Source organism: Erythrobacter sp. SN021, assembly GCF_021864455.1.
The window spans coordinates 737,707-793,963 of sequence record NZ_JAKKUW010000001.1 but is presented as its reverse complement, the minus strand read 5'-3'; the positions used below and the strand labels follow the sequence as shown (position 1 = coordinate 793,963).

At 63.0% G+C, this 56,257-nt stretch carries 59 protein-coding genes (2 of these 59 running past the window's edge); 34 read left to right on the top strand and 25 right to left on the bottom strand.

The window, feature by feature from the left end:
* A protein-coding gene (locus L5849_RS03885; RefSeq protein WP_236924489.1) for a hypothetical protein crosses the window boundary here: on the bottom strand, window positions 1-358 show its 5' portion. It extends 20 nt beyond the left edge of the window; the window shows 358 of its 378 coding nt (coding positions 1-358); it begins with the start codon at window positions 356-358; its stop codon lies off the left edge, out of view.
* 120 nt (window positions 359-478) lie between these two features.
* Between L5849_RS03885 and L5849_RS03880 the strand changes: the two genes are divergently transcribed.
* The gene (locus L5849_RS03880) at window positions 479-1,120 is read left to right on the top strand and encodes an MBL fold metallo-hydrolase (RefSeq protein ID WP_236924488.1); all 642 of its coding nucleotides are present in this window, start codon (window positions 479-481) and stop codon (window positions 1,118-1,120) included.
* 523 nt (window positions 1,121-1,643) lie between these two features.
* Here the strand turns inward: L5849_RS03880 and L5849_RS03875 are convergent.
* Window positions 1,644-2,042, bottom strand: a complete 399-nt coding sequence (locus L5849_RS03875) for an MAPEG family protein (protein ID WP_236924487.1) — start codon at window positions 2,040-2,042, stop codon at window positions 1,644-1,646.
* Window positions 2,043-2,283: 241 nt separating this feature from the next.
* On the opposite strand from L5849_RS03875, the gene rpmF reads away from it, so the two are divergent.
* The 5 genes from rpmF (at window position 2,284) to L5849_RS03850 (ending at window position 5,288) form a co-directional block, all read left to right on the top strand.
* Window positions 2,284-2,463 (top strand): 50S ribosomal protein L32, encoded by a 180-nt coding sequence (rpmF, locus tag L5849_RS03870; protein WP_067464131.1) that lies wholly within the window; start codon window positions 2,284-2,286, stop codon window positions 2,461-2,463.
* A gap of 27 nt (window positions 2,464-2,490) precedes the next feature.
* Entirely contained in the window at window positions 2,491-3,528 is a 1,038-nt protein-coding gene (plsX, locus tag L5849_RS03865; RefSeq protein ID WP_115417187.1) for a phosphate acyltransferase PlsX, read from the top strand.
* Window positions 3,525-4,490: a beta-ketoacyl-ACP synthase III gene (locus L5849_RS03860; protein ID WP_115417186.1), complete on the top strand. Its 966-nt coding sequence runs from the start codon at window positions 3,525-3,527 to the stop codon at window positions 4,488-4,490. The genes plsX and L5849_RS03860 overlap by 4 nt, the downstream gene beginning before the upstream one ends.
* Before the next feature lie 125 nt (window positions 4,491-4,615).
* Window positions 4,616-4,915, top strand: coding sequence for an integration host factor subunit alpha (locus L5849_RS03855; protein ID WP_115417952.1), 300 nt, complete (start codon window positions 4,616-4,618; stop codon window positions 4,913-4,915).
* A 7-nt stretch (window positions 4,916-4,922) separates the two neighbouring features.
* The gene (locus L5849_RS03850) at window positions 4,923-5,288 is read left to right on the top strand and encodes a MerR family transcriptional regulator (RefSeq protein ID WP_236924486.1); all 366 of its coding nucleotides are present in this window, start codon (window positions 4,923-4,925) and stop codon (window positions 5,286-5,288) included.
* A 24-nt stretch (window positions 5,289-5,312) separates the two neighbouring features.
* Here the strand turns inward: L5849_RS03850 and L5849_RS03845 are convergent, their stop codons facing one another.
* The 5 genes from L5849_RS03845 to L5849_RS03825 form a co-directional block, all read right to left on the bottom strand.
* Window positions 5,313-6,521: a diguanylate cyclase gene (locus tag L5849_RS03845; protein ID WP_236924485.1), complete on the bottom strand. Its 1,209-nt coding sequence runs from the start codon at window positions 6,519-6,521 to the stop codon at window positions 5,313-5,315.
* A 134-nt stretch (window positions 6,522-6,655) separates the two neighbouring features.
* Window positions 6,656-10,078 (bottom strand): chromosome segregation protein SMC, encoded by a 3,423-nt coding sequence (gene smc, locus L5849_RS03840; RefSeq protein WP_236924484.1) that lies wholly within the window; start codon window positions 10,076-10,078, stop codon window positions 6,656-6,658.
* Window positions 10,079-10,105: 27 nt separating this feature from the next.
* On the bottom strand, window positions 10,106-10,846 hold the full coding sequence (locus tag L5849_RS03835; protein ID WP_115417182.1) for a thioredoxin domain-containing protein: 741 nt from the start codon (window positions 10,844-10,846) through the stop codon (window positions 10,106-10,108).
* 110 nt (window positions 10,847-10,956) lie between these two features.
* Window positions 10,957-11,664, bottom strand: a complete 708-nt coding sequence (locus L5849_RS03830) for a thioredoxin domain-containing protein (RefSeq protein WP_236924483.1) — start codon at window positions 11,662-11,664, stop codon at window positions 10,957-10,959.
* A complete protein-coding gene (locus L5849_RS03825; RefSeq protein WP_236924482.1) occupies window positions 11,661-12,206 on the bottom strand; it encodes a DUF721 domain-containing protein in 546 nt (181 codons plus the stop codon). The genes L5849_RS03830 and L5849_RS03825 overlap by 4 nt, the downstream gene beginning before the upstream one ends.
* Window positions 12,207-12,220: 14 nt before the next feature.
* Between L5849_RS03825 and L5849_RS03820 the strand changes: the two genes are divergently transcribed.
* Window positions 12,221-13,240 (top strand): A/G-specific adenine glycosylase, encoded by a 1,020-nt coding sequence (locus tag L5849_RS03820; RefSeq protein ID WP_236924481.1) that lies wholly within the window; start codon window positions 12,221-12,223, stop codon window positions 13,238-13,240.
* 76 nt (window positions 13,241-13,316) lie between these two features.
* On the opposite strand, the gene L5849_RS03815 is transcribed toward L5849_RS03820, so the two are convergent.
* Window positions 13,317-13,538 carry a hypothetical protein gene (locus tag L5849_RS03815; protein WP_115417178.1) on the bottom strand — a complete coding sequence of 74 codons (222 nt, stop codon included), beginning with the start codon at window positions 13,536-13,538 and terminating at the stop codon, window positions 13,317-13,319.
* Between the two features lie 110 nt (window positions 13,539-13,648).
* Here L5849_RS03815 and L5849_RS03810 point away from each other — a divergent pair, with 110 nt between their 5' ends.
* Genes L5849_RS03810 through L5849_RS03800 form a run of 3 tightly spaced genes read left to right on the top strand, consistent with a single transcriptional unit; the run spans window position 13,649 to window position 16,500 of the window.
* On the top strand, window positions 13,649-14,959 hold the full coding sequence (locus L5849_RS03810) for a serine hydrolase (protein WP_236924480.1): 1,311 nt from the start codon (window positions 13,649-13,651) through the stop codon (window positions 14,957-14,959).
* A 3-nt stretch (window positions 14,960-14,962) separates the two neighbouring features.
* Window positions 14,963-15,820 (top strand): NAD(+) diphosphatase, encoded by an 858-nt coding sequence (gene nudC / locus L5849_RS03805; RefSeq protein ID WP_236924479.1) that lies wholly within the window; start codon window positions 14,963-14,965, stop codon window positions 15,818-15,820.
* Window positions 15,817-16,500, top strand: a complete 684-nt coding sequence (locus tag L5849_RS03800) for a DsbA family oxidoreductase (protein WP_236924478.1) — start codon at window positions 15,817-15,819, stop codon at window positions 16,498-16,500. Before nudC ends, L5849_RS03800 begins: the two co-directional genes overlap by 4 nt.
* A gap of 91 nt (window positions 16,501-16,591) precedes the next feature.
* On the opposite strand, the gene L5849_RS16100 is transcribed toward L5849_RS03800, so the two are convergent.
* From L5849_RS16100 to mgtE, 3 genes are all read right to left on the bottom strand, one after another.
* Window positions 16,592-18,307: a HAMP domain-containing methyl-accepting chemotaxis protein gene (locus L5849_RS16100; RefSeq protein ID WP_236924477.1), complete on the bottom strand. Its 1,716-nt coding sequence runs from the start codon at window positions 18,305-18,307 to the stop codon at window positions 16,592-16,594.
* Window positions 18,308-18,568: 261 nt separating this feature from the next.
* Complete coding sequence (locus L5849_RS03790; RefSeq protein WP_115417950.1) at window positions 18,569-18,958, bottom strand: DUF1489 family protein; 390 nt, start codon at window positions 18,956-18,958, stop codon at window positions 18,569-18,571.
* Window positions 18,959-19,124: 166 nt separating this feature from the next.
* Complete coding sequence (gene mgtE / locus L5849_RS03785) at window positions 19,125-20,576, bottom strand: magnesium transporter (RefSeq protein WP_115417174.1); 1,452 nt, start codon at window positions 20,574-20,576, stop codon at window positions 19,125-19,127.
* Window positions 20,577-20,677: 101 nt separating this feature from the next.
* Between mgtE and L5849_RS03780 the strand changes: the two genes are divergently transcribed.
* The 7 genes from L5849_RS03780 (at window position 20,678) to L5849_RS03750 (ending at window position 26,630) form a co-directional block, all read left to right on the top strand.
* Window positions 20,678-21,139 (top strand): peptidylprolyl isomerase, encoded by a 462-nt coding sequence (locus L5849_RS03780; protein WP_236924476.1) that lies wholly within the window; start codon window positions 20,678-20,680, stop codon window positions 21,137-21,139.
* A 130-nt stretch (window positions 21,140-21,269) separates the two neighbouring features.
* Entirely contained in the window at window positions 21,270-22,613 is a 1,344-nt protein-coding gene (gene miaB, locus L5849_RS03775) for a tRNA (N6-isopentenyl adenosine(37)-C2)-methylthiotransferase MiaB (protein WP_236924475.1), read from the top strand.
* A gap of 212 nt (window positions 22,614-22,825) precedes the next feature.
* The gene (locus L5849_RS03770; RefSeq protein ID WP_236924474.1) at window positions 22,826-23,857 is read left to right on the top strand and encodes a PhoH family protein; all 1,032 of its coding nucleotides are present in this window, start codon (window positions 22,826-22,828) and stop codon (window positions 23,855-23,857) included.
* Between the two features lie 7 nt (window positions 23,858-23,864).
* Entirely contained in the window at window positions 23,865-24,209 is a 345-nt protein-coding gene (locus tag L5849_RS03765) for a GIY-YIG nuclease family protein (RefSeq protein ID WP_255703794.1), read from the top strand.
* A 37-nt stretch (window positions 24,210-24,246) separates the two neighbouring features.
* Entirely contained in the window at window positions 24,247-24,738 is a 492-nt protein-coding gene (gene ybeY, locus L5849_RS03760) for an rRNA maturation RNase YbeY (RefSeq protein ID WP_115417171.1), read from the top strand.
* A gap of 72 nt (window positions 24,739-24,810) precedes the next feature.
* Window positions 24,811-25,677: a hemolysin family protein gene (locus tag L5849_RS03755; protein WP_234041441.1), complete on the top strand. Its 867-nt coding sequence runs from the start codon at window positions 24,811-24,813 to the stop codon at window positions 25,675-25,677.
* 68 nt (window positions 25,678-25,745) lie between these two features.
* The gene (locus L5849_RS03750) at window positions 25,746-26,630 is read left to right on the top strand and encodes a LysR substrate-binding domain-containing protein (RefSeq protein WP_115417169.1); all 885 of its coding nucleotides are present in this window, start codon (window positions 25,746-25,748) and stop codon (window positions 26,628-26,630) included.
* A 5-nt stretch (window positions 26,631-26,635) separates the two neighbouring features.
* On the opposite strand, the gene L5849_RS03745 is transcribed toward L5849_RS03750, so the two are convergent.
* The 7 genes from L5849_RS03745 to L5849_RS03715 all read right to left on the bottom strand — a co-directional run bounded on the left by L5849_RS03745 (window position 26,636) and on the right by L5849_RS03715 (window position 30,893).
* Window positions 26,636-27,532 (bottom strand): 1-acyl-sn-glycerol-3-phosphate acyltransferase, encoded by an 897-nt coding sequence (locus L5849_RS03745; protein WP_236924473.1) that lies wholly within the window; start codon window positions 27,530-27,532, stop codon window positions 26,636-26,638.
* Entirely contained in the window at window positions 27,504-27,926 is a 423-nt protein-coding gene (locus tag L5849_RS03740) for a Fur family transcriptional regulator (protein ID WP_236924618.1), read from the bottom strand. Before L5849_RS03740 ends, L5849_RS03745 begins: the two co-directional genes overlap by 29 nt.
* Before the next feature lie 74 nt (window positions 27,927-28,000).
* Window positions 28,001-28,441, bottom strand: coding sequence for a MucR family transcriptional regulator (locus L5849_RS03735; protein ID WP_115417167.1), 441 nt, complete (start codon window positions 28,439-28,441; stop codon window positions 28,001-28,003).
* A gap of 148 nt (window positions 28,442-28,589) precedes the next feature.
* Complete coding sequence (locus L5849_RS03730; protein WP_236924472.1) at window positions 28,590-29,042, bottom strand: GNAT family N-acetyltransferase; 453 nt, start codon at window positions 29,040-29,042, stop codon at window positions 28,590-28,592.
* Window positions 29,039-29,650 (bottom strand): tRNA (adenosine(37)-N6)-threonylcarbamoyltransferase complex dimerization subunit type 1 TsaB, encoded by a 612-nt coding sequence (gene tsaB, locus L5849_RS03725; RefSeq protein ID WP_236924471.1) that lies wholly within the window; start codon window positions 29,648-29,650, stop codon window positions 29,039-29,041. The genes L5849_RS03730 and tsaB overlap by 4 nt, the downstream gene beginning before the upstream one ends.
* 36 nt (window positions 29,651-29,686) lie before the next feature.
* Complete coding sequence (locus L5849_RS03720) at window positions 29,687-30,271, bottom strand: malonic semialdehyde reductase (protein WP_174223783.1); 585 nt, start codon at window positions 30,269-30,271, stop codon at window positions 29,687-29,689.
* A gap of 40 nt (window positions 30,272-30,311) precedes the next feature.
* On the bottom strand, window positions 30,312-30,893 hold the full coding sequence (locus L5849_RS03715) for a NifU family protein (protein WP_236924470.1): 582 nt from the start codon (window positions 30,891-30,893) through the stop codon (window positions 30,312-30,314).
* Between the two features lie 101 nt (window positions 30,894-30,994).
* Here L5849_RS03715 and L5849_RS03710 point away from each other — a divergent pair, with 101 nt between their 5' ends.
* From L5849_RS03710 to trxB, 10 genes are all read left to right on the top strand, one after another.
* The gene (locus L5849_RS03710; protein WP_236924469.1) at window positions 30,995-33,934 is read left to right on the top strand and encodes a pitrilysin family protein; all 2,940 of its coding nucleotides are present in this window, start codon (window positions 30,995-30,997) and stop codon (window positions 33,932-33,934) included.
* A 122-nt stretch (window positions 33,935-34,056) separates the two neighbouring features.
* A complete protein-coding gene (locus L5849_RS03705; RefSeq protein WP_115417163.1) occupies window positions 34,057-35,430 on the top strand; it encodes a class II 3-deoxy-7-phosphoheptulonate synthase in 1,374 nt (457 codons plus the stop codon).
* A gap of 192 nt (window positions 35,431-35,622) precedes the next feature.
* A complete protein-coding gene (egtB, locus tag L5849_RS03700; RefSeq protein WP_236924468.1) occupies window positions 35,623-36,882 on the top strand; it encodes an ergothioneine biosynthesis protein EgtB in 1,260 nt (419 codons plus the stop codon).
* Complete coding sequence (gene egtD / locus L5849_RS03695) at window positions 36,882-37,880, top strand: L-histidine N(alpha)-methyltransferase (protein WP_236924467.1); 999 nt, start codon at window positions 36,882-36,884, stop codon at window positions 37,878-37,880. The genes egtB and egtD overlap by 1 nt, the downstream gene beginning before the upstream one ends.
* A 51-nt stretch (window positions 37,881-37,931) precedes the next feature.
* Entirely contained in the window at window positions 37,932-38,591 is a 660-nt protein-coding gene (locus tag L5849_RS03690; protein WP_236924466.1) for a TIGR02281 family clan AA aspartic protease, read from the top strand.
* Window positions 38,592-38,637: 46 nt separating this feature from the next.
* Window positions 38,638-39,381 (top strand): trehalose-phosphatase, encoded by a 744-nt coding sequence (gene otsB / locus L5849_RS03685; RefSeq protein ID WP_236924465.1) that lies wholly within the window; start codon window positions 38,638-38,640, stop codon window positions 39,379-39,381.
* A complete protein-coding gene (locus L5849_RS03680) occupies window positions 39,378-41,165 on the top strand; it encodes a glycoside hydrolase family 15 protein (protein WP_236924464.1) in 1,788 nt (595 codons plus the stop codon). The genes otsB and L5849_RS03680 overlap by 4 nt, the downstream gene beginning before the upstream one ends.
* 41 nt (window positions 41,166-41,206) lie before the next feature.
* Window positions 41,207-42,547: a trehalose-6-phosphate synthase gene (locus tag L5849_RS03675; RefSeq protein ID WP_234041438.1), complete on the top strand. Its 1,341-nt coding sequence runs from the start codon at window positions 41,207-41,209 to the stop codon at window positions 42,545-42,547.
* A 34-nt stretch (window positions 42,548-42,581) separates the two neighbouring features.
* On the top strand, window positions 42,582-43,382 hold the full coding sequence (locus L5849_RS03670) for a tyrosine-protein phosphatase (RefSeq protein WP_236924463.1): 801 nt from the start codon (window positions 42,582-42,584) through the stop codon (window positions 43,380-43,382).
* Window positions 43,383-43,443: 61 nt separating this feature from the next.
* Window positions 43,444-44,409 carry a thioredoxin-disulfide reductase gene (gene trxB, locus L5849_RS03665; protein WP_115417157.1) on the top strand — a complete coding sequence of 322 codons (966 nt, stop codon included), beginning with the start codon at window positions 43,444-43,446 and terminating at the stop codon, window positions 44,407-44,409.
* Window positions 44,410-44,531: 122 nt separating this feature from the next.
* Here trxB and L5849_RS03660 read toward each other — a convergent pair whose 3' ends face one another.
* From L5849_RS03660 to L5849_RS03650, 3 genes are all read right to left on the bottom strand, one after another.
* Window positions 44,532-44,966 (bottom strand): MAPEG family protein, encoded by a 435-nt coding sequence (locus L5849_RS03660; RefSeq protein ID WP_236924462.1) that lies wholly within the window; start codon window positions 44,964-44,966, stop codon window positions 44,532-44,534.
* A 15-nt stretch (window positions 44,967-44,981) separates the two neighbouring features.
* A complete protein-coding gene (locus L5849_RS03655) occupies window positions 44,982-45,434 on the bottom strand; it encodes an MAPEG family protein (RefSeq protein WP_236924461.1) in 453 nt (150 codons plus the stop codon).
* 68 nt (window positions 45,435-45,502) lie between these two features.
* Complete coding sequence (locus tag L5849_RS03650; protein ID WP_236924460.1) at window positions 45,503-46,462, bottom strand: threonine/serine dehydratase; 960 nt, start codon at window positions 46,460-46,462, stop codon at window positions 45,503-45,505.
* Between the two features lie 67 nt (window positions 46,463-46,529).
* Between L5849_RS03650 and L5849_RS03645 the strand changes: the two genes are divergently transcribed.
* The 6 genes from L5849_RS03645 (at window position 46,530) to L5849_RS03620 (ending at window position 52,517) form a co-directional block, all read left to right on the top strand.
* Window positions 46,530-47,741, top strand: coding sequence for a saccharopine dehydrogenase family protein (locus L5849_RS03645; RefSeq protein ID WP_236924459.1), 1,212 nt, complete (start codon window positions 46,530-46,532; stop codon window positions 47,739-47,741).
* A 39-nt stretch (window positions 47,742-47,780) separates the two neighbouring features.
* Window positions 47,781-48,008 (top strand): helix-turn-helix transcriptional regulator, encoded by a 228-nt coding sequence (locus L5849_RS03640; RefSeq protein WP_236924458.1) that lies wholly within the window; start codon window positions 47,781-47,783, stop codon window positions 48,006-48,008.
* A 59-nt stretch (window positions 48,009-48,067) separates the two neighbouring features.
* Window positions 48,068-48,454, top strand: a complete 387-nt coding sequence (locus L5849_RS03635) for a GxxExxY protein (protein WP_236924457.1) — start codon at window positions 48,068-48,070, stop codon at window positions 48,452-48,454.
* Between the two features lie 177 nt (window positions 48,455-48,631).
* Window positions 48,632-49,927: a S41 family peptidase gene (locus tag L5849_RS03630; protein WP_236924456.1), complete on the top strand. Its 1,296-nt coding sequence runs from the start codon at window positions 48,632-48,634 to the stop codon at window positions 49,925-49,927.
* 19 nt (window positions 49,928-49,946) lie between these two features.
* Complete coding sequence (locus L5849_RS03625; RefSeq protein WP_236924455.1) at window positions 49,947-51,125, top strand: carboxynorspermidine decarboxylase; 1,179 nt, start codon at window positions 49,947-49,949, stop codon at window positions 51,123-51,125.
* Window positions 51,126-51,314: 189 nt separating this feature from the next.
* A complete protein-coding gene (locus tag L5849_RS03620; protein ID WP_236924454.1) occupies window positions 51,315-52,517 on the top strand; it encodes a type III PLP-dependent enzyme in 1,203 nt (400 codons plus the stop codon).
* Window positions 52,518-52,526: 9 nt separating this feature from the next.
* Here L5849_RS03620 and L5849_RS03615 read toward each other — a convergent pair whose 3' ends face one another.
* From L5849_RS03615 to L5849_RS03605, 3 genes are all read right to left on the bottom strand, one after another.
* Window positions 52,527-53,753 (bottom strand): RNA polymerase sigma factor, encoded by a 1,227-nt coding sequence (locus tag L5849_RS03615; protein ID WP_236924453.1) that lies wholly within the window; start codon window positions 53,751-53,753, stop codon window positions 52,527-52,529.
* A 7-nt stretch (window positions 53,754-53,760) separates the two neighbouring features.
* Window positions 53,761-54,099 carry a YciI family protein gene (locus tag L5849_RS03610; RefSeq protein ID WP_236924452.1) on the bottom strand — a complete coding sequence of 113 codons (339 nt, stop codon included), beginning with the start codon at window positions 54,097-54,099 and terminating at the stop codon, window positions 53,761-53,763.
* Window positions 54,100-54,224: 125 nt separating this feature from the next.
* Window positions 54,225-54,974: a YafY family protein gene (locus tag L5849_RS03605; RefSeq protein ID WP_236924451.1), complete on the bottom strand. Its 750-nt coding sequence runs from the start codon at window positions 54,972-54,974 to the stop codon at window positions 54,225-54,227.
* A gap of 68 nt (window positions 54,975-55,042) precedes the next feature.
* Between L5849_RS03605 and L5849_RS03600 the strand changes: the two genes are divergently transcribed.
* Window positions 55,043-55,615 (top strand): glutathione S-transferase family protein, encoded by a 573-nt coding sequence (locus tag L5849_RS03600; RefSeq protein WP_236924450.1) that lies wholly within the window; start codon window positions 55,043-55,045, stop codon window positions 55,613-55,615.
* Between the two features lie 151 nt (window positions 55,616-55,766).
* On the opposite strand, the gene L5849_RS03595 is transcribed toward L5849_RS03600, so the two are convergent.
* Window positions 55,767-56,257 carry the 3' end of a serine hydrolase gene (locus L5849_RS03595; RefSeq protein WP_236924449.1) on the bottom strand. It continues 1,411 nt past the right edge of the window, so 491 of the gene's 1,902 nt are visible here — the last part of the coding sequence; the start codon falls outside the window, past its right edge; it ends in the stop codon at window positions 55,767-55,769.

The window sequence follows — 56,257 nt, the reverse complement described above, 5'->3', positions numbered from 1 at the left end:
AATCTCCAGACTGCAAGGTCAGCATGTAATCGGCGATCACCTCGATATCCTCTTCGACCAGGTCGACATCCATCTGCATCGGATAATTGTGCGCGTCTGCAAGGAAGGTGACAAGGGTGTCGCGCGTCAGGCCCGGGCTGTTGGCAATGTCGGCGAAGCCGGGCGCCTGCGGGTTGGGCGAAACGGCATTGTCCTGCACCGCATGGCATTCCCCGCATATCGCAATGACATAGGTCGGCGCCGCATCTTCGCTGGGCACAACCGCCACGGCATCCGGCGCGGGGTCGGGCTGGGTATCGTAGGTCTGGCAAGCCGTCAGCGGCAGCGAGGCTGCAAGAATGGCTGCGATATGTCTCATCCGTTCGCTCCTTCGCGCGTATCGCGCCATTATGCCGCAGATGCGGCTTGTTTTCGATGACGAAGCCGACCATTTTCCCCGGCAATGGAAAACAGCAAACAAACTCCCGCCGCACCGCCGATGAAAGCCGGAATCGTGCCTGTGACCCCGTTGCAGCAGAATTGTTCCTTGATCTGGTGTACCGCGACCAACAAGGGGGCACTGGTCGACCCGGGCGGCGATCTCGACAAGCTGAAAGCCGCGGTCGCCAAGACCGGGGTCGAACTTGAAAAGATTCTCATCACCCACGGCCATATCGACCATTGCGGCGAGGCGGGCGTGCTGGCGAAGGAACTGGGCCTGCCGATCGAGGGGCCTCAGGAAGCCGATCGCTTCTGGATCAGCCGACTCGACGAGGACGGCGCGAAATATGGGGTCAACGGCCAGGTGTTCGAACCCAACCGGTGGTTGGAGGATGGCGACACGGTCACCGTGGGCGACCTCACGCTCGAGGTAATCCATTGCCCCGGCCACACGCCCGGCCATGTGGTGTTCTTCCACCGCCCGAGCAAGTTCGCCATCGTCGGCGACGTGTTGTTCCAGGGCAGCATCGGTCGCACCGATTTCCCGATGGGCAACCACCAGGACCTGATCGATGCGATCACGCAGAAGCTCTGGCCGCTGGGCGACGACGTGACCTTCATCCCCGGCCACGGCCCGACCAGCACCTTCGGGCAGGAACGCAAGACCAACGCCTTCGTGAGCGATTACGCGTTGAGTTGATTCCGTTTGACATCACTTCGTACCAAATGGTACGCCTAAAGGGTGGGAAGGGCGTGTTCAAATGAAAAGGTATTCAAGACCGGCGACGAGAGCTGAGCAAGCGCATCAAATGTGGCCAATTCTCGCGAGTTGGGCAGCGCATAGAGTGGAGGGGCGACTGGGAGGCTGCAGGCTGATCACATATGGTGAATTGGCCGAACTGATGGGGTATTCGCCTCAGGCCGGAAGAACTCTGGGGTCTGCTCTCGGGCTGATTTCGGGATACTGCGACCAAAACGGCTTGCCTCACCTAAACGCAATCGTTGTTGATTTCGAAACCGAACAGCCTGGTGCGGGAGTGCCTTTGCCTAGTGGTTCAACTCTGAGGCAAATGCAGAAAAAAGTCTTTAGATTAGATTGGTTTGGGATACGTGCTCCGACCTTGAGAAATTTTCGCGATCTCCAGGGAAAATACCCCGCGTAGGAGCGAAATTGGCTGCGGGCCGACGCATGCTTGGAGGCATAGTGTCGGCCTCGCTTTCCCCTACATCACCCCCATCGCAATCAGCGTGGCCACTACGGCTAGGCCGAGCAGCGTCAGCATGGTGATCAGCACGCCGATCATGCGCGGCTTTGTGCCGGTTTCGGCGTCCATGCCGAAGCCGTGCGCCACGCGGCCGAGCATGTAAATGCCTGCGACCCAGGCCAGCCACGGATCGCCGCGACCCGACAATTCGATTGCCGCTATGAGGACGAGCACGAATGGCGTGTTCTCGACGAAATTGAGCTGCGCGCGCATCCGCCGCGTCAGCGGACCGCCCCCATCGTCGCCATGAATGGTCTTGGTGACCCCGCGCATCTGCCCGACGCGTACAGCCAGCCAAAGATTGATGATTGCCGCCGCTGCGGCTGCTGTCAGTGTTACCGGTAGGAAAACTCCCATGCGATCCCTCCCTCGCGATTTCTTTGTATAGGACCCATCTCGACTGCTAGGGGGATGTAACCCAACGTGCAACGCCGGGTATCCAGGAACACGGGTTGCGTCCCCTGAGAATTTCGCTATAGCGCGCGCCTTCACCGCCATGGTCGGGATATTCGGGTTCACGCGCTCTTGCGGCGTGCCGGACCTTCCCCTAGGGCGGCCACCGAAATTGATTGTAATTGTTTGAGGAACAGGTGCCGCCATGGCCGTCCCCAAGAGGAAAGTATCGCCCCACCGTCGCGGCAACCGCCGTGCGCATGATTCGCTCAAAGTCGAAGCTCATCACGAGTGCTCGAACTGTGGTGAACTCAAGCGTCCGCACAATCTGTGCCCGCATTGCGGATATTATAACGGCCGCGAAATCATCGCCGTCGGTCTTTAAGACCGTCAGATTAGCCGGAGTTTGCGCATGAGCCTGCCGCGTATCGCTGTTGACGCGATGGGCGGGGATGAGGGCGTGCGTGTGATGGTCGACGGTGCCGCCATGGCCCGTCGCCGTCACGACAAGTTCAAGTTTCTGCTGGTCGGCGACGAAACGCGGATCAAGGCCGCGCTCGAAACGCATCCCGGCATGGCCGGGGCTTCCGAGATCCTGCATTGCGACGACGTGGTCGGCGGCGACGAATTGCCGAGCCGTGCGTTGCGCCGCGCCAAAACCACCAGCATGGGCCTCGCGGTCAATGCGGTGAAGCAGGGCGATGCGGGCGCTGCCGTGTCCGCCGGCAATACCGGCGCACTGATGGCGATGAGCAAGCTTGCCCTGCGCACCATGCCTGGGCTCGACCGCCCCGCGCTGGCCGCGCTGCTCCCGACGCTGACCGATGACGACGTGGTCATGCTCGACCTCGGCGCGAACCGCGAATGCGACGCGCGCAATCTCGTCCAGTTCGCGATTATGGGGGCCGCTTATTCGCGCATCGTGACGGGGCGCGAACGTCCGCGTACGCGCCTGCTCAACATCGGCACCGAAGAAACCAAAGGTACCGAGGATATCCAGGCCGCCGCCGAAACATTGCGCGCCGCCACCGGGCTGGCCATGGATTTCGAGGGCTATGTCGAAGCCGACAAGATCAATCGCGGCGAATGCGACGTGGTCGTGTGCGATGGTTTCTCCGGCAATATCGCGTTGAAGGCAATCGAGGGCGCGGCACGTTTCGTCACCGATCTGCTGCGCAATGCTTTCACCAGCTCGCTGCGCTCGAAGATCGGCTTTCTCGTCTCGCGCCCGGCGACCGAGCTGCTCAAGCACCACCTCGATCCCAACAACCACAATGGCGCGGTTTTTCTGGGGCTCAACGGCGTGGTCGTGAAAAGCCACGGCAGCGCGAATGCCAAGGGCGTGGCCAATGCCGTCGAAGTGGCCGCACGCCTGCTGGAGGACGATATCACCAACCGCATCAAGCAGGATCTCGGCGCGATCGAACCCGCGAGCGTGGCGGCGAAATGATCCGCTCGGTCATCACCGGCACGGGCTCGGCGCTGCCCCGCAACTGCGTCACCAATGCCGACCTTGCCGAGCGTGTCGACACAAGCGACGAGTGGATCGTCGAACGTACCGGCATCCGCCAGCGCTATATCGCCCAAGAGGACGAGACGACTTCCAGCCTCGCCACCGATGCCGCACGTTCCGCATTGGAGGCGGCGGGCGTCGATGCGTCCGAGATCGGCCTTATCATCCTCGCCACGGCCACCCCCGACCATACCTTTCCGGCCACCGCCACTCAGGTTCAGGCCGCGCTCGGCTGCGGCGGCGGGGTGGCCTTCGACGTGCAGGCGGTATGTTCGGGCTTTCTTTATGCGCTGGCCACGGCGGATTCGCTGCTGCGGACGGGTATGGCCACAAAGGCGCTGGTGATCGGTTCTGAAACCTTCAGCCGCATTCTCGACTGGGAGGACCGCACGACCTGCGTTCTGTTCGGTGACGGTGCGGGCGCGGTCGTGGTCGAGGCGCAGGACGTGGCCGAGGACGGGCCGGGCATCTTGTCGAGCCGCTTGCACGCCGATGGCCAGCACAAGGACATGCTCTATGTCGATGGCGGCCCGTCCACGACGGGCACGGTCGGCCATTTGCGGATGAGGGGGCGCGAGGTGTTCCGCCATGCGGTGGTCAACCTTGCCGAAGTGCTCAGGGAAGTGCTCGTCGATGCGGGCCGGGACGCTGGAGATATCGACTGGGTCGTGCCGCATCAAGCCAATGCTCGCATTCTCGATGCCACGGCGCGCAAGCTCGGCTTGCCGGCAGAAAAGGTCGTCGTGACAGTCGATCGGCATGCCAACACCTCGGCTGCGTCGGTGCCGCTTGCGCTGGATACAGCCGTGCGCGATGGACGGATCAAGCGCGGCGATTTGGTCATGTTCGAAGCGATGGGTGGAGGCTTCACCTGGGGCGCGTCGCTGGTTCGCATGTAGTTGGCGTTCGGCGATCTCCTCCGGGGTTTGCCAGACGCGCCGCAAATCCCTATATTGCTTGGTGAACTTCGAGATGGCTCGTATTCTCGCTCAGGGTCGCTTCTGACGGGAAGGATAGAATGGATATGATGCGTTCCGTAGGCACGCTAACTCGGGCCGATCTGGCCGAAACAATCAATCGAAAGATGGGGCTCAGCCGGGCGGATTCGCTCGAGCTGGTCGAAGCGATCCTCGCCAAGATGTGCGATGCGTTGGCCGATGGCGAGAATGTGAAGATTTCCGGCTTCGGAAGTTTCGTGCTGCGCGACAAGAGCGAGCGCGTCGGACGCAATCCCAAGACCGGGATCGAGGTGCCGATTACGCCGCGCCGTGTGATGACTTTCCGTGCCAGTCAATTGCTCAAAGAGCGTATTGCGAACGGTTGAAACCCTGATGGCGACATTCGACGACGGCAAGGACGAAGGCGCACTGCGCACCATTGGTGAAGTCGCCAAGGCAACCGGCATCAAAGCGCATGTGCTGCGGTATTGGGAACAGCAATTCCCGATGCTCAAGCCGCTGACCCGCAGCGGCGGTAGGCGGTATTACCGGCCCGACGACATCGAACTGGTCGAACGGATCGATGCGCTCGTCAACAAGCAAGGCTATACGCTGAAAGGGGCCAAGGCCGCATTGCGTGGTACACCCGATCCGCAGGCCATGGCGCAGAAAGCGCCGACCCCGGCCTCGGCGCAGGGAACCACCGTGGAAAAACTCAAATCGATCCGGGACGAACTGAAGGCCGCGCTGGCAACCTGAACGGCCACCTATCTTCCGTGCCGCTCAAGCCCGACTGACTACCGCCGGTTCATCGGTGGGTTCGGCATATTCGGTGCGGTCTCGGCCCAGAGCCTTTGCGCGATATAGTGCCGTATCGGCCTCGTGTAGTGCATCGTCGAGCTTGGCATCGCCATCGGCTATGGACACGCCGAGCGATGCCGTGGTGACCAAGCCCGAGACATCAAGCTTTGCGGCGATCTCCGCGATGTTTTTGTGAAGCGCTTCGGTCGTATGACGATTCTCTGCAATTGAGCGGAAGGGCATCATGATGGCGAATTCCTCGCCGCCCAGCCGTGCGGCGATATGGTCGGGACCGACCTGCGTCTTAAGCACCTCGACTATCGCCTCTCCGACGCTTTCGAGCACCCGGTCGCCCGTGGCGTGACCAAACCGGTCGTTGATGGACTTGAAGTGATCGATGTCGATCATGATCACAAGCCGCCGCGGCCAACCCACCCGTTCCGCATAAGTGAAGAATGCGCGCCGGTTGAACAATCCGGTCAGGCTGTCGTGATCGGCCATGTGCATAGCGCGTTCCAGCGATACGCGCAGACTTTCGCCCAGGCGCCGGTTTTCGACCAGAAGCTTGGCAGAGCGTTCGTGCCCGAAGGTCGAGGCATGCGAATAGGCAATGAAGATCAGGAAGAGGATCGTCATCCCGGCCATAAGGGCCAAACCGTCGGCCGCGCCTGTCAGATACAGGCCGAGGCCGAATGCGCCCAGAAAACCGCTGGAAAAACTGAGCGCGAGCCCGCGCATCGGTGACAGCATCGTCACGATGATGCTCATCCCTATCAGGGTGCCACCGCCGACCAAAAGGCGGGCGGGGTGAAGCGTCGGGAAGGCGAGGATCGGCAGCATTGTCGATCCCCAGGCCATTCCGCCGACGAAGAGCGACGCGGCGAGCCAATTGAATGCCCGCGCAATGCCGCGTTCCTCGCGCAAAGCTGAGCGCATGTTTGCAAAGCCGGCGCGCGTGCCGACCATCGCAAGCAGACGGAAGAGGAGGGGCAGAATGAAATAAGAGGCATTGGGCAGAAAGAAAGCTGCCCCGGCAGTAACGAACCAGCAGGAAAGATTGGCGATGACCGAGCGTTGCTCGGTATCGACCAGCCCCTTTAGAATTGCGCGCCGGACCTCTCGTTCGCGAGGGATCCCGTGTTTTCTCGCCAAATCCTGCTCGGCTCGCTTGGGCAACAATCGTGCAGTCATACCCTCGCCCCCCATTTCCGAAATGGTTGAGGAATGTCTACCCCACCACCATTTGTAGTCGCGCTAATTCGCAACTAAGTGAAAGCGCCTAGGACTTTTCCCAAGGGCTAAAGCCTTGAGAGCAGGGTCTGGGATCATTCCGCTGCCAGCAATTCCTCCGCTCCGCCAAGGTCGACGCTGACCAGGCGGCTGACGCCTTTTTCGATCATTGTCACGCCGAACAGGCGGTGCATACGGCTCATCGTGACGGCATTGTGGGTGACGATCAGATAGCGCGTTTGCGTCTCGCGCGTCATCGCGTCGAGCAAATCGCAGAACCGGTCGATATTGGCATCGTCCAGCGGCGCATCGACCTCGTCGAGCACGCAGATAGGGGCGGGGTTGGTAAGGAACAGCGCGAAGATCAACGCGGTGGCGGTAAGCGCCTGTTCGCCGCCCGAAAGCAGGGTCAGCGATTGCAGCTTCTTGCCCGGCGGCTGGGCGAAGATTTCGAGCCCGGCCTCGAGCGGATCGTCGCTGTCGATCAGCGCCAGATGCGCCTCGCCGCCTTCGAACAGGCGGGTGAAGAGCCGTTTGAAGTGATCGTTGACCTGCTCGAATGCGGCGCGCAAACGCTCGCGGCCCTCGCGGTTGAGATTGCCGATCGATCCGCGCAACCGGCTCACCGCCTCGCGCAGCTCCTCCTGTTCGGCCGCGTTGGAGCCATGCTCGTTCTCGATCCGCTCCAATTCCTCGGCTGCGACCAGATTGACCGGCCCGATCCGCTCGCGGCTGGCGGTCAGGCGGTCCATTTCTTCTCCCTCGTCCTCGGCCGAACCGAGCGTGTCCTCGTCGAATTCGAACCGCGTGGGCAGCAGCGGGGGCGGGCACTGGAAGCGCTCGCCAGAAATCCGCGCCATTTCGATCCGGCGGCCATCCTGATTCTCTGCCCGTTCCGCCAGGCCAGCCCGGCTTTCGCGTGCCTCGGCCAGCCTCTCATTGGCGGCGGCAAAGGCATGGTCGGCCTGCTGCGCGGCGGCATTGGCCTCGCCCACGGCTTTCTCGGCTTCAGCAAGGTCGCGCGTCAGGCGCTCGCGCACCTGGTCGCCTTGTTCGATCTCGCGCATCAGGCCTTCGGGCTTGGCGGAGGTGATCGCACGCTCTTCCTCGATTTCCTCGGCGCGGATTTCCATTTCCGACAGGCGCCGCGCCGCATCGCCGCTGCGCGCCTGCCAGTTGGCCATGTCGCTGCGCTGGGCCAAAGCCCGTTCGCGCGCGACCGCCAGCGCCTGGTCGTGGCTGGCAAGCTCGGCCCCGCGCGCTTGCAGAGTCGAGCGGGCGGCTTCGTTCTTCGCCCGGGCCGCTTCCAGCGTAGCGCGCCCGGCCTCGGGATCGGGCAGGGCGTCGCGCTTCGTTTCGGCAGAGGACAGATCGGATTTGGCGGCAGCCATCACCTCGCCCTGCTCGACCTCGCTACGATCGAGTTCCGCCAGCCGCGCGGCGAACCGCTCGCGCGCTGCCTCGGCCTGATCGAGCGCGCGCAGCGCTTGCCTCTCCGCGTCGGCGGCACCGGCCAGTTCGCGATCGGTCGTTACGAGATCGCGTTGAAGCTGCCCCAGCTCCTCGCTCGCAGCATCGAGCGATTGCCGGGCAGTCTCCGCAGCCTCGTGGAGCGCGGGGAGGCGGCGGTCGAGTTCGGTGAAGCGGTTTTCCGCTTCCAGTCGCGCGGCTTCCGCCGAGCCTTCACCACGCACCACGAGACCATCCCACCGGCGCAAATGGCCGTCCAGACTGACCAGCGCATGGCCAGGGGACAGGACCCGTCCGTCATCGGCCTCGGCGACATGCACCAATGCCAGCAGGGCGCGCAGTTCGTCGGGACAGGTGTCGACATGAGCGGATAGGCTGTCGGTCGCGGCCGCGGGCGCGTCCGCCCCGGTCCAATAGCGCCCTTCCGCCTGATCGTCGGGCGGGCCGAGCAGTGCCTTCCCATCGCGCCCCAGCGCCGCCGCCACCGCACGTTCGTACCCTTTTGCCGCACGTACCCCGTCGATCGCCTGTCGACGTCCCTTGCGCTTCGAGGCGGCCCGCTCGCGCGCCTCGCGGTCGCGCTTGAGCGCCTCCCATTCTCGCTGGACGCCCGAAAGCTCTGCCTTCGCTTCGGCCAGCGCGGAAGAAGCCGTATCGCGTGTCGCCTGGAGCTTGGCCTTGCGCGCCTGCATTTCCTCGACCTTTTTACGCAGGTCTTCCATCGCCGCCGTAGTGTGTTCGGCCGCTGCCTTCGCCGTATCGACACCGGCATCCGGATCTTCGCCCATCAGCGCCGCGCGCTGTTCGGCCATCCGGTGTCCCTCGGATTCCAAGCGATCGAGCCGCGCCTTCGCTTGGGCGATTTCGGCTTCGGCGACACGCCATTCGGCTTCCACCCCGGCATTATCGGCTGTGGCCTTGGCCAGCGCGAGTTCGGCGGCGCGGCTGTCGCGTTCGGCCTGCTCGCGCGCGCGTTCGAGCTCGGGGCGCTTCTCCTCGTCTTCGGCCAATGCCTTCTCGCTTTCCGCCAGCTCGCGTTCGAGCCGCGCCAGCGCTTCGGCGGCGTCCTCGGTCAGGCGGTCGGCATCGCCGCGATCGGCTTCGAGCCGCGCCTTCTGGCGGTTGAGGTCGGCGAGACGCTGCTCGGCAGCTTCGAGCTGGCTGGTGAGCGCCGCCATGCGGTGCCCGTGGGCGCTGGCATCGTCGCGGCGGTCGGCCTGTTCCTCGCGCGCTTCTGCCAGCGTTTCGGCAGCCGAGCGCTGGGCTTTCTGAGCCTCTTCGGCCGCCCGCTGCGCTTCGGCAACGCGGGCCTCGGCTTCGCCCGCCGCCTTTTTGGCCTCCTCGGCAGCCGCTGCGGCATCGCGCCAGCGGGCGAAGACCAGCCGGGCCTCGGCGGTCTTGATCTGGTCGGAAAGCTTCCTGTAGCGCTCGGCCTGCTTGGCCTGCCGCCTCAGCGAGGCGATCTGGCTGTCGAGCCCGGCCATGATGTCTTCAAGCCGTTCGAGATTGGTCTCGGTCTGCCGCAGCTTGCTCTCGGCGTCGCGGCGGCGAACATGCAGACCGGCAATCCCGGCGGCCTCTTCCAGCATCTGGCGGCGCTCGGTGGGTTTGGCGGCGATGACCTGGGCGATTTTGCCCTGGCTGACGAGCGCCGGGCTGTGGGCGCCGGTGGCGGCATCGGCAAAGATCAGCGCCACGTCCTTGGCGCGTACATCGCGTCCATTCAGACGATAGGCGCTGCCGGCCCCGCGTTCGATCCGGCGGACCACTTCCATTTCGTCGCCACCGTCGTCTTCGCCCTGGAGGACGACTTCGGCGAAATCGCGTCGCGGGCGGCTTTGCGTACCGGCGAAGATGACGTCTTCCATCCCGCCTGAACGCATCGATTTGGGCGAGTTTTCGCCCATGACCCAGCGGATCGCTTCGAGCAGATTGGATTTGCCGCAGCCATTGGGGCCGACGACACCTGTCAGACCCGGTTCGATGAACAAGGTGGCGGGTTCTACGAAGCTCTTGAAGCCACTCAATCTGAGCTTCGAGATCTTCATCGGTGTCCGTTCCCCCCGGCCGGCGCCCTACCTGGCGCCGGCGCGCTGGAGGATGGGCTCCAGTGCTGCCCAGGTATTGGCATCGGCATGGTTGCCGTTGATCAGGAAGGTCGGCGTGCCCTGGATGTCGAGTTCATCGGATTGCTTGGTCGAGTTATCGGCGATTTTGGAATAGGCGTCTGTATCCGCAAGGCACTGACGCGCCTGGTCCTCGCTCAGTCCACGGGCGGCGAAGAAATCGTAGAATCCCCCGACCTCCGCCAGCCGGACCAAACGCTCTTCGGGAGGCAGGTTGAGCGATTGTTCGACTGCAGCCTGGTTTTCGAAGATGGGAGTAAGTACCTGTTGCTGGTTGGCAAAGACCTGATCCGATAGCGGAATGAAGGCTTCGTCCGCTGCACAGCGCACCATCGTGGCCAGGGCGAGGTCGTGGGGGCCATGGATCTGGTTGCGCAATTCGAAGCTGACCCGGCCGGAATTCACATATTCGGAAACCAGGGGCTCCATCCCTTCTTCCGCGAAGCGCGCGCAGGTCGGGCACGTCAGCGAAGCATATTCCACCACCTTGATCGGCGCGTCGGGATTGCCGATCATGTACCCGTCCATGTCGGTAACGGTCACCATGTCGCGCCACTCGGTTCCCTCGGGTGCCGGAATGGCGGCGATTGCTTCGCCGGCGATCTCGCCTGTTTCGTCAGCGCCCGAACCGCAGGAGGCAAGCGCGAGGGCGATCGGTGCGGCGAGAGCGAAACGCAGGGTCTTGGTCATCGGAATCCTCTTATCTGGACTGGGGAGGCTAGGTCAGGGGGCACGGCGAAGGGAAGGCGCGCCACTGCCTATCCACAGGCCTTTCCCCCGAAAAACAGGTTCGCCCGGGTTCAGAACACGTCGGCGAGATGTTTTTCGAGGCTGAGCCAGTCATGCGTGCCTTCGAGCAGTTCGCCGTCTAGGACGAAGCTGGGAGTGCCGGTGAGGCCGTATTTTTTGACATCGGCGGCTGACGTATCGGCCATCGCCCGGGCTTTCGCTTCGTCCGACAGACAACGATCGAGCTCGGCACGGCCGTAGCCGCGCGTTTCCATGATATCGTAGAAATCGAGATCGCTGGCGATCGCCTGTAGCCGCGCGGGAAGCGAGCCAAATTGCCAGCGCGAGCGCTGCGCCTGCGTAGCCTTGGCGGCTTTCCCAATCCATTCGTCGAAGCGATACATGATCGCTTCGTGATTGCCGCCGAACTTGCTGGCATCGCCGCAATGGGTCAGCAGGGCTGCGGACAGATCCACCGGATCGCGGATCAGGTGGCGGATTTCGTAGCTGATACGGCCGCTGGGAACGTAGGCCACCTTGATCGCTCCTTCGCCATTGCGCGCGAAAGTGGCGCAGTGCGAACAAGTATAGCTCATGAACTCGATCAGCTTACGGTCAGCATCCGGATTGCCGAACAGGTGCCCGCCATCGGTTTCGGCCAGCATGCTGCCCCAATTGCCGCCGGGAAGGATCGGCCGTTCCTGTGCGCTCGCGCTCAGAGCGAGCGTTCCGACGCCCAGCAGGGCAAGGCCCTTCAGCATCATGCTTTTGATTTTCACGTGTTCTCGTTCCCGTCTTCTTGCGATCCGAGACTGCGGGCCAGCGATTCCAGCACTGTCCTCAATTCGGGATCCCCAATATCGCGCAGGCTGTCGCCCAATTCCATCGGAATCGGTTTTAGCGATGGCGGTGCCTTCGGCCTGTCCCTGTCAGGGGGTGGCTTAACCTGGCCTTGCCGCAACTTGATGCGGGCAATGGCGCGATAGCCGAAAAACCGGTTCACCCGGTCGACGATTTCGGGGATCACCTGCTGCACTAGCGGCGCGTGCGCTGGTTTGACGACCAGATGCATGATGCCTTCGGATTTCTCGCCCGGGGGGAAGCGAATCATCTCGGGTGTGCAGACCTTCGCATGGGTCTCACCCACGATTTCCGGCCAGCGGCTCACCACGGAGCTTTGGACGAAGCCGAAGCGGCGGAACGCGCTGCGCCCGATCTGCGGCATCAGATCGCTGATCGGTTTGGCCCCGCCCCCGCGCGGGCGCTGGTACTTCTTCGATCCGGATCTGGTCTTGTCGCTTCCCATCGTGGGAGCGCTCATGCCATAGGCGGGCCGTGACCGCCACCGTCTCCGATAGATTGCTCGACTGGTACGATGGGCATGCGCGCGATTTGCCGTGGCGCGCGCGGCCCGGAGCGCCGCCACCCGACCCCTATCGCGTATGGTTGTCGGAAATCATGCTGCAACAGACGACTGTTGCGGCGGTGAAACCCTATTTCGAAACCTTCATCTCGCGCTGGCCCACGGTCGAAGAGCTTGCCGCAGCTCCGCAGGAGGACATCATGGCGGCATGGGCGGGGCTGGGATATTACTCGCGCGCACGCAATCTTGTGAGATGCGCGGGAGAGGTGGCGCAGCGTGGCGGATTTCCCATGACCGAGGGGGAATTGCGCGAACTGCCCGGGCTGGGTGCCTATACCGCGGCCGCCGTGGCCGCGATCGCCTTCGACCGCCGCGCGGTGGTCGTCGATGCCAATGTCGAGCGGGTAGTCGCGCGGCTTTTCGCCATCGAAGACCCGCTACCGGCTGCGCGCAAGGCGATCCGTGCTGCAGCCGCTGAGATTACGCCGGAGAAGCGGGCGGGCGATTTCGCGCAGGCGATGATGGATCTGGGTTCGGGAATCTGCACGACGCGCGATCCCAAATGCCTGCTCTGCCCGCTAAGCGCAGACTGTCGGGCTCGTGCGACGGGCGATCCGGCGCGGTTCCCGGTCAAGGCACCGAAAAAGGCCAAGCCTGTGCGGCAGGGGCGCGCCTACTGGATCGAGCGGGAGAATGCCGTGTGGCTCGTCCGACGCGAGGGCAAGGGGATGCTCGGTGGGATGCGCGCGCTGCCCGATGATGGCTGGAGCGCACGCGGCGATGGCTTGGGCGAGCCGCCGCTGGATGGGGACTGGGAAGGTGCGGGAATGGTACGGCACACCTTCACTCATTTCGCGCTCGAACTGTCGGTGCAGGTGCAGCGTGATGCAACACAGCCCAGCGGCGAGGGTGAATGGTGGCCTCTCGACACGCTTAACGAAGCGGGCCTGCCGACGCTCTTCACCAAGGCCGCCCGGCTGGTAACGTCATGATTCCCCGCGCAGGCGGGATCTTCAGACAGCGATGCGCTCGACCGCCTGAGGCTCCCCCTTCGCGGGAGATCGATCGTCAGATAATCCCGCCGCCCAGCGTCAGCCGCACAGCGGCGATCAGCAGCACGATCAGACAGAAATTGCGCCCGGTGTTGCTCGACGAAAGCTGGCCCAGCACCACGCCGACCGCAATCAGCGGCAGCGCGAGCCAGTTGGCCCAGCCGAGAAGGGGGATGGTCGCCGGAATGACGACGACGAGCGAGACGATCCCGAACAGGATGGAGAGCAGGTTGAGCATGTGTCCTATATGGTTAGGACACTGGCCGATTGCAACAGTTTCGATTGGCAATTGACGCTCTGCCGTCGCTCCCGCACAAACCCGCCGATTTGAAATCCGGAGAGACACGAATGGCCTATCGCACCTTCGACACCCCGCAGATGTCCCGCCGCGCGCTGCTGCGCGGGGGTGCCTGGCTCACTGCCGGGGCAGCGCTGGCGGGGTCGCCGATGGGAAGGCTGGCCGCCGCCCGCGAGTATGCGGCGAACTGGCGCAACGTGAGCGCCATGGTCGACAGCTATGTTGGCGAGCGCAAGGTTGCCAACATGATCGCCGCGCTGGGGTGGGGGCGTCAGGACCCGCTCTATATCGCGCGCGGCACGCTGGCTCTGGGCGGGCCGAGCAAGGTGGATGCCGACAGCCTTTATCGTATCTATTCGATGACCAAGCCCATCACCGGCATGGCCGCGATGATGCTGATCGACGAGGGCCGCCTCGGTCTCGACCAGCCGATCGCCGAACTGCTTCCGGCCTATGCGAACATGCAGGTGCAGAGAACCTATGACGGGTCGCTGACCGATCTGGTCCCGGCCGAACGCCCGATCACCGTGCGCCAACTGCTTACGCATACTGCGGGGCTGGGCTACAATATCGTGCAGAAGGGGCCGATCAGTGCCGCCTACACCGAACAGGGTCTGATCCCGGGGCAGGTCAGCCGTCTGCCAATTCCTGGTCTTGGCCGGGGTCAGGCAGTCACCGGGCTCGACACGTTCGCCGATCGCCTCGCCAAACTGCCGCTGGTGCTGCAACCTGGCACCAAGTGGAGTTATTCGGTCGGTCTGGATCTGCTCGGTAGGGTGATCGAGGTGGCCAGTGGCATGGCCTTCGACGAATTCCTGCACACGCAAATCTTCGAACCGGCGGGCATGACCAGTACGTTCTTCACCGTTCCCGAAAGCGATGTTGCGCGCTTCACCACCAATTACGGGATCATGAACAACACGCCGCTGCCGATGGATCCGGCCAGGGCCTCGATCTATCTCGACGAGCCGCCGTTTCCCTTCGGCGGCGCGGGGCTGGTTTCGTCCGCCCGCGATTACGATCGTTTCCTCACCATGCTGCTCGGCTACGGCATGATCGACGGCAAGCGCGTGATGGGCGAACTTGCCGTGCGGGTGGGCACGTCGAACTTGCTGCCCGCCACCGCGACGACCGAGGGCACCTGGGTCGAAGGACAGGGCTTCGGTGCGGGCGGCCGCGTGACCGACGGCGCCTATGGTTGGGGCGGGGCGGCGGGCACCGTCGCCTTCGTCAATTTCAAGGCCGGCCTGCGCGCGACCCTGATGACGCAATATATGCCGTCCGAAGCCTATCCGATCCATACCGGCTTTCCCGCAGCGGTGGGCAAGGATCTGGCGGCGATGCAAGCCGCGAAAGCATAAGGTATGCTCGCATTTACCGGCTCGCGCCTCGACCGCGCCGACCACGTCCGTGCCGATCCCGAACGGCTGGCGGGTTACATGAACTGGAAAGCGCGGGTGCTCGCGCTCGATGGGCTGATGCCTGCGATCGGCGACGATGGCGGGCTGGTCTGGGGCACGCTGGCCGATGTGCCGGAGGATGCCGAACTGTGCTTTCTGGGGCTCGACGAAGGCAAGGCCTGTTTCGCCGCCGTACCGCCCAAAGGCGATGCCAGCCCGCGCATGGCAAACCCGCGGCTCTGGTCGCTCATGGCGACGTTGCGGCCCGACGATCTGGCGATCTACGGCGGCGCGCGCAGCCTGACCGACTGGCATGCGCGGCACCGGTTCTGCGCGGCCTGCGGGGGTGCCACGAAGCTCGCCAAGGGTGGCTGGCAGCGCGACTGTACCGCTTGCGGCGCGAGCCATTTCCCGCGCACCGATCCGGTCACCATCATGCTGGTCGAATATCAGGGCAAGTTGATGCTCGGTCGCGGTCTCGGATGGCCGGAGGGGAGCTTTTCCGCGCTTGCCGGTTTCGTCGAGCCGGGCGAGAGTATCGAAGAAGCGGTCAATCGCGAGGTGCTGGAAGAGGCGGGCATCACGGTGCGCGATGTCTCCTACATCGCCAGCCAGCCCTGGCCCTTCCCGAGCCAATTGATGATCGGCTGCCATAGCCATGCCGACAGTGACGAGTTGACCATCGACGAGACCGAAATGGCCGAGATCAACTTCTATACGCGCGAAGAGGTGGAAGCCGCGCTGGCCGGTAACGGTCCGTTCCGCTGCCCGCCGCGCCATGCTATCGCGCATCACCTGATGCAATGGTGGGTGAAGAGATGAGCGAGCCGAGAACCTTGCGGATCGATATCTGGTCCGATGTCATGTGCCCCTGGTGCCTGGTCGGCTGGGGCTCCCTGCAGAAGGGGCTCGAACAGCTCGATGGCGAGATCGAGGCGGACATTCGCTGGCATGCCTTCGAACTCAATCCGGACATGCCGCCCGAAGGCGAGGAAAGCACGGCGCATATCGCGCGCAAATACGGCTCCACCCCTGAACAGTCCAAGGCGGTGCAGGGCCGCATGCGCGAAGCTGCCCAGAATGCCGGTGTGTCGCTCGACTACGCTGGCCCCGATCCCGAACCGCAGCGCTGGATGTGGAACACGTTCGATGCGCACAAGCTGCTGACCTGGGCGGGCGAGGAACATGGGGCGGCCAAGCAGACCGAGCTCAAGCTTGCGCTGTTCCGGGCGCATTTCAACGAGCGCCGCAAGATTGCGGATCACGACGTGCTGCTCGACGTGGCGGAGGATGTCGGTTTCGACCGCGCGGGTGCCGAAGCCGCGCTCGCCAGCGAGGAACTCGCGCATAAGGTTCGCGCCGAAGAGCGCGCCGCCTGGGATCTCAACATTACCGGCGTGCCCGCAATGGTGGTCGAGAACAAGTTCATGATCCCCGGCGCGCAGCCGCCCGAAGCCTATGCCGACGCGCTAAGGAGGGTGGCTGAGAAGACTGCCGCCTAGAAAAAGCCTTGCCAGGTCGGGCGCGATTGCATCGCCCCTATGCCTTCACTGGCTTGGCAATCCGGGACACTCCCGGACAATCGTCGTATCGTCACGCCGCGCGAACCGAACTCACGAATTCGCGCGCGCGGCCTTCTAGATCGCGGGCCGTGTGGTCGAGTGTCGCTGCGGATGCGAGTACCTTGTCGGCCGCTGCACCGGTGCTGCGGGCCGTTTCACCGATCTGTGCAATTCCGCCGCCGATGTTGTCGACCCCATTGGCTGCGCGATCGAGATTGCGGGCAAGTTCGCGGCTCGAAAGAGACTGTTCGTCGACCGCTTGTGCAATGGCGGTCGCGGTTGTCTCCACTTCGCGGATACGCTCGCCGATCCGGGCGAGGGCTTCGACGCTTTCACGCGTCATCACCTGCATCCCGACGATGCGCGAGGCGACATTGCCGGTAGCTTCGCGAGTCTGACGGGCGAGTTCCTTCACTTCCGAAGCAACCACGGCAAAGCCGCGTCCTGCCTCGCCACCGCGCGCGGCCTCGATCGAGGCGTTGAGTGCCAGCAGATTGGTGCGATCGGCGATCGCGCCGATCAGATCGACGACTTCGCCGATTTCCTCGGCGACCCCGGCCAGTTCGGACATCTTCGTATCGGCGGTCTCCGTCGACTGGCGCGCATCCTGGACCATATTGGCCGAGATGCCTGCCTGGCGGCCGATTTCGGCAATCGACATGGCGAACTGGTCGCTTGCCGAAGCGGCGGCCGTAACGCCGCCTTGCGTCTCGGACATGTCGCGGGAAACCTGTTCGACCACGCCGATGGTTTGTGTTGCGGCTCCCGCCATCTCGCTCGAAGTCGATTGCAGCTCGCGCGAGGCTTGCGTTACGCTGCTCGCGACTTCGCCCACGCCTCCCTCGAAATTGTCCACCAGGCGGCGTAAGACTGCATTTTGGTCCTCGCGGGCCTTGCGTTGCAGATCGGCCAGGGCATCGGCACTTTCACGGAAAACCACCAATGCGCGCGCCATTTCGCCGATCTCGTCATGCCGGTCGGTCGCCGGGATCGCGATGGATCGGTCGCCGCCCGCCAAGCGGGTCATGGCCCCGGTGATCTCTGCCAGCGAACCGGAAACCTGGCGTGAGAGGCCCCGCGCGCCGAAATGGACCAGGGCAATGCAACCCGCGATGAGCGCCAGGGCAACGATCATTGTCCAGGTCTTGACCCTGGCGAGCGATTGTTGAGCTGTATCGGACTGCACCGCCAGCGCGGCTTCGATTTCTGCGGCCTGCCGCGCGAGCTGACCGCCACTGATGTCGATCGCATCCGCCAACGCATTGCCCGTGATGGAGGGGCCGTGAACGGTGATCGAAGCCTGCAAGGCACGCAGCTCCGGTTCGAAGCCCTCGACCTGCGTCACCAACCATTCCATCTGCGCGCGGGATTCGCTGTCGCCGCCGTCAAGCGCGATGGTGGCATCGATCTCGTCGCGTGCCTGGGCCAGCGTAGCGAAAGCGGAGGCGATCGTTGTGCGATCGCCATCCGCAGCATAACGCGAAGCGAAATAGCGGCTTTCGGCGATCGATGTCGCGAGTTGCGAAGCGGCCATGGCGCGCGATGCATTCACCGCTGCCCGATCGGATCGATCGGCGAGCACCGCCTGCGCCCCGCCGAGGATCGCACCGAGCAGGACGAGGATAACGGTGAAGGAAAAGGCGAAGACGCGCACCTTGCCCGCAATGCTGGAGCGCATGAGCCCATAGCGTTCCAGGAAACTGTTGCTGTACGACGAGTCCGCCCCGGTCCGAGCAAGCTTTTTCACGGCAGGCTTCGCTCTTACCGGTTCTGGAGGAGTGTCCGGATCGGCTTCCCAAACGAATGCATCGGCATATTGGGGCTGGAAGGTCATCGGAGGGACGCTGCGCTGTTGACGATGCCTCCCGCTTAAGGAGCAGAACTTGCCAAGCCGTAAACCATTCCGCAGAAAAACATTCAAAAGCAGTGACTTATTTTAGAAATCTCACTGCAATACTTCTGTCACAATTTTTAGAAAACAGGCGCTTGTGCACTGCAGCATACGGATTCAGATCAGTCCTAGCCGTTCCAGCTTGCCCGCAAGCTTGCCGGGGAGCGCGTCACCGATGTCTTCGCCGGGCGCGAGATCGCGCGGGGGATCGCCCTTCAGATAACGCCAACCTTGATGTGCGCGTTTGGGCCGAGGGTGGACGCGGATCAGTTCGGGTTTGAGGTCGATCGACCAGCGCCCGTCCTTCGTCTCGGAGAACCCGAGGATTTCGCTGCGCGCGACGATGCTGTGCTGGTGAATCCAGTAGAGCGAGCCGCCGATGCATTGCTCCCACTTGGTCGGGCGATAGCGCGTCGTGAGGTTCGGGCTGCGCCGCTGTGCATACCAGCTTTCGATATCGCCATAGCTTTGCGCGCCGAAGGCGATCTTGGTCAGGTTGAGCGGCATGAGGAGGATGTAGCGCTTCCCGACCATATCTCAAGCGTCGCCCCGGACTGGATCCGGGGCCGGTGCTTCTTGCGCGCCAGTGAATCAGAAAGTGAAGGCAGCCCCGATCCCGGCTCGCAGCCTTTCCGCGTGGGTCCGTGTAACACCCGGTCCATGCGTAGAAAGGCTAACCGACGATCCCGCTGGCCACGGCGAGGCCGAGGAATGCGAAGAACCCCATCGAATCGGTAATCATCGTCACGAACACGCTGCTCGCCACTGCCGGGTCTTGGTCGAGCCGGTCGAAGGCCACGGGCACCAGCACGCCGGCAAGGCCCGCAATCACCACGTTGATCACCATCGCCAGCGCGATCACGCCGCCGAGCATGGGAGTGAAGATCGCGCCCGTAGCGAGGCCGATCAGCACCGCTATGGTCACGCCGTTCAGGAGTGCAACGCGCATCTCGCGCATCAGAATACGCCGCGTGTTGCTGCGGGTGAGCTGATTGGTGGCGATGGCGCGCACGGTCACCGCCATGGTCTGCGTGCCCGCATTGCCGCCGATGCTCGCGACGATCGGCATGAGGATCGCGAGCGCCACAAGCTTCTCGATCGCCGCGCCGAACAGCGCGATGATCAGCGATGCGACCAATGCTGTTCCAAGGTTTGCCACCAGCCAGCGGACGCGCGCGGAATAGGCCTCGCGGATCGGCTCGTTGATATCGCCTTCGCCCGCGCCGCTCATCAGCAGCGCATCCTCGCCCGCTTCCTCGGAGATGATGTGGACCACGTCGTCCACCGTCATCTGGCCGACCAGCCGCTCGTTCTCGTCGACCACGGCAGCGCTGATGAGGTTGTATTTCTGGAACATCAGCCCGACCTCTTCCTGGTCGAGCGTGACCGGGATCAGCGTCTGGTCGCGCTTCATCACATCGGCCAGGGCGATCGCGCGCGGCGCGCGCAGCACCCATGAGAGCGCGCAGGTGCCGACCGGGTGATGCTTCTCGTCCACCACGAAGATTTCGTAAAATTCGTCGGGCAGGTCGCGCCCGTCGCGCAGGTAATCGATGAGATCGCCGACCGTCAGATGTTCGGGCACTGCGACGAAATCGCGGCTCATCAAGCGTCCGGCGGTCTCCTCCGGATAGGCGAGGGCAGACTGGATCGCGATCCGGTCCTCGATCTCGATTTCGGCCAGGACCGCGCGCTGATCTTCTTCGTCGAGGTCTTCGATGAGCTGGACGGCGTCGTCGGTCTCGAGCTGGTCGACGATCTGCGCCACCGCTTCCGGCGGCAGCGCTTCCATCATGGTCTCGCGGACATAGTCGTTGAGTTCGGCGACGACCTCGGACGTCATCAGATCGGTGATCGCCGCGGCAAGCTGGTAACGCTCGTCGCGCTCGAACAGTTCGAGAAGGTCGGCGATATCGGCCGGGTGCAGCGGTTCGACCAGCTCGTAGACCGCCTTGACGTCCCCTTCGTCGAGCGCGTCCTCGACCGAGCGGACGAATTCGGGCTTGAGCGTGTTCTCTTCGTCCATCCGCTCGTCGTCGATCCGGTCGTCCGGGCGTGCTTCTTCCTCCGGCTCACGCGCCAGCAGGATGCCATCTTCGTCGAGGGGGCGGTTGCTCTCGCTCATGTGCAGCGGTCTAGGCGGGCGGGGCTGGATTGCAAGCAACGGGTGACAGGCCGCCCACAATCCCTATGTAGGCGCCAGCCAATTCACAGGAGAAACGACCGATGGCGGACAAGCTGACCTTCACTCTCGATACCGGCGACGGTGAAAACAAGGACGTGGTGATCAAGCTGCGCCCGGACCTGGCACCAGGTCACGTCGAGCGCATCACCGAACTGGCGGGCGAGGGCTTTTACGACGGCGTGGTCTTCCACCGCGTGATCCCCGGCTTCATGGCGCAGGGCGGCGATCCGACCGGCACCGGCATGGGCGGCAGCGACAAGCCCGACCTCAAGGCCGAATTCAACAGCGAACCGCACACGCGCGGCACCTGCTCGATGGCTCGCACCCAGGTGCCCGACAGCGCCAACAGCCAGTTCTTCATCTGCTTCGACGACGCCGAATTCCTCGACGGCCAGTACACCGTCTGGGGCCAGGTCGAGAGCGGCATGGAACACGTGGACGCCCTTCCCAAGGGCGAGCCGCCGCGCGAGCCGGGCAAGATCGTGAAGGCGACCGTCGGCTAACACCATCAATCTCGTCACCCCGGCCTCCGAGCCGGGGTCCAGCTTTGCTAGCACCATGCGAGAAGTGGCTGGACCCCGGATCAAGTCCGGGGTGACGGTGTCCTCGATATCCGCTAAAGCGCCCCCTCCCATGAAACCGACCACTTCCCCCAAGACCTACAGGGTCAAGAGCTTCGGCTGCCAGATGAACGTCTATGACGGCGAGCGCATGGCCGAGATGCTGGGCGAGCAGGGCATCGTGCCTGCGCCCGAGGGCGAGGATGCCGACCTCGTCGTGCTCAACACCTGCCACATCCGCGAGAAGGCGGCGGAGAAGGTCTATTCGGACATCGGCCGCCTGACCAAGGCGGGCCGCGAGGCTGGCAAGGAGCCGCTGATCGCGATCGCGGGCTGCGTCGCGCAGGCCGAGGGCGAGGAGATCATGAAGCGTTCTCCGGCGGTCAGCATGGTCGTTGGCCCGCAGGCCTATCACCGGCTTCCCGAGATGCTGGACAAGGCGGTGAAGGGCGAGCGGGCGACCGATACCGACATGCCCGCCATCGCCAAGTTTGCCGCATTGCCCGAGCGCCGCCGGACCAATCCGGCCAGCTTCCTCACGATTCAGGAAGGGTGCGACAAGTTCTGCACCTATTGCGTGGTGCCCTATACGCGCGGCGCGGAAATTTCGCGCCCTTACAGCGATTTGGTGATAGAAGCGAAGAAACTGGTCGATGCGGGCGCGAAGGAAATCACGCTGCTTGGCCAGAACGTCTCGGCATGGTCGGGCGAGGACGAGAAGGGCCACACGGTCGGCCTCGCAGGCCTGATCCGCGACCTTGCCAAGGTCGATGGCCTCGCGCGCATCCGCTACACCACCAGCCACCCGGCCGACATGGACGACGACCTCATCGCCGCGCATGGCGAGATCGACAAGCTCATGCCCTTCCTCCACCTGCCGGTGCAGGCGGGCAGCGACCGTGTGCTCAAGGCGATGAATCGCAGCCACACGGCGGAAAGCTATCTCAAGCTGCTCGAAGCTTTCCGCGCCGCGCGGCCCGACCTCGCGCTGAGTGGCGACTTCATCGTCGGCTTCCCCGGCGAGACCGATGCCGAGTTCGAGGAAACGCTCGCTCTGGTCGATGAGGTCAAATACGCGCAGGCCTTCAGTTTCAAATATAGCCCACGCCCGGGAACGCCCGCCGCGACGATGGATGACCAGATTGCGAGAGAGGTCATGGACGAGCGGTTGCAGCGCCTCCAGGCCGCGCTCAACCGCGACCAGATGGCGTTCAACGGGGCGAGTGTCGGCAAAACCTGTGAAGTGCTGGTCGAACGCAAGGGCAAGCATCCCGGCCAATGGCTCGGCAAGTCGCCCTGGCTTCAGAGTGTGTGGTTCGAAGGCGATGCCGCGATCGGCGACCTCGTCGAAGTCGAACTGGTCGAAGCTGGCCCCAATTCGCTCGCAGGCAAATTGCGCGAGACCGTCGTGGTTTGACCACCCGGCTACGCCGGATTTCATCACGCAAAGGCGCAAAGAATACGTAGAGCCGTGCGCACCAGGCTCTTTGCGCCTTGGCGTGAGACAAAAAAGCGCTGCGCGCGGCTCGGCGTGTGACGGACCGGTGACTTTCCACCGTCATCTCACCGCTCGCAACTTGCGCCCCCGGCAGCGACGCCTACATTCCGACTCGCAAGCGAAAGGAGCATATGGCTCGCAAACCCGCATCGAAGGAAACCACTGCCTTCACCCCGCCACCGTCGCCCCAGCGCGAAATCCGCCGGGCACAGGTCGATATCAGTTTCGACAACCAGAGCCTGCTAGGGGCGCTGTTCGGTCAGTTCGATGCGAACCTCGTCCAGGTGGAAAACCGTCTCGGCGTGTTCATCGCGGCGCGCGGTAACGAGCTGCATATAGAAGGGCCGGAAGATAGCGTCGCCCGCGCGCGCGACGTACTCAAGGCAATGTATGACAAGCTCGCCATCGGGCAGGATCTCGATCAGGGCGCGATCGAGGCGCTAATCGCCATGTCGGACGAACCCACGCTCGACGGCATTGTCGACGCCGAGCCCAAGGGGCCGCCGATCATGATCCGCACGCGGCGCAAGACGATCGTGCCGCGCAGCGCGATGCAGGCGACCTATATGCGCAGCTTGGTGCGCGACGACATCATTTTCGCGCTGGGCCCGGCGGGCACGGGCAAGACCTATCTCGCGGTCGCGCAGGCGGTCAGCCAACTCATCAGTGGCAGCGTTCAGCGCTTGATCCTGTCGCGCCCGGCGGTGGAGGCGGGCGAAAAGCTCGGCTTCCTGCCCGGCGACATGAAGGAAAAGGTCGATCCCTATCTGCGCCCGCTCTACGACGCGCTGTACGATTGCATGCCGCCCGAACAGGTCGAACGGCGGCTGGCATCGGGCGAGATCGAGATCGCACCCATCGCTTTCATGCGCGGCCGCACGCTGGCCGATGCATTCGTCATCCTCGACGAGGCGCAGAACACCACGCGCGAACAGATGAAGATGTTTCTCACCCGCTTCGGCCAGAACAGCCGCATGGTCATCTGCGGCGATCCCCGTCAGGTCGACATCCCCGGCGGCGACGGCATGAGCGGCCTCGCCGATGCGGTCGGCAAGCTGGAAGGCGTCGAGGGCTTCGGCACGATCCGCTTTACGGCTGCCGACGTCGTGCGCCATCCGATCGTTGGGCGGATCGTGGAGGCCTACGAGGGGCCGAGTTCGTGACCAGCCCTTGCTCGTCACCCCCGCGCAGGCGGGGGTCCCGCTACCTGCTGGTGTGACTCTCGAGAAGGGCGGTTACGTTTACATCATGGCGGATCGCTATCGCGGCGCGCTGTACATCGGCGTGACTGCGGACATAGCCGCAAGAACGGTTCAACATCGCGCAAGGAAGGGTGGGAGTTTCACCGCTCGCTACGATCTGACACGGCTTGTCTCTGTCGAACACCATGACGATATCGAGGATGCTATCGCCCGCGAAAAGGCGATGAAGAAATGGAACCGCGCCTGGAAGATCAGGCGGATAGAAGAACAAAATCCCGATTGGGATGACTTGTTCGAGACGCTGAACATGTGAAAGGGAGCGGGATCCCCGCCTGCGCGGGGATGACGAGGTGGAATTGGAACTGGATATCGATATCGATGGCTGGCCGTCGGGCGAATGGGCCGCGTTGGCCGAGCGCGCGCTCTCGGCGACTGCGCAGGTGGAGCCTGCAATCGCCAACCCGCGCCTATCGACCTCGCTACTCTTCACTTCGGACGAGGAAGTCCACGCGCTCAACCGCGAGTGGCGCGGCAAGGACAAGCCGACCAACGTGCTGTCCTTCCCCATGCTGGAGCGCGAGGACCTGCTCGCTCTTGCACAAGACGGCCCTCCCGAGATGCTCGGCGATCTCGCGCTGGCCTCCGGGACCTGCGAGCGCGAAGCGGCGGAGAAGGGCATCGCGCTGGAGGATCACGCCGCGCATCTGATTATACACGGCTTCCTCCACCTCGCAGGCCACGATCATGTCGAATCCGACGCCCAGGCGGAGGCGATGGAAGCGCTCGAAATCGCGGCGCTTGCAAAACTGGGTATCGCGGACCCATATGGGGACCGCAACTGATGGGAGTGCATCGTTAGGGCCATGCCCGATTCGTCATCACCCGCGGGAGACGCGGAGAGTAGCAGCGGGCTGATGCTCGCAATCCGGAAATTCTTCGACCCCGATTACGGCGAACGCTCGTTGCGTGCGCAGCTGGAAGACGCCATCGACGAGCATGAGGGCGAGAACGGCGCGGAGGCGCCGGAGCACAGCGGCACCGGCGACTTGTCGCTGGTCGAGCGGCAGATGCTGCGCAACCTGCTGCATTTCTCCGAGCACGATGCCGACGACGTCGCCGTGCCGCGCGGCGAGATCATCGCGATGAATGCCAGTGCGAGCTGGGACGAGCTGGTCGAGACCTTCGCCGAGCACGGCCATTCGCGAATGCCCGTCTATCGCGAGCAGCTCGACGATGTAATCGGCATGATCCACATCAAGGATGTCTTCACCATCCTGGCGCGCGAACAAACCCCGCCCGAGGACTGGACCGTGCTGATGCGGCAGCCGCTTTATGTGCCGCAGACGCGCAATGCGCTCGACGTGCTGGCAGACATGCGCGCGCAGCGAATGCATCTGGCCGTGGTGGTGGATGAGTTCTCGGGTACCGACGGGATCATCACGATCGAGGATCTGGTCGAGGAAATCGTCGGCGAGATCGAGGACGAGCATGACGAAACACCCGAAGAATGGATCGTCGATATCGGCGAGGGGATGTGGGACTGCGATGCCCGCGCCGAGCTCGACGATGTCGCGGAGCAGGTCTCTCCCGCGCTCGCGGAGGTCGAGGAATCCGTCGATACGCTGGGCGGGCTGGCCTTCGTGCTGGCCGAACAGGTGCCCGAGACCGGCCGAGTGCTCGAGCATAAGAGCGGCTGGCGGATCGAGGTCACGGATGGAGACGAGACCCATGTGAAGCGGTTGCGGTTGCATGCGCCGGAGGAAGCGATACCCCCGGCCTGACGGCTGTTGCAGATTTCTGCACATTCTCCCTCGACACGTGCATCGCACGCTCATAGCGTGCAAGCGTCATGGCAACGCGTCGTCTTCCTCCCCTGCGCGCTCTCGAAGCCTTCGTGCGCACCGTGCGTCTTGGCTCCGCGCGCGCAGCGGCCGAGGAACTCGGTCTCAGCCCATCGGCGCTGTCACGACGGATCGGCAACCTCGAGGAATTCGTCGGCAAGAAGCTGTTTACGCGGGCGCGGCAGGCAATGCAGCTGACCGATGACGGACATGCTTTTTTCGAGGCCGTGAACCCGCAACTGGAAGCGCTGGCGCGGGCGGTGGAAAGCCAATCGGACAATCTGTCGCTGCTGAGATTGCATTTGGGGGTTTTGCCGCTGTTCGGCACGCAGCGTCTGTTTCCGCGACTTGGCGAATTGCGTGAGCGGCATCCACTCTTGCATATCGACATCGACACCGGGGCGCATCTGGAAGACCGTGTTGGCGATGTGCTCGATGCCGCGATCATCCTGTCGCGAGGCCCGTCGCGCGGGCTGCATGCCGTTCGGCTCGACTACAACAAAGTCCATGCGATCTGCAGCCGGGACCTGGCCGAGCGGATCGGCCCGGAACCCGACGCGGACAGGCTTTCGCGGCAGACGTTCCTCATTCATAACGAATTGTCCGAAAGCTTCACCGCCTGGCGCGCGGAGATCGGCTTGCCAGAACTGGAGCCGACAGCGATCGACCATTTCGATTCGGGTCAGATCATGCTGGAAGCGGCCGCGCAGGGGCTCGGCATTGCGATCATGCATGATGACCACATGCGCCGCGCAGCGGACAACCGATTGGCGACATTGTTCAATGTCGAGGTCGAAAGTCCTTATAGCTACTGGTTCATCTGCAAGCCCACGGCGCTGGAAGAGCGTCCGGTCCGCTTGTTCCACGACTGGCTGGTAAAGGCCGAGCTTTAAACTGGCTATATGTCGGTCGGTTGGGGCCGGTATCGGACCGCTTCGACCACATGCTGAAAGTTGCGCAGTGGCTTGCCGAGATTGGCCACGAGCTGCTTCTCGATCTCTTCGCGAGCCTTTGCCGCGATCGCCTTGCGCCCGCGATAATCGGCCGGACTGAAGGGTTCGAGATAGTGGAGCGTCAGGGGGAAGCTGCCCCGGCGCGCCATGATCCGCTTCGCATTGTGCAGGCCGCTTTCCTGGCCGACCCAGCCGATTTCCTCCGAATTCTCGCCGTAATCGAGCACTACGGGCTGAACCATCACCCCCGGAGGTGGCGGCTCGAGTACCGAGATCATGCTGGACTTGAACGGCAAGAGCGAATGGCCGTCCGTCACCGTGCCTTCGGGGAATATGGTCACCGACCAGTTATCGGCCAGGGCCTCCTTGAGCGCATTGATCTGTTCCGCCACACCGACGCGGTTCTCCCGCTTGACGAAAACCGTGCGGTTCAGACCGCACAGCCAGCCGATCACCGGCACGTCCGATAATTCCTGCTTGGCCACGAATGCGGTGCCGCTGGCTCCAGCCATGCTGAGAATATCGATCCAGCTTATGTGATTGGCGATGAAGAAGACATCGCGCCGCAGCGGTGTGCCCACAATCGTTACCCGCGCGCCCACTATCCATGCGGTATAGCGCAGGAAGAGCATGGGCATCGGCGAGCCATAGGCGAATACGCGATAAAGATAGTGCAGCGGCACCAGCGCACTGAGCAAAACAAGGATGGCGAGGGTGCGAAGGATGAACCGCGCCCAGCCCGCTACGGTCAGCGGGACAATTTCTCCTCGGGCTGCCGCCAGCCGCCGTGCCGTGTATTTCGCGAGCCGACGGTCAGCCTTCGCGGTCGAGGCGGACGCCATACAGTTCCAGCCGGTGATCAACCAGGCGATAGCCGAGCTTGGCGGCGATCTGTTTTTGCAGCGCTTCGATTTCCGGATCCACGAACTCGATCACCTTGCCGCTTTCGACGTCGATAAGATGGTCGTGATGCGCTTCGGGCGCCGCCTCGTAACGGGCACGCCCATCGCCGAAGTCATGGCGGTCGAGTATCCCCGCCTCTTCGAACAGGCGGACCGTGCGGTAAACGGTCGCGATCGAGATGCCGGAATCGATCTTGTTCGCCCGCTCATGCAACAGTTCAACATCGGGGTGGTCGTCGCTTTCCGACAGCACGCGCGCAATAACCCGGCGCTGCTCGGTTATGCGCAGCCCCTTATCGGCACATAATTGTTCGAGATCGATTCTCTGGTGCAATTTGGCTTCCCGCATGAAAAACGCCCCGTACCCTTACCGGGCCGGAGCGTCTTCCTCAAGGCGATCGCGAAGGTTTAGTCAGCCTTCTTCTTACGACCGCGCTTCTGGCCCGGTTTGCGGCCGAGGCCGATCTTGACTGCCAGATCGCGGCGGGTCGCCGCATAGTCGGGGGCGACCATCGGATAGTCGGCCGAAAGATTCCAGCGCGCGCGATACTCATCCGGTGTCAGACCATGTTCAGTCGACAAGTGACGCTTGAGCATCTTCATCTTCTTGCCACAGTCGAGACAGACGAGATGATCCTTCTTTACGGACGAACGGATCGAAACGGCCGGTTCGGGGACTTCTTCCGCAGCGGCACCGCTGGGATCCAGCCCCGACAGGGCCGAATAGACGTTGTTAATCAAGGTCGGGACTTCATTAACATCGACATTGTTGTTACTTACATGTGCCGCGACAATGTCCGAAGTTAGAGTGATTAGGGTCTCGGTCATGTCCGTATCGAAATCTTGCATTATTTGCCCTTCTGAATTGCGTCGGATCGCTCGCCCTGCGACCTGTTCTATGTCTCTATTGTATAAAACAGACAAGAAAATGCAATAAATGAAGTAGGCCGATATTTTGACGCATTACTACAACTTTTTTCGTTGTTTTGTCGCGCTGCTACAAGTTTCGGGCAAAAGTAATGGCATCGACCGTGGTCGAATCCAGAGTTCGGTAGTAAGCGCGCCGCTTTCCGATGGGTTCGAATCCGCAGCTGCGATAAAGTATTTCGGCGGGATTGTTGGCGCGCATTTCGAGAAAAATGCGTTCCGCGCCGGCGTCCCGTGCCATAGTCGCGAACATCTCGATCAACTTCCGGCCGAGCCCCTTGCCGCGCATTTGCGGACGCACGGCGATAAGCAGCAACTCTTCCTCGCCGGGCGCGCGCCGGGCAAGGACGAAACCAGCCGCTTCGCCCCCGATTGCGGGCCGATTCCCATATTCATCGATAAGAATCGCATAAGTGTGGGGCATGGCCAGAGAGTTGGCGACCTGCTGGCGTGTCCATGCCTCGCGCCAGAAAGGCTCGAAGGCGGCATCCATCACAGCCATGAGCTGGTCGATCTCGCTCATCGACCTGGCAGTTTAGCGTCGGGTGCCCGCCCGTAAAGCGGGGCAATACTGTCGCTCAAAAGGCTGGTTGGCACTCTCAGCGCACTGCGCGCGTCAGGTAGCGCAACCGTGGGGGAAGCGGCCCCGGCTTGCAGGGCGAGGTCTTCCGCTTTCGAACCCGCCACGACGGCCCGGAGATCACGGTTTGCGGCGACATCCGGAGCGACCGAGGCGACGGCCTCGATCGGCAGGCCATCGCCCCCGAAGTCCTGGACGAACCATTCGCCATGGCCGCCATTCATACATACGGTGACGCAAGCGTCGTTATTGCCCCGCGCCATTGCGGCCACCAGGGCGAGCGTCGGGTATCCACGGACCCGAGCCCGCCAGGCGATCCCCAGCGCCCGTGCCACTGCGACGCCAATCCGCACCCCGGTAAAACTGCCGGGGCCGAGCGAGACACGTATCTCCTCCGCGCGGCCCCTATCGGGCAATTCGGCAATCATCGGGACGAGCCTTTCGGCATGACCGCGGCCGAGTACCTCATGCCGCGCATCGACAAGCGCGCCCTCTTCGAACAGCGCCACCGAGCAGGCTTCCGTTGCGGTTTCTATTGCCAATACGCGCATGGGCGCGCACTGCCCCAGCCAGGGCTGGGCTGCAAGTCAGGCGATACTGTTAAAGGTCTCGAAGTCGGGGCGCGGACTGCGATCGAAAATGCTTTTGCGATCGCCATAGCCGATCGAGCAGATGAAGTTGCTTCTATGCCTTGGGCTATCGCCGAAAAAGGCTTTGTCGACCGCTTCGTTATCGAAACCGGACATCGGCCCGCAGTCGAGGCCAAGGGCTCGGGCGGCAATCATCAAATAGGCACCCTGGAGCGAACTGTTGCGGAAGGCCCCTTCCTTGCGGCCTTCCTCGTCGCCCTCGAACCAGCTTTTCGCGTCGGTATGCGGAAAGAGCCAGGGCAGTTCCTCGTGGAAATCGATGTCGTAGCCGATAATCGCCGTGACCGGTGCGGTCTTGATCTTGTCCCGATTTCCTTCCGAGGCGCACTCGGCCAGCTTAGCCTTGGCCTCGTCCGATTTCACCCAAACGATCCGTGCAGGTTGCATGTTGGCCGAGGTCGGACCCATCTTTAGTAGCTCATAGATTGCCTTGATCTGTTCGTCGCTCACCGGCTTGTCGAGCCAGCCATTATAGCTGCGGGCGTCGCGGAAGATCAGGTCGAGTGCGTCGGCGGAAAGCATATCGGCCAAGGTTGTTTTTCCTTTGGTTGAATGAAGGAAGTCAGGCTGCGCGGACTTCAACGACCTCGGGAACATAATGTTTCAGCAGGCCCTCGATCCCGTGCTTGAGCGTGGCGGTGGACGAAGGGCAGCCCGAGCATGCGCCCTGCATCTGCAGATGAACCACGCCATCACGATAGCCGCGATACTGGATGTCACCGCCATCACCCGCGACTGCCGGGCGGACACGGGTTTCCAGCAATTCGTTGATCTGCGCGATGATGTCGGCATCCTCGTCGCGCTCCTCCACCAGCATGCCGTCCTCTTCCGGCGGAACCGCGATGCCGCCCGCCGTACCGGGCGCGAACAGCGGCGCCTGCGACACGAAGTGATCGAGCAGGATAGCCAGAACCTGCGGCTTGAGATCGGTCCAATTGACGCCAGGGGCAGCGGTCACGGTGACGAAATCGCTTCCGAAAAACACATTCACGACCTCGCCGGTATCGAAGATGGCCTGCGCCAGCGGGCTGGCCTCGGCGGATTCCGGCGTGGCGAATTCGCGCGTCCCCTTGCTCATGACCGGTTGACCGGGCAGAAATTTGAGGCTCGCGGGATTGGGCGTGGTTTCGGTCTCAATGAACATGGGTCACGATGTAGGAAGCTGGGAAGGCCGGGACAAGGAAGGATCGCTTGTCCAGCGAACATTCACCTAGCCTTCACGCTTTGCCCGCCTATATGCCTTGCATGACTCATTTCTCGCGTGCTTTCCGGCGTTTCGCGCTCATCCTTCCCGCCGCGCTGCTCTTCCCGCAGCCCATGCTCGCGCAGGAACCGGCCGAGCCGTCACCTCAATTCGTTACTCAGCCCGATGAAACGCCGTGGATATACGAAGGCAGCGACGTTCCGCGTGACAAGGAATGGATCTTCGGCGAGTTGCCGAACGGCTTGCGTTATGCCGTGCGCAAGAACGGCGTTCCACCCGATCAGGTTTCGATCCGTGTGCGGATCGATGCAGGCTCGCTCCATGAAGAAGATAGCGAGCGCGGATATGCGCACTTGCTCGAGCATCTGCTGTTCCGCGAAAGCCGCTATCTCGCGGTGGGCGAGGCGATCCCCACCTGGCAGCGTCTTGGCGCGACCTTCGGCAGCGATACCAACGCGCATACCAGCCCGACCGAAACGGTCTTCAAGCTCGATTTGCCCAATATCGACGAAGCGAAGCTGGCCGAAAGTATGAAGCTGCTTTCGGGCATGGTGCGCAGCCCGGTCCTCAGCGATACCAATGTCGGGGCAGAAGTGCCGATCGTCCTGGCCGAAAAACGCGAGCGCGGCGGCGCTTCGGAACGGGCGGGTAACGCAAGCCGCGAAATCCTGTTTGCGGGTCAGCGCCTGGCAAACCGCGTTCCGATCGGGACCGAAGCAACCCTAGGCGCCGCTACCGGAGCGAGCGTAAGCGCCTTCTACAAACGCTGGTACCGACCCGAGAATGTGGTGGTTTCGGCGGCGGGTGACATGGACCCGATGCAACTCGCCGCGGAGATCGAGAAATGGTTCGGCGACTGGCAGGGCGAGGGGCCGTATGTTCCCGCGCCCGACTTCGGTGATCCGGTTGCGCCCTCGGGGGCGGATCCGGCCAATCCGGTGGGCGAAATCGGCGTTGTCGTCGAACCCGACCTGCCGCGGTCCTTTTCCTATGCGGTCATGCGACCGTGGCGGCCGGTTCTCGATACCGTCGCCTATAACGAAGGTTTGCTGCGCGATGCGCTGGCGCAGGCGCTGATCAATCGCCGCCTCGAAGCGCGTGCGCGTGCGGGCGGCAGTTATCTCTACGCACAGGTCGCGCAAGACGATGTCAGCCGCTCGGCCGATATGACCTTCGTCAATTTCGCGCCGCTGACCGAAGACTGGCGCGCTGCTCTCGACGATATCCGGTCCGTGATCGCCGATGCTCTGGCAACCCCGCCATCCCGGGAAGAGATCGACCGCGAACTCGCCGAGTTCGAAATCGTTTTCAAAAGCCAGGTCGAGCAACGCCGCGTATTGCCCGGTCCACGGCTTGCCGACGACGTGGTGAATGCAGTCGATATCCGCGAAGCGATCGCCGCGCCGGAAACGGTTCTGATGGTGTTCAATTCGATGCGGGAGACGGTGACGCCGGAACTGGTGCTCGAGCACACCCGCGCGCTGTTTTCCGGCGACGTGATCCGAGCCGCCTATGTCACCCCGGCAACCGGCGAGGCGACCGAACAGGCCATTCGCAGCGCCTTGCTCGAACCGGTCGAGGCCGATGGCAATGCGCGCATCGCCGCAGAGGCGATTTCCTTCGACGATTTGCCGCCGGTCGGCGAGCCCGGGGAAATCGAGGCGCAAGGGCCGATCGGCGTGCTCGATATCGAGCGGGTCGATTTCTCCAATGGTGTAAAGGCGATCCTCTGGTCTAACGAGGCCGAACCCGGCCGGGTGGCGGTGAAGGTCCGTTTTGGCGCCGGGTTCCGGGCAATCGAAGCGGACCAGTCGGTTTATGCCAATCTCGGATATGCCGCACTGATCGGGGCCGGTATCGGCGAACTGGACCAGGAACAGCTCGATCTGCTTTCGACTGGCCGCAAATTCGGATTCGAGTTCCAAACCGGCGACGGGGCCTTCACCTTTTATGCGCAGACGCGGGAAGCGGACCTCGACGAACAGCTCTATCTTTTCGCGGCCAAGCTGGCGATGCCGGGCTGGGATCCCAATCCCGTGGCGCGGGCCAAGGCGGCGGGCAAGCTGGCGTATGAAAGCTATTCGGCCAATCCGAGCGGAATCCTCCAGCGCGATCTGGAATATCTCCTTCGCGGAAACGATCCACGTTTCCGCACGCCGACGCCCGACATGCTAGATGCGGCGACGCCCGAGGAATTTCGCGCGGTGTGGGAACCCCTGCTCAAACAGGGGCCGGTGGAAGTCCTTGTCTTCGGCGAGTTCGACAAGGATGCGACGATCGAGACCTTGCGCAAGACCTTCGGCGCATTGGAACCGCGCGAAATGCCTTCCGACGCGGTGTTGAATCGCCTCGTGCCATTTCCCGAAGCTGGTGAGACCGAGGTGCGCTATCATCGCGGCGATGCCAATCAGGCCGCGGCGGTCCTCGCCTGGCCCAGCGGTGCGGGGGTCGAGAACCTGCGCGAATCGCGCCGCCTCGAAGTGCTCGCCTCATTGTTCAACAACCGGCTGATGGACGCCATGCGCGAACATGCCGGTGCCAGCTATTCGCCGGTGGTCCGTTCCGACTGGCCCAGCGACGTGAATAGCGGCGGGCGCATCGCGGCGCTGGCGCAGTTGCGGCCCGAAGACGTGCCTGTCTTCTTCGCCGAGGCAGAACGTATCGCGAAGGAACTGGCCAGCGAGCCGGTTGGCGAAGACGAGTACAACCGTGTGGTCGAACCGCTTCGCCAATATGTCAGCCGCGCTTCGACCGGCAATCTGTTCTGGCTGTATCAGTTGGAAGGCGCGACCGTGGACAGCCGCCGTGTTCCGATGCTGCGGTACCTTCTGGCGGACTATACCCAGACGCCGCCCGCCGCGCTGCAGGCGCTGGCCCAGAAGTATTTCGCCTCGCGCGAGGCGTGGCGGCTGGCGGTCATTCCGCAGGGTCAGGACCTGGCAAGGTCGGCACCCGTCGGCGATGCTGGACCGGGCCGCTGAAGCGGTCACTGCAATCGACGTTTTAAGCTGGCCAAGCAAATGCTGCTTGCGCCATGATGCGTGCTCGTCTGCTACAGGCGATCACTCAGGCGCCTTGACCGGCGCCGCAAACGGAAGAGACAATGGCGACGAACTGGGCACCCGATAGCTGGCAGGGATATGAGGCAAGGCACTTGCCCGAATATCTCGACACGGCTGCTCTCGAAACGGCAACCGCCACGCTCGAAACGCATCCCCCGCTGGTCTTCGCGGGCGAGGCACGCGCGCTCAAGGCCGACCTTGCCGATGTAGCCGAAGGCCGCGCCTTCCTGTTGCAGGGCGGCGATTGCGCGGAAAGCTTCGCCGAATTTCATCCCAACAATATTCGCGATACTTTCCGTGTGCTGTTGCAGATGGCGGTGGTGATGACCTTCGCCAGCAAAAAGCCGGTGGTGAAGGTCGGCCGCATGGCAGGCCAATTCGCCAAGCCGCGAAGTTCCAATACCGAAACGCAAGGCTCCGTTACGCTGCCGAGCTATTTCGGCGACAACATCAACGGCATCGAATTCGATGCGGATTCCCGCACCAACGATCCGCAGCGTATGGTCCGCGCCTACTCGCAGGCGGCGGCTACGCTCAACCTCCTGCGCGCCTTCGCGACTGGCGGGTATGCCAATTTGCGCCAGGTTCACCAGTGGACGCTCGATTTCATGGGGCGCAGCCCCTGGGCCGACCGTTTCTCGGATATCGCCGACCGCATCGGCGAAGCGCTCGACTTCATGGAGGCTTGCGGGGTCGATCCGCAAGTGCTGCCGCAATTGCAGCGCACCAGCTTCTACACCAGCCACGAGGCCTTGCTGCTGCCTTACGAGCAGGCCTTGACCCGGCGCGACAGCTTGACAGGCGATTGGTACGACACATCCGCGCATATGGTTTGGATCGGCGACCGAACCCGGTTCGAAAATAGCGCGCATATCGAATTCGCGCGCGGCATCGGAAACCCGCTGGGCATGAAATGCGGGCCGAGCCTGGAAACCGATGCGCTGCTGAAATTGCTCGATACGCTCAATCCCGCGCGCGAGCCGGGGCGCATCACCCTGATCAGCCGCTTCGGCCACGATAAGGTGGAGGACGGCCTGCCGCGCCTCGTTCGCGCGGTGAAGGCGGAAGGCCATCCGGTGGTGTGGAGCTGTGATCCGATGCACGGCAATGTCGTGAAGTCGGAAAGCGGCTACAAGACACGACCTTTCGATCGCATTCTGCGCGAGGTTAAGGGTTTCTTCGCTGTGCACCGCGCGGAAGGCACGCATCCGGGCGGCATCCATATCGAGATGACCGGACAGGACGTGACCGAATGCGTGGGGGGTGCGGTGGCCATCACCGACGAGGCGCTAAAGGATCGCTATCACACACATTGCGATCCGCGCCTCAACGCCGCGCAGTCGCTCGAGCTGGCTTTCCTCATCGCCGAGATGCTCAATGAGGAACACGGCGTGCGGCAAGCGAACGCGGCCTGAGCTTCGCGGGAAACAGGGCAGAACCGGCGCCTGCCGGGATCGCTCGGGATGCGCAGCATATTGCCTGAACTTCCTGCCATACGCTTGTTTGGACGGGAGTTTTTTCACCTGCGGCCTTTAAACGGTCACTGAAATACGCCATGGTGAGAGACGGTCGCCATGTGTCGGTGACCGCCATGAAGGGGGGATGGAATGTCCCATGCCCAAACCAGATCCCAACCCGCTCCGGCGCTCGGCGATGCGCTCGCGGTTCGCTATGCCGCCTTGCGCAATCTGAGCGAAGCGCTGGTTGCACCGCTCAGCGATGCCGATGCAACCATCCAGTCGATGGAAGATGCCAGCCCGGCCAAATGGCACCTCGCGCATACGACGTGGTTCTGGGAAACGTTCCTTCTGCGCGATCACCTTGATGGATACGCGTTGTTCGACGACGATTGGCCCTTCGTCTTCAACTCCTATTACGAGGCGGAGGGCGAACGGATCGCGCGGTTTTCGCGCGGGATGCTGTCGCGGCCCACACTGGAAGAGGTCTTGGCCTGGCGCGCGCATGTCGATGAGGCGATGGCGCCGCTGTTCCAGCGCGAGGCGCTGGCGCCGCTGATCGAGCTTGGCATGGCGCATGAACAGCAGCATCAGGAATTGCTGCTGACCGATATCAAACATGCGCTGTTCCAGAACCCGCTCGGCGCGGCGATGTGGGATGCGCCCAGAGGGCGGGCAACGCCGCAAGACGACGGTTGGCTGCGCTACCCCGGCGGTATCGCGCGTATCGGCCATCAATCGGATGGATTTGCGTTCGACAATGAAGGGCCTGCGCACCGCGTCCTGCTCGAACCCTTTGCGCTGTCCTCGCGCCTGGTGACGAATCGTGAATGGGCAGATTTCATAGCCGATGGAGGCTACCAGGCGGCGACATTGTGGCTTTCCGACGGCTGGGCCTGGGTGTGCGATAATGCTATCGATGCGCCGCTTTACTGGCGCGATGGCGAACAGTTCACCCATTCCGGCTGGCGAGAGCGCGATCCGAATGCGCCGGTCACACATATCTCCTATTTCGAGGCGGACGCCTTTGCGACCTGGGCGGGTAAGCGCTTGCCGACCGAGTTCGAGTGGGAGGCGATAGCCCGTGGCCAGGAAGGGGAAGGCCCCGCGCACGACCCAAATGGCGGAAATCAGTTGGACGGCCCATCGCCGCCGCTTCCAATTGGCGGTGACGGCCTGTTCGGTGATTGCTGGCAGTTCACGCGTTCGGCCTATCTGCCCTATCCCCGCTTCAAGCCAGCGGCTGGCGCTGTGGGCGAATACAACGGCAAATTCATGAGCGGTCAGTTCGTGCTTAAAGGCGCGAGCTGCGCGACTGTGCGCGGCCATTCGCGCGCCAGCTACCGAAACTTCTTCTACCCGCACCAGCGATGGCAGTTCACCGGCCTGCGTCTGGCAAAGGATATCTGATGAAAGCCGAAACCGGAATTTCCCTCGTCGATCTGGACGAGGATGGCGTTGATCGTGCTTTTCGCGCCGATGTCCTGAAAGGTCTTCGCCAGCAACAGAAGGCGGTGCCCGCCCGGTGGTTCTACGATGAGGAAGGGTCTCGTCTGTTCGAACAGATCACGCGGGTCGCCGAATATTATCCGACCCGTGCCGAAACCGAGATACTCGGCGCGCAAGGTGCGCAATTCGCCGATCTCATCGGGCCGGAACGAGCCGTGGTGGAATTCGGCTCCGGCAGCTCGGTGAAGACGCCGCTATTGCTCGAGGCGATCGCGCCCGCCGCTTACGTTCCGCTCGATATATCGGGCGATTTTCTCCGTCAGAGCGCGGCTGCCCTGGCACGGAAATTCCCGCACCTGCCAGTCTACCCCGTGGAGGCGGACTTCATGCGCCGCGTCAGCCTGCCAGACGAGGTGTCCGCGCTGGCGAAGCTCGGTTTCTTCCCCGGCTCGACGATTGGAAATATGGTGCCACGCACGGCCGTCGATCTGTTGCGCTCCATGCGTGCAACGCTCGGCGCCGATGAGGGCGAAAGCCCGATGTTGTTGATCGGGATGGATCTGGTGAAGGATCGGGCTGTTCTGGAAGCGGCTTATGACGACGCGGAAGGCGTGACGGCCGCGTTCAACACCAATCTGGTCAGGCGGATCAACCGCGAACTCGACGGCACGATCGACCCGGCCGCTCTCGAGCATAGCGCGGTGTGGAACGACGATCTGGCGCGGATCGAAATGCATCTGCGCGCGACGCGTGATTTCTCCTTCGAGGTTTCGGGAGAGAAATTCTCGCTACGAAAGGGCGAGACGATCCATACGGAAAACAGCCACAAGTTCACCCGGCGCAGTGCCTACACGCTGTTGCTTGCCGGTGGCTGGACGCCGGTCCGGCGATGGCTGGACGAGGAAGAACGGTTCTCGGTCATCCTGGCGATTGCGACGGAGCAACGCGAAGCGCCCTGACCGACTGCAGGGGTCATGGACGCTTCATGGCCCCGTTCCTATATGGGATAAATGGATCTCGAACCCGTCTTCCAGGCAGTCGCCGATACCCTGCGCGCGATTCCGCGTTCGGAGTTGCTGATCGCGGCGCTGGCGGCGATGACATTGGGCTGGATCGGTGCCGTAGTAGCCAGGCGTTCGGCGCTGGGCGGCATTCTGCGCATTGCGAGTTCGCTCGCGCTTGGGCTGATCCTGCTCACGGTGGTGCTGCAACTGTCCCGTTTCGATCCGCGCTTCGACGTGGCGGTGCCGCAGATCGGGCTGCCCGAACAAATGGTCGAGGGCGGCGAAACCCGCATTCCCCTTTCGGCGGACGGGCATTTCTGGGTGCGTGCCGAGGTCAATGGCGTGCCCGGCAATTTCATGATCGATACCGGCGCCACTTTGACCGCGATATCCGCGCCCCTGGCCGAACGCGCGGGGCTTGAGCCGCGGCGCGGCGGCATTCCGATCATGCTCGGCACCGCCAATGGCACGGTCCAGGCCCATGTCGCCACGGTCGACAGCCTGACTTTCGGCAATGTCAGCGCCAGCGGGACCGATGCGGCGATCGCGGAGAGCTTCGGCGATTTCAACGTCATCGGCATGAATGTGCTTGCGCGGCTGGGATCGTGGCGGGTGGAGGACAATACCCTGATCCTGGTCCCCCGCACCGAGGATACGATTTCGTAAAATCCGCCGTTGGATCGCGCGGCGCGAGCCGCTAGGCCTGCCATCCATGGACCGTGCGATCACGCTTCCCGCACCCCCGCCACTTGGCACTCTGCTTTCGCAGGGTTCCCTGGCGGTGTTTCTCGATTTCGACGGGACCTTGGTCGAGATCGCATCCGATCCCGATGCCATCCTCGTTCCCCCGGATATGGGCGATCGGCTGAGGTCGTTGCGGGACCGGTTGGAGGGCCGGTTGGCACTTGTCAGCGGGCGCGCGCTGGATGATGTGGAACGGCATCTGGGCCAGCTCGACCTCGCGCGGGCCGGATCGCACGGCCTGGATCGAATCCATGCCGATGGGCGTCCCGCCGGATCGATACCCGCGCCGCTGCCGGACGAGGTGATTACGAAGCTGCGCCATTTTGCTCAGGATCATGGCTTGCTCTTCGAGCTGAAGACCCATGGCGGCGCCCTGCATTATCGCCAGCGGCCTGAATACGAAAAACAGGCGCAGGCTTTTGCCGCCGACCTTGCCGACAAACACGGGCTGGCGGTCAAACGCGGGAAAGCAGTGGTCGAACTGGTCCGACCCGGTGCCAGCAAACGGGGCGCCGTTGAAGCATTCATGGAACAACCGCCCTTTGTCGGCGCGATGCCGCTCTTCATCGGCGACGATGTGACCGATGAGGATGGTTTTGCAGGCGCGGCCGATTTTGGCGGTTTCGGCATTGCCGTGGGCGAACGCCCCAGCGAGCGGGCACAATACAGGCTCGACAACGTTGCTGCAGTGCACCATTGGTTGGAGATATGATGCAGGCCGATCTCGAGCTGTCCCCCATCGGCAATTGTCAGGTCAGCGCGCTGTTGGATCGCGAGGGCGCCTTCGTCTGGGGGTGCGTTCCGCGAGTCGATGGTGATCCGGTGTTTTGCTCGCTGCTTAATGGCGATGTTCGCGACCGGGGCATCTGGCGCTTCGAACTCGACGGCCAGACCAAGGCCACGCAGCGCTACGAACGCAACACCGCGATCCTGGTCACCCGCCTCGAGAGTGAGGATGGCAGTGCGGTCGAAATCCACGATTTCGCGCCGCGGTTCGAGCGTTCGGGCCGAATGTACCGGCCTGTAGCCTATGCCCGTATCGTAAGGCCCGTGGCCGGCGCTCCGCGCATGCGCGTCGTACTCACGCCGATGAAGGATTACGGGGCGGGGCTGGCCGCAACCACCAATGGCACCAACCACGTCCGCTACCTGATCGGCCCACAGGCACTGCGCCTGTCGACCGATGCGCCTGTCGGCTACATCCTCGAAGGGCGCAGCTACCGCGTGGAGAGCGACCAGCATTTCTTCCTTGGTCCGGACGAACCCTTCGTCGGCAACATCCGCGACGAGGTACGCCGGATGGAGGCGATGACCGCGCGGTACTGGCGGCACTGGGTACGCGGCCTGCACATCCCGCTCGAATGGCAGGAAGAGACGATCCGCGCGGCGATCACGCTCAAACTGTGCCAGCACGAAGAAACCGGCGCGATCGTCGCCGCGCTGACCACATCGATTCCCGAAGCCGCGAACAGCCAGCGCAACTGGGACTATCGCTATTGCTGGATCCGCGACAGCTATTACACCGTGCAGGCGCTCAATCGCCTCGGCGCGCTCGACGTGCTGGAGAAATACCTCACCTATTTGCGCAATATCGTCGACCAGGCGCGCGGCGGGCAGATCCAGCCGCTCTATTCGGTCATGGGTGCCGACGACCTCCACGAGTTCGAGGCTAAGCATCTTGCCGGATATCGCGGCATGGGGCCTGTCCGCGTTGGCAATGCCGCCTACAAGCAGGTGCAGTACGATTGCTACGGCCAGATCGTCATGCCGACCGCGCAGGCTTTCTTCGACACACGGCTGCTGCGCATGGCCGACGAATGCGATTTCGCCCATCTGGAGGAAGTAGGCGAGGCGGCCTGGGCCAAGCATGACAAGCCCGATGCGGGCCTGTGGGAATTCCGCACCCGGCAGGAAGTGCACACCTATTCGGCCGTTATGTGCTGGGCAGCGTGCGACCGGCTCGCCAATGTCGCCGCGACGCTGGGCAAAGGCGATCGGGTGGTTTTCTGGAAGAAGCGCGCCGAAGCGATCCGGGAGACGATTGAGACGAATGCCTGGAAGAAGCAGGGCCAGCATTATGGAGCCAGTTTCGAAAACGGCTATCTCGATGCCAGCCTGCTGCAATTGGTGGAATTGCGCTATCTCAAGCCGGACGACGAGCGTTTTCTGAAAACCTTCGCCGCGGTCGAACGCGAGCTGCGCCGGGGCGATCACATGCTGCGCTACGCCGCCGAGGACGATTTCGGCGCGCCAGAGACGGCCTTCAACGTCTGCACCTTCTGGCTGATCGAGGCTCTGGGGCTGGTCGGTCGGGAGGAGGAAGCGCGCGAGATCTTCTGCTCGATGCTCAGTCACACGACCAGTTCGGGGTTACTAAGCGAAGATCTCGATTATGAAACCGGCGAGCTGTGGGGGAACTTCCCGCAGACCTACTCGCTGGTTGGTATAATCAATTGTGCCGGACTGTTGAGCAAACCCTGGAGCGAAGTGCGCTGAGCACCGATCCCCGCCTTGTTGTCATCTCGAACCGTGTCGCGGTGCCCAAGGCGCGCGGCGCGGCGGGGGCGCAGGGTGGTTTGGCGGGTGCGCTTCATGCGGCGCTGAAATCGCGCAAGGGCCTGTGGTTCGGCTGGTCCGGACAGGAAAGCGGCTCGGGGCGGACCGGCCATATCGACACGCAGACCAGCGATGGCGTGACCACCGCCACGATCGACCTCTCGCAGCGCGATATCGACGAATATTATAATGGCTATGCCAATTCGACACTCTGGCCGTTGTTCCATTATCGCCTCGACCTTGCCGAATACGAACGCGAGACGGGCAAGGGCTACGAGCGGGTCAACGAGCGCTTTGCCGACTTGTCCGCGCCGCTGATCGAGCCCGAGGATGTCGTATGGGTCCACGATTATCACCTGATCCCACTCGGTGAACGGCTGCGCTCGCGCGGGCTTAAAAACCGGATCGGCTTCTTCCTCCACATCCCTTGGCCTGCAACGCGCCTGTTCGTTTCGCTCCCTTACCACGAGCGCCTAGTACGCACCTTGCTCTACTACGACGTGGTCGGCTTCCAGACGGAAGAATGGCTCGACAGCTTCCTGCACTATTGCGAGAACGAGCTTGGCGCCCAGGTCGACAAGGGGAGCGGCGCGGTCACGTTCGAAGGGCGCACCACATTGGCGCGTGCCTACCCCATTGGCATCGATTGGGATCATTTTTCCCGCCTCGGCGAAACCGGTGACGCGCGGCAGGCACAGCAGCGCTTGCTCAGTTCGACCCGCCGCCGCACCGCGATGATCGGGGTCGACCGGCTCGATTATTCCAAGGGACTGCCCGAACGTATCGACGGGATCGGCCGTTTCTTCGAAAGAAATCCCGAGCGCGTGCGCGATCTCGTCTTCATCCAGATCGCGCCGCCCAGTCGCGAGGATGTCGAGAGCTATCAGGCGATCCGCGCCGAGCTGGAACAGAAATGCGGCCAGATCAACGGCGCGCGCAGCGAGGTCGACATGGTGCCGATCCGCTACGTCAATCGCGGCTACAGCCATGCCGAACTATTCGGCTTTTTTCGCGCCGCGAAGATCGGTCTCGTGACCCCCTTGCGCGACGGGATGAACCTCGTCGCCAAGGAATATGTCGCTGCGCAGGACCCGGAGGACCCGGGCGTGCTGATCCTGTCGCGCTTCGCCGGGGCCGCCGCGCAATTGCCCGATGCCGTGCTGGTCAATCCGCACAGCCCCGACGATATCGACCATGCGATCCGCACCGCGCTCGACATGCCGCTCGCAGAGCGCAAGAGCCGCCATGAGAAGATGATTGCGACGGTGCGCGACGACAATGTGCAGCAATGGACCGCGAACTTCCTGCGCGACCTTTCGTAAGGCGCGGTCCGCTGCGCGATTGCGCATACCCTGCGTGGCTGCCACCGTCCCGCGCATGATTCGCGACGCATTTCTCGACACCCAGGGCATCCACAATTTCCGCGATTACGGCGGCTGGAAGACGCGCGGCGGCGGGACGGTGCGCACCGGCCTGCTCTACCGCTCGGGCCACCATGTCGAGGCCACCGATACAGACCTTTCGGCCATCGCCCCCCTCGGCATCCACACGGTTATCGATCTGCGCGGGCAAAGCGAGCGTTCGGCCCATCCCTGCCGCAGGGTCGAAGGATTCGATGGCGAGGTGGTCTTCTACGACGGGGAGACGACCAGCAGCCCGCCACATATGGATATCGATCCGGACATGGCCGCTTCCGACTTCGCGCGCGAACGGATGCTGGCGGTCTACACCCGTATGCCCGACAACCCGGCGATGATCGACATGTTCGGACGCTATCTCAATATCCTCGTCGAGCGGCAGGGCGCGAGCCTGGTGCATTGCTATGCCGGCAAGGACCGCACCGGTGTTGCGGCGACCATGCTGCTGCATATCCTCGGCGTGTCGGAAGACGATCAGCGCCGCGAATTCCTGCGCACCAATGACAGCCCGACCTTCGATGTTCTCGCGCGCCAGTCGCTTCCGGGAATCGAGGCGCGGCTGGGGCGCAAGCTCGACGAAGGGGCGGCGAAGGACCTGCTCGGCGTGCGCGAAGAGTATCTCGATCGCTATCTCGAGATCGCGAGCCAGCGGCATGGCAGCTTCGATGGCTATCTCGAACGGGCGATAGGTGTGGATGACGCACTGCGCGATGCGCTCATTGCACGCTTCGTGGCGTGACTCTCGGTTCGCCGGTTCCCATATAGCCGCGATACCTTTTCAGACTGACGGATTTGACGATATGGCTACCCATCGCACCAAAATGCTTATCATCGGCTCCGGCCCGGCGGGATACTCCGCCGCCATTTACGGCGCGCGCGCGATGATGGAGCCGATCGTGGTGCAGGGCCTCCAACCGGGCGGCCAGTTGACGATCACCACCGATGTCGAGAACTATCCCGGCTTTGCCGACGTTATCCAAGGCCCCTGGCTGATGGAACAGATGCAGAAGCAGGCCGAACACGTCGGCACGCGGATGATGTGGGATACGATCGTCGATGTCGACCTGTCGAACGGTTCGCCCTTCAAGGCCGTGGGCGACAGCGGCGATGAATATATCGCCGACGTGCTGGTGATCTGTACCGGCGCGCAGGCGAAGTGGCTGGGCGTTCCGGGTGAGCAGGAACTGGGCGGCAAGGGCGTGTCCGCCTGCGCGACCTGCGATGGGTTCTTCTATCGCGGCAAGAAGGTCGCGGTGATCGGTGGCGGCAATACCGCGGTCGAGGAAGCGCTCTACCTCACCAACCACTCGGACGATGTGACCCTGATCCACCGCCGCGACGAGCTGCGCGCGGAGAAAATTCTGCAGGAGCGCCTGCTCAACCACCCCAAGATCACCTGTGTCTGGAACAAGACCGTCGAAAGCTTCGAGGCCGGCCCGGGTGGCGCGCTGGGCCATCTCAACCTGCGCGATACCGTGACCGGCGAGGACAGCACGCTGGAAGTCGACGGCGCCTTCGTAGCCATCGGCCACGCGCCCGCGACCGAACTGTTCAAGGGCAAGCTGCCGATGGACGAGGGCGGCTATCTGCTGACCGAACCCGGCTCGCCCAAGACCGAGATCCCGGGCGTATTCGCGGCAGGCGACGTCACCGACCATACCTATCGCCAGGCGGTGACTGCGGCGGGCATGGGCTGCATGGCCGCGCTCGATGCCGAGCGCTTCCTCGCCACGCTCGACGTGGCGGAGCGCGAAGCGGCGGAATAATACCGGCCCCAGTCATTGCGAGCCGAAGGCGAAGCAGTCCATTTCCGGACGTCGCGGCGGTTTGCCGCGCTGGAAGATGGATTGCCGCGGAGCCTCCGGCTCCTCGCAATGACTGTCGGTGCTTACATGTGGATGTCGAACACCACGATGACGGCGTGGAAGATCAACACCATCAGCGCCACGCTCGACAGCGCGTAGAGCACGAAGCGCACCATCACGACATTCGCGGTCGCCTGCACCAGCGAGTGGATCACCCTGAGACCGACGTAAATCCACGCGATCAGCGCATTCATCCCGTCGCCCGAACCCACCAAGGCCAGCAGCAGGGCAACCGCATAAAAGACGGTCGGTGCCTCATGCAGGTGGTTGTAATTATGCGCTTTCCACTGGACTTCGGCTGGCAGCTCCTCGTCGAGCGCCTTTGTCCGGCGCGCATCGTTGGGTTCGATTCCCGCCTCCGACATCGCCGGAATACGGGTGGCATACATCCACAGCCACATAATCATGGTCCATACCATGAGCGCGACGACGGGCTGCAGGATTTGCGATTCGATCATCGGTCGGGAACTCCGTCAGGCCGGCGCGAGGCCGGGATCGTGGAAGAGGGTCAGCGATAGGGCACGGTAGGCGAGGAAGAGCAGCACCAGCGATCCTGCCAGGAAAAGCATGAAGCGGACGGGAACCTTGTTCACCGTTGCCTGCCAGATCGAATGGACGATCCTGAGGCCGACATAGATCCACGCCGCCAGTGCGTCTCCGGCGCTCGGACCCATGATCGCGATGATGACCACGGCCGCGTAGAAGACCGTGGGCTGTTCCATCAGATGCGTGTAATTGTGCGATTTCCAGTTCACCTGCGGCGGCAGCGCGGCTTCGCTATCCTGCCCGCGCACACCGGCCGGCGCATTGCCGACAGCGATGCCGACCTTTGTCAGCGCAGGAAAGCGTGTGAAGGCCATCCAGAACAGCATGACGAGCGACCATGCCACGAGCACCGCGGCAGGTGCGAGCATCTGGGCTTGCATTGTCGAATTCTCCCCTCTCGATCTCAGCCCGAAGGATTGCGGGCCGCAGGATCGATTGTCAAACGCAACTATGTATCGACCAGTGTCGCGGCAAAGCTTGCGGGGTCGGTATTGCCGCCGGTGAGTAGGATCACGGTATCCTCGTCCACCGGCACTTTTCCGGCAAGCGCTGCGGCCAGCGCGGCGGCACCGCCCGGTTCGGCAACCAGGTTGAGCCTCGCGAAGACGAAACGCTGCGCGGCGCGCACCTCTTCATCGGTCACCATCACGCCTGGTTCGGCGCGGCCTGAGAGAACCGCGAGGTTGATGGGCTTGGTTGCATCGGGTTGCAAGGCGTCGCAGATTGTTGAGGGCGGATCGTCCCCGACATGCACGATCTCCCCATTTGCGAGCGCCCGACCCACCATGTCCCATCCTTCGGGCTCGACCACGTGAATCGCGCTATCCGGACAGGCGAGGGCGAGACCGGCCGCCAATCCGCCGCCCCCGCAGCACACTACCAGTCGCGAAGGGCTGCGGCCGAGCTGCGCCTCGATCTCGACGCCCGCGCTACCCTGGCCTTCGATTACCCAGGGATCGCCGAAAGCATGCACCAACACGGCGCCGCGTTCCTTCACCAGCCTTGCAGCCACTTCGTCGCGATCCTCGCCGGGTCGGTCGTAGAGCACGATCTCCGTCCCCAGCGCCCGCGTCGCCTCCAGCTTTACCCGGGGCGCATTGCGCGGAATGACGATAGCCGCCGCGATACCCAGCCGCCGGGCCGCCCAGGCCACCCCTTGTGCATGATTGCCCGAAGACACCGCCACCACGCCGCGCCTCTTCTCCTCGTCGGACAGGTTGGACAGCCGCCACCAGCCGCCGCGGATCTTGAACGCGCCCACCGGTTGCAGGCTCTCCGCCTTCACATGACAGCGCACGCCTTCGATCTCGACCGGCAGCAGCGGCGTCGGCGGCAAGATGCGACCGATGGAATCGGCGGCGGCAAGAACGCCCTGGCGGGTCGGCATGCGGATTTCGTCTCGGATCATTGGCGCACCTAACGCATTTCGCTAGGGGGCGCGCAAGATTCGAATTTTCACGAAAGAGGTTTTACCCATGTCGACAGTCCTGGTGATCGGTGCCGGCGGTGTCAGCAGCGTCTGCGTCCACAAAATGGCGATGAACGCCGAAATATTTTCGGACATCCACCTTGCCAGCCGCACGAAGTCCAAATGCGATGCGATCGCCGCTTCGGTGAAGGAGCGCACGGGGCAGGACGTGACGACTTACGAAATCGACGCGGAAGAAGTCCCCGCGATGGTCAATCTGATCCGCAAGGTCGGGCCGAGCCTCGTGGTCAACCTGGCGCTGCCGTATCAGGATTTGCCGATCATGGACGCCTGCCTCGAAGCGGGCGTCGATTACCTCGACACCGCGAATTACGAGCCCAAGGACGAAGCCAAGTTCGAATATAAGTGGCAGTGGGCCTATCACGACCGCTTCAAGGATGCCGGGCTCATGGCGCTGCTCGGTTCGGGCTTCGATCCGGGCGTCACCAGCGTGTTCACCATGTGGCTCAAGAAGCACAAGCTGAAGACCATCCGCCAACTCGACATTCTCGACTGCAATGGCGGCGATCACGGCCAGGCCTTCGCCACCAACTTCAACCCGGAAATCAATATTCGCGAAGTGACCGCGCCCGCGCGGCACTGGGAAGGTGGCGAATGGGTCGAAACACCGGCGATGGGCAAGAAAGTCGAATTCGATTTCGAGGCGGTCGGCCCCAAAAACATGTACATGATGTATCACGAGGAGCTGGAAAGCCTCGCCAAGTTCAATCCCGAGCTGGAACGCGCACGCTTCTGGATGACGTTTGGCGACGAGTACATCAAGCACCTGACCGTGCTGCAGAATGTCGGCATGACGCGGATCGATCCGGTCCGCTATCAGGGCAAGGACATCATCCCGCTGCAATTCCTCGCCGCCGTGCTGCCCAAGCCCGAGACGCTGGGCGAAACGACCAAGGGCAACACCAATATCGGCGTGATCGCGACCGGGGAAGCGCTCGACGGATCGGGCGAGAAGACATTTTATATCAACAATATTTGCTCGCACGAGGCCGCATACGAAGAAACTGGCAACCAGGCGGTTTCCTATACGACCGGCGTTCCGGCGATGATTGGTTCGGCCATGATGGTCACCGGAAAATGGGACGGCGACGGGGTTTTCAACATGGAAGAAATGGACCCCGATCCCTTCATGGACATGCTCAATGAACACGGCCTGCCCTGGCAGGTGAAGGAGCTCGACGGGCCGGTGTGGTTCTGATATCTAACCGTCTGTTAGTTAGGCAAATGGAGAGTTGTCGTGACCACGAGGTTGGAGGAATATCCAAATCGCATTCGTGAGATTCGCAAACAAAGGGGCATGACGCAGAAGGAACTGGCCCAAGCGATGGGCATGTCAGCAGTGAATATCGGTCATTTAGAATTAGAGCGGCGTGACCCCTCGCTGTCGAACCTAAGGGCTCTGGCCAAAATTTTTGGCATTCCTACTGCGAGTCTTTTGTCCGTTCGCGATAATCCGCACGGATAATCTGACAAATCACCTGTGCAAAAGTTTGGTTCGCGCAGAGAACGCAGAGAAGGTGGGGCGTGGAGATCGATCAGATCTCGTCTCTGGTCATTGAAGAGGCGATTGGCATTCATCGCGAACTGGGACCGGGCCTGTTCGAAACGGTCTACGAGACCGTGCTGGCTGGCCGATTGGAGAGACGAGGCCTGCACGTGCTGCGCCAGGTTCCCGTTCCAATCGAGTTCGATGGCCACGCCTTCGGCGCGGCATTCAAGATCGATATTCTGGTCGAAAATTCGCTGATCCTCGAGATCAAGTCGGTCGAGCAGTTGAACAAGGTTCATGCAAAGCAGATGCTCACCTATTTGCGGCTGACGAAACAGCCCGTAGGGCTTCTCCTCAATTTCTCTGCGCCCACCATGCGCGAAGGTATCAGAAGGCTGGTGAACAATTACCGGTCCGAGTGACCCTCTCTGCGACCTCCTTTCCTCCGCGCTCTCTGCGCGAACCCCAAAAGGCAGAATATTTCAATGAAGACCAAAGCCTGCGGATCGCGGCTCGCACCCTGTTCCGGTCTGAACAGAGGCGAAGGACTTGCATCGCACAAGGACACCAGAAAGACGCGAAGTAACTGGCGCATCGTCATGCCTTTGCTTGCTATCGCTACAGTTCCCTTCGCTTCGACCGTGCCCGCGACCGCGCAATCGCCCGATACCGATCACACAGCCGCCGAGACGGGGGCCTTCGATGCTTCTGCCGCATGGGACGAATTCGAAGAGCTGCTGCGCGGTCGTTATGCCTATATCGAGCGCGACGATGTCGATGTGGAGGCGCAACTGGCGCGCTCAAAGGAGCTGGCCGCGCAAGCGACGGACGAGGCGGAATTTCGCAGTCTCGTCCACCGCACCGCGCTCACCTTTATGGACCCGCATCTGATCGTCGGCCCGTTCACGGACGAGGATTATGCCATCATCATGACCGCGGCGGAAATGGATGCGCGGTTTGAGGGCGGGGTGCTGCGCATTGCCGATATCCGGCGCGATTCGCCCGCCTTTGCTGCCGGTATCCGCGCCGGAGACGAGATCCTGGCGGTGGATTGCGTGGCCGCGCGCGAGGCGGCGCGTCGGCCCTTCGGCGCGGTCCTGCCAGAACCCACCCCCGCGCAGTTCGATTATGGCGCGACGCTGGCGGTGAACGGGCGGCGCGGCCATGCCCGCACGCTGACGGTGCAATCCGCATCGGGCGAGACGCGCGAGGTCACGCTTGCTTCGACTTCCGATTTCCTGCGCGGCCTGCGCGAGCGGGAGATCGTTTCGGTCGACTTCGTCGGAGAAAACAAGGATATCGCGCATCTGCGCATCGCCAATGCGCTGGGCAATAACGATCTCATCACCGCCTTCGATGCCGCAATGGACCAGGCTGCCGGTGCAAAGGCGCTGATCCTCGACCTGCGCGACACGCCGAGCGGCGGCAATACCGAAGTAGGCCGGTCGATCATCGGTCATTTCGTGACCGGGGTGAGCCCTTATCAGATGCACCGTATCCCCGCGCTGGAGCGCGAGTTCACCGTGCCGCGCCAGTTTGTCGAATTTGTCTATCCACGCGGGCCGCATTTTGCGGGGCCGGTTGCTGTGCTGCATGGCCGCTGGACGGGTAGCATGGGCGAAGGCGTGGTGATCGGCATGGATGCCGCCGCGCCCAATGCCGTCACCATTGGCTCCGACATGGGCGATCTGCTGGGTGCGCTGTGGAATTTCTCGCTTGAGAAGAGCCATGCGCGGGTCGATCTGGGCGGGGAAGCCATGTTCCATGTCGACGGAACCCCGCGCGAGGATTACGTGGCCGATATCCCCGTCACCCCGGCGGACAGCGCCCCTGATGGCAGCGATCCGGCGGTGACGGCGGCGCTTGAATATTTCGCTTCGCTCGCGAACAACTAATCGACGAAAGGCGTCTGACATGGAAACAAAAGCCGGCGATCCGGGTGCCTTTGCCGATTTCGACCTGTCGCGCGTCGATAGTCCGGCCTTCGTGGTGGATGCAGCAAAGCTGCGCGCCAATTGCCAGATTCTGGCCGACATCCGCGACGAAGCGGACATCAAGGTGCTGGCCGCGCTCAAGGCCTTTTCCATGTGGTCGACCGCGCCGATCATCGGCGAATATCTCGACGGCGTGTGCACCTCGGGCCTGTGGGAAGCGCGGTTGGCGAGCGAGTTCTACGATGGCGAGATCGCGACCTATTCGGCCGCCTACAAGCCCGAGGAACTGGAAGAGGTCTGCCGCCTGTCCGATCATGTCATCTTCAATTCGCCCGGCCAGCTCGAGCGCGCCGCGCTGATTCTCGAACAGGCGCGGGCGGCAGGACAGGATTTCGACGTCGGCCTGCGCATCAATCCGATGCATCCGACGGGGGAGGTGCCGCGCTACGATCCGTCCAGCCCCGGCAGCCGGCTCGGCTTCCCGATCGACCAGCTTACGCCCGAAATCATGGCGCAGGTCGACGGCATCCATTTCCACAATCTCTGCGAACAGGATTTCGAGCCGCTGCATGCGACCTGGGACAAGGTGTTCGACGCGATCGAACCGTGGTTCGGGCACCTCAAATGGATCAACATGGGCGGCGGGCATCACATCACCCGAGCCGATTACCAGCGCGAGGAATTGGTCGAATTCCTCAAGGATGCCAAGGACGATACCGGCGCGGAAATCTATCTTGAGCCGGGCGAGGCGGTGGCGCTCGACGCGGGTATCCTCGTGGGCACGATCCTCGATACGGGGTTCAACGAAGTGCCCATTGCGGTCGCCGATATCTCGGCCACTTGTCACATGCCCGATGTGATCGAAGCGCCCTATCGCCCGGCAATGCTGGGTGAGAGCGGAGAGCGCGATGTGCCCGAGATACGCATTGGCGGCCCTTCCTGCCTCGCAGGCGATGTGATCGGCGATTATCGCGTCCCCGGCGGGGCGGAGGTGGGCAAGCGCTTCGCTTTCTTAGACCAGGCGCATTATTCGATGGTCAAGACGAACACGTTCAACGGCGTCCAGCTGCCCTCGATCTACCTCTGGGACAGCGAGACCGACCAGCTCGAGCTGGTGAAGGAGTTCGGTTACGAAACCTTCCGCGACCGGCTGAGCTGACGGCGCGATCCGCCGCATGTGATGCCCGCCGCGCCCCACGCGGGGCTTGTGCATTTTCGGCGCATATTCACTTGCGTTTCATGAGCCAGGATTTATATGCGCCGCTCCCGCTGCCCCAAGGGGACTTCCTAACCGCAAGGCAGCTTGTCGTTTCATGGTCCGCGAGGACTGTTTAGGGGGTCCCTTGAGTTGCAGCATTTCCCTGACGCCCGGTCCGTAGTTCGCGCTCTCGCGCCGGACGAGCCCGTTATCCTCAACCGCCCGCATGCCGCCGCGCGTGCCGCCCGCTTCTTCGTCGATAAGTTTCCGGGCAAGTCGCTCTATGCGGTGAAGGCGAATCCCTCGCCCGATCTCCTCCAGATCCTGTGGGACAACGGCGTCACGCATTACGATGTGGCTTCGATTGCCGAAGTGCGTCTGGTGCGCGCCACGCTGCCCGATGCCGTCCTGTGCTTCATGCATCCGGTGAAGGCACCCAGCGCCATCCGCGAAGCCTATCACACGCATGGCGTGAAGACCTTCAGCCTCGATTCGGCCGAGGAACTGGAGAAGATCGTCCAGGCTTGTCGCAGCGAAGATGGCGAACCGGCGCAGGACCTGCGGCTATGCGTACGTCTGCGCGTTTCGAGCGAATATTCCGAACTCAGCCTCGCGTCCAAATTCGGCTGCGACCTGACCGAAGCGCCCGAACTGCTGCAGCAAGCGCGCCAGCATGCCGACTGGCTCGGCGTCTGCTTCCACGTGGGCAGTCAGGCGATGACGCCGTTTGCCTATGTCCAGGCGCTGGAACGCGTGCGCATCGCCATCGGCGAGGCTTCGGTGGTGATCGACATGATCGATGTGGGCGGCGGCTTCCCGTCGGTCTATCCGGGGATGGAGCCTCCGCCGCTGGAGGACTATTTCCAGATCATCCATCAGAACTTCTACAATCTGCCGGTCGCCTACAATGCCGAGCTGTGGTGCGAGCCGGGCCGCGCGCTGTGCGCCGAATATTCGTCGCTGATCGTAAAGGTCGAGAAGCGCCGCGGCGAGGAACTCTACATCAACGATGGCGCCTATGGCGCGCTGTTCGATGCCGCGCATGTCGACTGGAAATTCCCCGTCCGCGCGCTGGAAGACGACCTCATCAAGCCGGAGATGGATTTCGCCTTCTACGGGCCGACCTGCGACGATGCCGATTACATGCAAGGCCCCTTTGTCCTGCCCGAGGACATCCAGGCTGGCGATTATATCGAGATCGGTATGCTCGGCGCTTATGGCGCGGCGATGAAGACCGATTTCAACGGTTTCGGCGCGGCCGAGCGGATCGTCGTCACCGACGAGCCGATGTCGAGCCTCTACGACGGCAGCCGCACGCGTCCGGCAGCGGACAATGTGGTGAGCCTGCGCTAGATACCCAGTTTAGGGTGGAGTGCGAAGGGTGAGCGCGTCGCGCTGCGCGATAAGCCATGCGCGCTCGGCGGAGCCTTCCTGCAAGCCGATCGCCGTGTCATAGGCCTGGATCGCTTCCCGCACGCTCTGGGTATGCGAAAGCAGTTCGGCCCCGACGGCGTGATAGGCGGGCGATCCTTCCAGCGCGGCGCAAGGCAGCTCCTCGAATTCTCGCAGCGCCGCTGCGGCACCTTGGAGCTTATGGATCGCGACAACTCGGTTGAGCCGAATGAAGGCGCTGTCCCTGATCGCGATCATGCGGTCGTATCGCGCGAGGACGCGGTTCCACGGGGCTGGGTCGGACTGTCGGCGCCGCGAGCACCATAGAGCCTGTATATCGGCCTGGAGCGTCCGCAGCGACGCGTCCTGTGCCGTATCGACCTGCCCGTAATAGTCTCTGGCACGTGCGAGCATGGAACGGTCCCATAGCTGTGGGTCCTGGTCCTCGAGGGGGATCATCTTGCCAGCGGTATCGCGCCGAGCCGGTCGTCGCGCTTCCGAAAACCACAAGGCGGCGGCCAGCGCGTTCACCTGCGCACTGCCCGGCATGAGTGTGGCCAGAATATCGACCAGTTCGAGCGTCTGGCGGGCAAGCAGTGCCTGCTCGCCATCCGGATCGCTCGATGCGTGCGCTTGCGAATAGGCGATCTCGATCGTGCACAGCACGGCTTCCAGCCGTTCGGCAAAAAAGCGATTGTCGGGAATTTCGAACATGATCCCGCTGCCGGCGAGTTTCTTCTTGGCGCGTACCAGCCTTTGGGAAACCGCCGCGGGGCTGAGCAGGCAGGCCCGCGAGATCTGTTTCGCGCTGAAACCGCAGATGGTCGACAGGGCGAGGGCAACGCGCGAGGCGATGTCGATCGCCGGATGACAGCAGGCGAAGAACAGCGCGAGGCGGCGATCCGGGATCATGCTGCGTTCGCTCACGCTCACCTCCTCGTCAAACGATGCCGCCGCCTCGGCATGTGCGCGCACGACACGCGAATGGCGCAGGCTGTCGATCGCAATTCTTTGCGCCACGGCATAGAGCCACGCCGCCCAATCCCGCAGCGGCGAGCGAGTGGCGGCGGCGCGCACGCATGCTTCCGCAAAAGCGTTTTCGGCCAGTTCGACATCGCCGAAGCGGGCGGAAAGCGCAGCGACGATGCGCAGCCGCTTTGCTCTGACAGTCTCGGCCAGATCGACGCTGTTCGCCAAACCTGTCTTAACCCTCGCCGATGCAGGGCCGGATTTCGACCGATCCGTCGCCCGCGAACGGAATGTCCTTGGCGATGGCCATCGCTTCATCGAGCGATGCGACCTCGACAAGGTAGAACCCGCCCAGCTGCTCGCGCGCCTCGGCAAAGGGGCCGTCATGGACCATCGTCTCTTCGCCCTTGCGATGCAGCGTCGTCGCGGTTTCGGGGCCGTTCAACCCTTCGCCGCCAACGATGGCGGAAGCATGCGCTTCACCGAAGGCCTCGTGGCGCCGGATGATCTCGTTCCAGCCATCCTCGTCTTTGTAGTTGGCGTGATCTTCATGGATGAGAAGGGCGTATTTCATCGTAGGTCTCCTGCGAGCCGAGACCGGGAGCGGCCTCGCCTTCAAGACGAATGGGCACCTACCATTTCGACAGCGGCGATGAAAATTATTGCAGCGGTCCGGGGGAACGAATGTTTACCCATCCGTCAGGAGGTCGGTCCGTCGGCTGCGGGCGGGCCTTTGCGCCTCTCCGCCGCATCGCGCTCCCGCCACTCCGCCATGCGCAGGGCCTTGTAGCGGCGCAGCAATTCCACCCGGCGCGGGCGGAAGCTGGTTTCTCCCGCATCGAGGCTCTCGATTCGCGCAACTTCGAATGTGCGGTAGTCTTCGCGGAGCAGACACCAGGCAACCAGCATCAGCGTGGTCGGGCTGTAGGACAGGCCGAGGGGGAAGATTTCGCGCGTGCTGCGGCGGTCCTGCCGGTCGCGATAGGCGATCCGCACGCTCACCTCGTCCCAGCAGGCCTGGCGCAGCAAATCCAGATCGACGGCGATATCCGGGCGCTCCTTTGCCGGACGCCATGATCGCATGATCGCGTGCATGGCCTGGCGTGCCTGCCGGTCGGGCAGGGTGGCGATAATGCGGGCCAGCGCGTCGCGGCCTGCACGGGCAAGGCGCTCGTCGCCCAATTCGTCGAGACTGCCCACCGCCAGCATCAGCGCCTCAGTTTCCAGCCGCGAGAAGCTCTGCGGGGGCAGGGCCGGGTCTTCGGTCAGCGTATAGCCATAGCCAGCCGCACCGTCGATCAGCGCGCCGCCCGCGCGCAAGGTGGCGATATCGCGATAGAGCTGGCGCTGGGAGATCTCGGTCTCCGCCGCCAGCCGCTCGGCGGTGACGGGGGAGGGCAGCCGCCGCAGCGCGGCGAGCAATCGCATGAGCCGGTCCTGTCGCGCCATCGCTACTGCCTCTTTCTGTCAGCAGGGCAGGCATATCCTGCGCGCATAGCAATCGAAAGGAGAACCTTATGCCGACCCTCTACCACTCGCCCCAATCGCGCTCCGACACAGTCGTGGAGCTGGTCCGTATGCTGGGCGCGGATGTGGATGTGAAAGAAGTCACCATTCCCCGGCAGGACGGGTCGGGCGTGTCCGATCCGGCCAATCCGCATCCCGAAAAGAAAGTGCCCTATCTGGTCGATGGCGACGAGCATGTGCGCGAGCGCGGGGCAATCATGCTGTATCTGACCGATGCCTATCCGCAGGCGAAACTGGGGCCATTGCCGGGCGAGGCGGGGCGCGGGGCCTATCTGTCCTGGCTGTCCTATTATCAGGGCGTGATGGAGCCGCTGCTGATCCTGAAATGGGCCGGGGTTACGCATCCGGTGGTCGAGGACGGGCTGGGCAGCGAAGCGACGATGCTGGAGCAACTGGCCGCACCGCTGCGCAAGGGGCCGTGGCTGCTGGGCGAGCGGTTCAGCGCGGCGGACATGCTGTGCAGTTCGCCGTTCCAGTGGTTTTCCGACATGCTGCCCGAACAGGCCGAAATTCGCGACTGGGTTGACCGCTGCGCGAAGACAGTGGCCGGGCTTAGAACATAATGCGGTAGGCCACGCCCGCTGCGCCAATCAGCGATAGATCATGAGACGAGTTGCTCCGATGGCGACCGCGTTTGCAGGGAAGCGGTCGACATGGCGAGTTTGCGCCGAGCCGTGATGGGCAAGAATACGGCTATCCGGTCCACACCTCACATCAAAACACGCGGGTGCCGATCAAGTCGAAGCGCGCGAACTGGGTGATCGCGAAGACAAAGGAGGCGGCGAAGATGGTAAAATGGACACGCCGCCACAGTGTCCACCCGCTGCCCGTCAAGGCGAGCCAGACCCCGGCGATATGGACGATGCACTGGATTGTCAGCGCTACGATCAAGGCGAGCATGATCTTCATGGGTAGGGGTGGGAATCGCAGGTCGTCGGCACCCAGGTCGATATTGCTGACGTCTAGGATGAGGGCGATAAGGCTTGCCGCGAAGGCAAGCCACAGCAGCGCCGAAACCAGCGCGATCCACATCGCCTTGCGCCCTCGCTTTGTCACCTTGTTGGGGCGTCGCCAGCGATACCACATGCCCAGCAGGGTGGTGATCGAGAGGACCATGCATAAGCCGGTGGCAAATAGGAACGGGCGACTGGACTGAAAGAAACCGACCCGTTCGTAGGTTTCCGAGCCGCGGGATCCGTGGAGAC

Coding starts and splice junctions, on each gene's coding strand:
- L5849_RS03880 (WP_236924488.1), top strand. CDS start 479: ATGAAAGCCGGAATCGTGCCTGTGACCCCGTTGCAGCAGAATTGTTCC.
- L5849_RS03875 (WP_236924487.1), bottom strand. CDS start 2,042: ATGGGAGTTTTCCTACCGGTAACACTGACAGCAGCCGCAGCGGCGGCA.
- rpmF (WP_067464131.1), top strand. CDS start 2,284: ATGGCCGTCCCCAAGAGGAAAGTATCGCCCCACCGTCGCGGCAACCGC.
- plsX (WP_115417187.1), top strand. CDS start 2,491: ATGAGCCTGCCGCGTATCGCTGTTGACGCGATGGGCGGGGATGAGGGC.
- L5849_RS03860 (WP_115417186.1), top strand. CDS start 3,525: ATGATCCGCTCGGTCATCACCGGCACGGGCTCGGCGCTGCCCCGCAAC.
- L5849_RS03855 (WP_115417952.1), top strand. CDS start 4,616: ATGATGCGTTCCGTAGGCACGCTAACTCGGGCCGATCTGGCCGAAACA.
- L5849_RS03850 (WP_236924486.1), top strand. CDS start 4,923: ATGGCGACATTCGACGACGGCAAGGACGAAGGCGCACTGCGCACCATT.
- L5849_RS03845 (WP_236924485.1), bottom strand. CDS start 6,521: ATGACTGCACGATTGTTGCCCAAGCGAGCCGAGCAGGATTTGGCGAGA.
- smc (WP_236924484.1), bottom strand. CDS start 10,078: ATGAAGATCTCGAAGCTCAGATTGAGTGGCTTCAAGAGCTTCGTAGAA.
- L5849_RS03835 (WP_115417182.1), bottom strand. CDS start 10,846: ATGACCAAGACCCTGCGTTTCGCTCTCGCCGCACCGATCGCCCTCGCG.
- L5849_RS03825 (WP_236924482.1), bottom strand. CDS start 12,206: ATGAGCGCTCCCACGATGGGAAGCGACAAGACCAGATCCGGATCGAAG.
- L5849_RS03815 (WP_115417178.1), bottom strand. CDS start 13,538: ATGCTCAACCTGCTCTCCATCCTGTTCGGGATCGTCTCGCTCGTCGTC.
- L5849_RS03810 (WP_236924480.1), top strand. CDS start 13,649: ATGGCCTATCGCACCTTCGACACCCCGCAGATGTCCCGCCGCGCGCTG.
- nudC (WP_236924479.1), top strand. CDS start 14,963: ATGCTCGCATTTACCGGCTCGCGCCTCGACCGCGCCGACCACGTCCGT.
- L5849_RS03800 (WP_236924478.1), top strand. CDS start 15,817: ATGAGCGAGCCGAGAACCTTGCGGATCGATATCTGGTCCGATGTCATG.
- L5849_RS03790 (WP_115417950.1), bottom strand. CDS start 18,958: ATGCCGCTCAACCTGACCAAGATCGCCTTCGGCGCGCAAAGCTATGGC.
- mgtE (WP_115417174.1), bottom strand. CDS start 20,576: ATGAGCGAGAGCAACCGCCCCCTCGACGAAGATGGCATCCTGCTGGCG.
- L5849_RS03780 (WP_236924476.1), top strand. CDS start 20,678: ATGGCGGACAAGCTGACCTTCACTCTCGATACCGGCGACGGTGAAAAC.
- miaB (WP_236924475.1), top strand. CDS start 21,270: ATGAAACCGACCACTTCCCCCAAGACCTACAGGGTCAAGAGCTTCGGC.
- L5849_RS03770 (WP_236924474.1), top strand. CDS start 22,826: ATGGCTCGCAAACCCGCATCGAAGGAAACCACTGCCTTCACCCCGCCA.
- L5849_RS03755 (WP_234041441.1), top strand. CDS start 24,811: ATGCTCGCAATCCGGAAATTCTTCGACCCCGATTACGGCGAACGCTCG.
- L5849_RS03750 (WP_115417169.1), top strand. CDS start 25,746: ATGGCAACGCGTCGTCTTCCTCCCCTGCGCGCTCTCGAAGCCTTCGTG.
- L5849_RS03745 (WP_236924473.1), bottom strand. CDS start 27,532: ATGGCGTCCGCCTCGACCGCGAAGGCTGACCGTCGGCTCGCGAAATAC.
- L5849_RS03735 (WP_115417167.1), bottom strand. CDS start 28,441: ATGCAAGATTTCGATACGGACATGACCGAGACCCTAATCACTCTAACT.
- L5849_RS03730 (WP_236924472.1), bottom strand. CDS start 29,042: ATGAGCGAGATCGACCAGCTCATGGCTGTGATGGATGCCGCCTTCGAG.
- tsaB (WP_236924471.1), bottom strand. CDS start 29,650: ATGCGCGTATTGGCAATAGAAACCGCAACGGAAGCCTGCTCGGTGGCG.
- L5849_RS03720 (WP_174223783.1), bottom strand. CDS start 30,271: ATGCTTTCCGCCGACGCACTCGACCTGATCTTCCGCGACGCCCGCAGC.
- L5849_RS03715 (WP_236924470.1), bottom strand. CDS start 30,893: ATGTTCATTGAGACCGAAACCACGCCCAATCCCGCGAGCCTCAAATTT.
- L5849_RS03710 (WP_236924469.1), top strand. CDS start 30,995: ATGACTCATTTCTCGCGTGCTTTCCGGCGTTTCGCGCTCATCCTTCCC.
- L5849_RS03705 (WP_115417163.1), top strand. CDS start 34,057: ATGGCGACGAACTGGGCACCCGATAGCTGGCAGGGATATGAGGCAAGG.
- egtB (WP_236924468.1), top strand. CDS start 35,623: ATGTCCCATGCCCAAACCAGATCCCAACCCGCTCCGGCGCTCGGCGAT.
- egtD (WP_236924467.1), top strand. CDS start 36,882: ATGAAAGCCGAAACCGGAATTTCCCTCGTCGATCTGGACGAGGATGGC.
- L5849_RS03690 (WP_236924466.1), top strand. CDS start 37,932: ATGGATCTCGAACCCGTCTTCCAGGCAGTCGCCGATACCCTGCGCGCG.
- otsB (WP_236924465.1), top strand. CDS start 38,638: ATGGACCGTGCGATCACGCTTCCCGCACCCCCGCCACTTGGCACTCTG.
- L5849_RS03680 (WP_236924464.1), top strand. CDS start 39,378: ATGATGCAGGCCGATCTCGAGCTGTCCCCCATCGGCAATTGTCAGGTC.
- trxB (WP_115417157.1), top strand. CDS start 43,444: ATGGCTACCCATCGCACCAAAATGCTTATCATCGGCTCCGGCCCGGCG.
- L5849_RS03660 (WP_236924462.1), bottom strand. CDS start 44,966: ATGATCGAATCGCAAATCCTGCAGCCCGTCGTCGCGCTCATGGTATGG.
- L5849_RS03655 (WP_236924461.1), bottom strand. CDS start 45,434: ATGCAAGCCCAGATGCTCGCACCTGCCGCGGTGCTCGTGGCATGGTCG.
- L5849_RS03650 (WP_236924460.1), bottom strand. CDS start 46,462: ATGATCCGAGACGAAATCCGCATGCCGACCCGCCAGGGCGTTCTTGCC.
- L5849_RS03645 (WP_236924459.1), top strand. CDS start 46,530: ATGTCGACAGTCCTGGTGATCGGTGCCGGCGGTGTCAGCAGCGTCTGC.
- L5849_RS03630 (WP_236924456.1), top strand. CDS start 48,632: ATGCCTTTGCTTGCTATCGCTACAGTTCCCTTCGCTTCGACCGTGCCC.
- L5849_RS03625 (WP_236924455.1), top strand. CDS start 49,947: ATGGAAACAAAAGCCGGCGATCCGGGTGCCTTTGCCGATTTCGACCTG.
- L5849_RS03610 (WP_236924452.1), bottom strand. CDS start 54,099: ATGAAATACGCCCTTCTCATCCATGAAGATCACGCCAACTACAAAGAC.
- L5849_RS03605 (WP_236924451.1), bottom strand. CDS start 54,974: ATGGCGCGACAGGACCGGCTCATGCGATTGCTCGCCGCGCTGCGGCGG.
- L5849_RS03600 (WP_236924450.1), top strand. CDS start 55,043: ATGCCGACCCTCTACCACTCGCCCCAATCGCGCTCCGACACAGTCGTG.